The organism is Paraburkholderia silviterrae, from assembly GCF_004353915.1.
Classification (GTDB): domain Bacteria; phylum Pseudomonadota; class Gammaproteobacteria; order Burkholderiales; family Burkholderiaceae; genus Paraburkholderia; species Paraburkholderia silviterrae.
Window position 1 is genome coordinate 350368 of sequence record NZ_SMRP01000001.1, and the last position, 57671, is coordinate 408038.

General features: G+C 66.0%; 45 protein-coding genes (1 of these 45 running past the window's edge). 8 read left to right on the plus strand and 37 right to left on the minus strand.

All coding sequences use genetic code 11. The features are described from left to right. Nucleotides 1-214 precede the first annotated feature (214 nt). From EYW47_RS01630 to EYW47_RS01675, 10 genes are all read right to left on the minus strand, one after another. Nucleotides 215-1384, minus strand: a complete 1170-nt coding sequence (locus EYW47_RS01630; RefSeq protein WP_133193141.1) for a glycosyltransferase family 4 protein — start codon at nucleotides 1382-1384, stop codon at nucleotides 215-217. An 87-nt stretch (nucleotides 1385-1471) separates the two neighbouring features. Beyond that, nucleotides 1472-2716, minus strand: coding sequence for a glycosyltransferase family 4 protein (locus EYW47_RS01635; protein WP_133193142.1), 1245 nt, complete (start codon nucleotides 2714-2716; stop codon nucleotides 1472-1474). After that, nucleotides 2713-4248 carry a glucose-6-phosphate isomerase gene (locus EYW47_RS01640; RefSeq protein ID WP_240763490.1) on the minus strand — a complete coding sequence of 512 codons (1536 nt, stop codon included), beginning with the start codon at nucleotides 4246-4248 and terminating at the stop codon, nucleotides 2713-2715. Before EYW47_RS01640 ends, EYW47_RS01635 begins: the two co-directional genes overlap by 4 nt. A 2-nt stretch (nucleotides 4249-4250) precedes the next feature. Further along, a complete protein-coding gene (locus EYW47_RS01645) occupies nucleotides 4251-5408 on the minus strand; it encodes a glycosyltransferase (RefSeq protein ID WP_133193143.1) in 1158 nt (385 codons plus the stop codon). A 161-nt stretch (nucleotides 5409-5569) separates the two neighbouring features. Next, on the minus strand, nucleotides 5570-6496 hold the full coding sequence (locus tag EYW47_RS01650; protein ID WP_133193144.1) for a glycosyltransferase family 2 protein: 927 nt from the start codon (nucleotides 6494-6496) through the stop codon (nucleotides 5570-5572). A gap of 43 nt (nucleotides 6497-6539) precedes the next feature. After that, nucleotides 6540-8765: a polysaccharide biosynthesis tyrosine autokinase gene (locus EYW47_RS01655; protein ID WP_133193594.1), complete on the minus strand. Its 2226-nt coding sequence runs from the start codon at nucleotides 8763-8765 to the stop codon at nucleotides 6540-6542. Nucleotides 8766-8822: 57 nt separating this feature from the next. Further along, the gene (locus tag EYW47_RS01660; RefSeq protein WP_133193145.1) at nucleotides 8823-9998 is read right to left on the minus strand and encodes a polysaccharide biosynthesis/export family protein; all 1176 of its coding nucleotides are present in this window, start codon (nucleotides 9996-9998) and stop codon (nucleotides 8823-8825) included. After that, complete coding sequence (locus tag EYW47_RS01665; protein WP_133193146.1) at nucleotides 9995-10444, minus strand: arsenate reductase/protein-tyrosine-phosphatase family protein; 450 nt, start codon at nucleotides 10442-10444, stop codon at nucleotides 9995-9997. Before EYW47_RS01665 ends, EYW47_RS01660 begins: the two co-directional genes overlap by 4 nt. A gap of 60 nt (nucleotides 10445-10504) precedes the next feature. After that, on the minus strand, nucleotides 10505-11923 hold the full coding sequence (locus tag EYW47_RS01670; RefSeq protein WP_133193147.1) for a UDP-glucose dehydrogenase family protein: 1419 nt from the start codon (nucleotides 11921-11923) through the stop codon (nucleotides 10505-10507). Nucleotides 11924-12033: 110 nt separating this feature from the next. Next, on the minus strand, nucleotides 12034-13413 hold the full coding sequence (locus tag EYW47_RS01675; protein WP_133193148.1) for an undecaprenyl-phosphate glucose phosphotransferase: 1380 nt from the start codon (nucleotides 13411-13413) through the stop codon (nucleotides 12034-12036). 505 nt (nucleotides 13414-13918) lie between these two features. Here EYW47_RS01675 and EYW47_RS01680 point away from each other — a divergent pair. Further along, a complete protein-coding gene (locus EYW47_RS01680) occupies nucleotides 13919-15439 on the plus strand; it encodes a mannose-1-phosphate guanylyltransferase/mannose-6-phosphate isomerase (RefSeq protein ID WP_133193149.1) in 1521 nt (506 codons plus the stop codon). 252 nt (nucleotides 15440-15691) lie between these two features. Here the strand turns inward: EYW47_RS01680 and EYW47_RS01690 are convergent, their stop codons facing one another. After that, the gene (locus tag EYW47_RS01690; RefSeq protein WP_133193151.1) at nucleotides 15692-16894 is read right to left on the minus strand and encodes a transposase; all 1203 of its coding nucleotides are present in this window, start codon (nucleotides 16892-16894) and stop codon (nucleotides 15692-15694) included. A 716-nt stretch (nucleotides 16895-17610) separates the two neighbouring features. Here EYW47_RS01690 and EYW47_RS01695 point away from each other — a divergent pair. Together EYW47_RS01695 and EYW47_RS01700 are read left to right on the plus strand one after the other, a co-directional pair. Beyond that, nucleotides 17611-18090, plus strand: a complete 480-nt coding sequence (locus tag EYW47_RS01695) for a DUF2501 domain-containing protein (RefSeq protein WP_133193152.1) — start codon at nucleotides 17611-17613, stop codon at nucleotides 18088-18090. 275 nt (nucleotides 18091-18365) lie between these two features. Next, the gene (locus EYW47_RS01700; protein WP_240763491.1) at nucleotides 18366-18821 is read left to right on the plus strand and encodes a hypothetical protein; all 456 of its coding nucleotides are present in this window, start codon (nucleotides 18366-18368) and stop codon (nucleotides 18819-18821) included. Nucleotides 18822-18935: 114 nt separating this feature from the next. On the opposite strand, the gene EYW47_RS01705 is transcribed toward EYW47_RS01700, so the two are convergent. The 6 genes from EYW47_RS01705 to EYW47_RS01730 form a co-directional block, all read right to left on the minus strand. Next, nucleotides 18936-19541, minus strand: a complete 606-nt coding sequence (locus tag EYW47_RS01705) for a DUF4337 domain-containing protein (RefSeq protein ID WP_133193153.1) — start codon at nucleotides 19539-19541, stop codon at nucleotides 18936-18938. A 319-nt stretch (nucleotides 19542-19860) separates the two neighbouring features. Continuing rightward, a complete protein-coding gene (locus tag EYW47_RS01710) occupies nucleotides 19861-20562 on the minus strand; it encodes an ABC transporter ATP-binding protein (RefSeq protein ID WP_133193154.1) in 702 nt (233 codons plus the stop codon). Continuing rightward, the gene (gene livG, locus EYW47_RS01715) at nucleotides 20562-21332 is read right to left on the minus strand and encodes a high-affinity branched-chain amino acid ABC transporter ATP-binding protein LivG (protein ID WP_133193155.1); all 771 of its coding nucleotides are present in this window, start codon (nucleotides 21330-21332) and stop codon (nucleotides 20562-20564) included. The genes EYW47_RS01710 and livG overlap by 1 nt, the downstream gene beginning before the upstream one ends. After that, nucleotides 21329-22600, minus strand: a complete 1272-nt coding sequence (locus tag EYW47_RS01720; RefSeq protein ID WP_133193156.1) for a high-affinity branched-chain amino acid ABC transporter permease LivM — start codon at nucleotides 22598-22600, stop codon at nucleotides 21329-21331. Before EYW47_RS01720 ends, livG begins: the two co-directional genes overlap by 4 nt. A gap of 7 nt (nucleotides 22601-22607) precedes the next feature. Beyond that, nucleotides 22608-23534 carry a high-affinity branched-chain amino acid ABC transporter permease LivH gene (gene livH / locus EYW47_RS01725; protein WP_133193157.1) on the minus strand — a complete coding sequence of 309 codons (927 nt, stop codon included), beginning with the start codon at nucleotides 23532-23534 and terminating at the stop codon, nucleotides 22608-22610. A 145-nt stretch (nucleotides 23535-23679) separates the two neighbouring features. Further along, nucleotides 23680-24807 (minus strand): branched-chain amino acid ABC transporter substrate-binding protein, encoded by a 1128-nt coding sequence (locus tag EYW47_RS01730; RefSeq protein WP_133193158.1) that lies wholly within the window; start codon nucleotides 24805-24807, stop codon nucleotides 23680-23682. A gap of 1033 nt (nucleotides 24808-25840) precedes the next feature. Here EYW47_RS01730 and EYW47_RS01735 point away from each other — a divergent pair. The 3 genes from EYW47_RS01735 (at nucleotide 25841) to EYW47_RS01745 (ending at nucleotide 28885) form a co-directional block, all read left to right on the plus strand. Continuing rightward, on the plus strand, nucleotides 25841-26830 hold the full coding sequence (locus EYW47_RS01735; RefSeq protein WP_133193159.1) for an ABC transporter substrate-binding protein: 990 nt from the start codon (nucleotides 25841-25843) through the stop codon (nucleotides 26828-26830). A 360-nt stretch (nucleotides 26831-27190) separates the two neighbouring features. Then, nucleotides 27191-28087, plus strand: a complete 897-nt coding sequence (locus EYW47_RS01740) for an ABC transporter permease (protein ID WP_133193160.1) — start codon at nucleotides 27191-27193, stop codon at nucleotides 28085-28087. 3 nt (nucleotides 28088-28090) lie between these two features. Continuing rightward, the gene (locus EYW47_RS01745) at nucleotides 28091-28885 is read left to right on the plus strand and encodes an ABC transporter ATP-binding protein (protein WP_133193161.1); all 795 of its coding nucleotides are present in this window, start codon (nucleotides 28091-28093) and stop codon (nucleotides 28883-28885) included. Nucleotides 28886-29022: 137 nt separating this feature from the next. Here EYW47_RS01745 and EYW47_RS01750 read toward each other — a convergent pair whose 3' ends face one another. Next, on the minus strand, nucleotides 29023-29418 hold the full coding sequence (locus EYW47_RS01750) for a PaaI family thioesterase (RefSeq protein ID WP_133193162.1): 396 nt from the start codon (nucleotides 29416-29418) through the stop codon (nucleotides 29023-29025). Nucleotides 29419-29848: 430 nt separating this feature from the next. On the opposite strand from EYW47_RS01750, the gene EYW47_RS01755 reads away from it, so the two are divergent. Next, nucleotides 29849-30985 carry a pyridoxal-phosphate-dependent aminotransferase family protein gene (locus EYW47_RS01755; protein WP_240763520.1) on the plus strand — a complete coding sequence of 379 codons (1137 nt, stop codon included), beginning with the start codon at nucleotides 29849-29851 and terminating at the stop codon, nucleotides 30983-30985. A gap of 87 nt (nucleotides 30986-31072) precedes the next feature. On the opposite strand, the gene EYW47_RS01760 is transcribed toward EYW47_RS01755, so the two are convergent. The 19 genes from EYW47_RS01760 to tssA form a co-directional block, all read right to left on the minus strand. Next, nucleotides 31073-31888: a class I SAM-dependent methyltransferase gene (locus EYW47_RS01760; protein ID WP_133193164.1), complete on the minus strand. Its 816-nt coding sequence runs from the start codon at nucleotides 31886-31888 to the stop codon at nucleotides 31073-31075. Between the two features lie 28 nt (nucleotides 31889-31916). Then, on the minus strand, nucleotides 31917-32765 hold the full coding sequence (locus tag EYW47_RS01765; RefSeq protein ID WP_133193165.1) for a hypothetical protein: 849 nt from the start codon (nucleotides 32763-32765) through the stop codon (nucleotides 31917-31919). Between the two features lie 161 nt (nucleotides 32766-32926). Next, on the minus strand, nucleotides 32927-33529 hold the full coding sequence (locus EYW47_RS01770; protein WP_205710001.1) for an OmpA family protein: 603 nt from the start codon (nucleotides 33527-33529) through the stop codon (nucleotides 32927-32929). A 68-nt stretch (nucleotides 33530-33597) separates the two neighbouring features. Next, complete coding sequence (gene tagF / locus EYW47_RS01775; protein WP_133193166.1) at nucleotides 33598-34269, minus strand: type VI secretion system-associated protein TagF; 672 nt, start codon at nucleotides 34267-34269, stop codon at nucleotides 33598-33600. Continuing rightward, complete coding sequence (gene tssM, locus EYW47_RS01780; RefSeq protein ID WP_133193167.1) at nucleotides 34266-37835, minus strand: type VI secretion system membrane subunit TssM; 3570 nt, start codon at nucleotides 37833-37835, stop codon at nucleotides 34266-34268. Before tssM ends, tagF begins: the two co-directional genes overlap by 4 nt. Continuing rightward, nucleotides 37832-39097: a DotU family type VI secretion system protein gene (locus EYW47_RS01785; RefSeq protein ID WP_165976469.1), complete on the minus strand. Its 1266-nt coding sequence runs from the start codon at nucleotides 39095-39097 to the stop codon at nucleotides 37832-37834. The genes tssM and EYW47_RS01785 overlap by 4 nt, the downstream gene beginning before the upstream one ends. Before the next feature lie 72 nt (nucleotides 39098-39169). After that, the gene (gene tssK, locus EYW47_RS01790; RefSeq protein WP_133193169.1) at nucleotides 39170-40504 is read right to left on the minus strand and encodes a type VI secretion system baseplate subunit TssK; all 1335 of its coding nucleotides are present in this window, start codon (nucleotides 40502-40504) and stop codon (nucleotides 39170-39172) included. Nucleotides 40505-40552: 48 nt separating this feature from the next. Continuing rightward, nucleotides 40553-42505 carry a type VI secretion system-associated FHA domain protein TagH gene (tagH, locus tag EYW47_RS01795; protein ID WP_240763492.1) on the minus strand — a complete coding sequence of 651 codons (1953 nt, stop codon included), beginning with the start codon at nucleotides 42503-42505 and terminating at the stop codon, nucleotides 40553-40555. Between the two features lie 48 nt (nucleotides 42506-42553). Next, a complete protein-coding gene (locus EYW47_RS01800) occupies nucleotides 42554-44551 on the minus strand; it encodes a type VI secretion system Vgr family protein (protein ID WP_133193170.1) in 1998 nt (665 codons plus the stop codon). 1 nt (nucleotide 44552) lies between these two features. After that, a complete protein-coding gene (locus EYW47_RS01805) occupies nucleotides 44553-44942 on the minus strand; it encodes a DUF4280 domain-containing protein (RefSeq protein WP_133193171.1) in 390 nt (129 codons plus the stop codon). A gap of 67 nt (nucleotides 44943-45009) precedes the next feature. After that, nucleotides 45010-47754, minus strand: coding sequence for a type VI secretion system ATPase TssH (gene tssH / locus EYW47_RS01810; protein WP_133193172.1), 2745 nt, complete (start codon nucleotides 47752-47754; stop codon nucleotides 45010-45012). 4 nt (nucleotides 47755-47758) lie between these two features. Further along, nucleotides 47759-48934, minus strand: a complete 1176-nt coding sequence (tssG, locus tag EYW47_RS01815) for a type VI secretion system baseplate subunit TssG (protein ID WP_133193173.1) — start codon at nucleotides 48932-48934, stop codon at nucleotides 47759-47761. Beyond that, nucleotides 48919-50796 carry a type VI secretion system baseplate subunit TssF gene (gene tssF, locus EYW47_RS01820; protein ID WP_133193174.1) on the minus strand — a complete coding sequence of 626 codons (1878 nt, stop codon included), beginning with the start codon at nucleotides 50794-50796 and terminating at the stop codon, nucleotides 48919-48921. The genes tssG and tssF overlap by 16 nt, the downstream gene beginning before the upstream one ends. 27 nt (nucleotides 50797-50823) lie before the next feature. Then, nucleotides 50824-51336, minus strand: coding sequence for a type VI secretion system baseplate subunit TssE (tssE, locus tag EYW47_RS01825; protein ID WP_133193175.1), 513 nt, complete (start codon nucleotides 51334-51336; stop codon nucleotides 50824-50826). Beyond that, entirely contained in the window at nucleotides 51329-52180 is an 852-nt protein-coding gene (locus EYW47_RS01830; protein WP_133193176.1) for a type VI secretion system accessory protein TagJ, read from the minus strand. Before EYW47_RS01830 ends, tssE begins: the two co-directional genes overlap by 8 nt. Nucleotides 52181-52293: 113 nt before the next feature. Next, nucleotides 52294-52782 carry an Hcp family type VI secretion system effector gene (locus EYW47_RS01835; protein WP_133193177.1) on the minus strand — a complete coding sequence of 163 codons (489 nt, stop codon included), beginning with the start codon at nucleotides 52780-52782 and terminating at the stop codon, nucleotides 52294-52296. Between the two features lie 78 nt (nucleotides 52783-52860). After that, nucleotides 52861-54360, minus strand: a complete 1500-nt coding sequence (gene tssC / locus EYW47_RS01840; protein WP_133193178.1) for a type VI secretion system contractile sheath large subunit — start codon at nucleotides 54358-54360, stop codon at nucleotides 52861-52863. Nucleotides 54361-54408: 48 nt separating this feature from the next. After that, entirely contained in the window at nucleotides 54409-54909 is a 501-nt protein-coding gene (gene tssB / locus EYW47_RS01845; RefSeq protein WP_133193179.1) for a type VI secretion system contractile sheath small subunit, read from the minus strand. Between the two features lie 103 nt (nucleotides 54910-55012). After that, nucleotides 55013-56077 carry a type VI secretion system protein TssA gene (tssA, locus tag EYW47_RS01850; protein ID WP_133193180.1) on the minus strand — a complete coding sequence of 355 codons (1065 nt, stop codon included), beginning with the start codon at nucleotides 56075-56077 and terminating at the stop codon, nucleotides 55013-55015. A gap of 888 nt (nucleotides 56078-56965) precedes the next feature. Between tssA and EYW47_RS01855 the strand changes: the two genes are divergently transcribed. Continuing rightward, nucleotides 56966-57671, plus strand: partial view of a hypothetical protein gene (locus EYW47_RS01855; protein WP_240763521.1) — the 5' portion only. Its footprint extends 62 nt past the window's final position; the window shows 706 of its 768 coding nt (coding positions 1-706); its start codon is at nucleotides 56966-56968; its stop codon lies off the right edge, out of view.

A 57671-nucleotide genomic window follows, 5' to 3' on the forward strand; every position in this document is an offset into this window, starting at 1 on the left:
CGGACGCCGCGTGGCGACAGACGCCCCGGAGCCACTCCGATTAAAGGTTAGTGGTCCACTGCGTCACACTGGCGGTTTGAGCGGCTTTCTTTTGCCTACTTTTCTTTGCCGCTGCAAAGAAAAGTAGGTGCCGCCCCGCACAGGGGTAACACTAATAGACCTACAAGAAAACAAGGAAAGGCCAAAGCGCCAATCCCACCAAAAAAAACCCTAATCAATGCACGCCATTCCCAACAGCAATCGCCTCCGCATAAACATCGGCCACGCGCTTCGCGATAACAGCGTTATCGAAATTCTCACGAGCATAAGTCTTGCAAGCCTCCTCGTCAGGCAACTTGATACGCCCTGAGAACGCAGCGTCGATACCCTCGGCAATCGCGGCGGCGCCGGTTTCCGGCAGCACGAGGTCTTGCGAGAGACCGGCCACCGCTTCCGGCAAGCCGCCCACCGGCGTAACGAGCACTGGCGTCCCCGCCGACAGCGACTCCACGGTAATGAGCCCAAAGCCCTCGAGCGCCACCGTAGGCACGACGCTCAACGTCGCAGCACGATAAAGCGAAGGCAGATGCGCGTCAGGCACAAACCCCAGCAGCTTGACGTTATCGGTCAGGCCAGCTTCCTCGATACGCTGATTCAGCTCGGCTTCGAGCCGCCCGCGCCCAGCAATCAGCAACAGCACGTCCGGATGGCGCTGCTTCACCACCTTGATCGCATCGATCAGGTCTTCAAGACCCATACGCCGCACGAGCCGGCGCACGGCCAACACGATCGGACGATTCTGCGGCAGTTGCAGACGCAGCCGCGCCTCGGCCCGCGTGCAAGCCGGATCGAAATGCGCGGTATCCACGCAGCCCGGCACGATGCGCACGCGCTCAGGCGAAATCGAATAGCGCTTCGTAAGAATATCGCCGAAAGCCTTCGAGAGCACGATGAGCCGCGACGATCGTTCGTACACCGACTGTTCGAGCGAATGCTTGATACGCTGACTCAGCGTGGCCGCGCCTTCAACGAAGCTCTCGTCGGCCCAGGGGCCCTGGAAATGCGAAACCTGCGGAATGCCGCGCGTGACGTCGAGCCCGGGGAACGTGTACAGCGCGAAGTGCGAGGAAATCACATCAGGACGATGACGCTGAATCTCGCGGCGCAGCGCGCGGCGCGCGTCCATGAGCCGAAACGGCAAGGCGCGCGCAGCCGAGCCGAAGCCGTGAATCGCACCGCCGCTGTCTTCGGCCACCTTGGGCGAGCCGGCCACGACGCCGCGCACGTGCACGCCCGCGCCGGGCAGCGCCCCCACGAGCGAGTAATACATGCGGTCGAGCCCGCCCGCACGCTCCGGAAACCAGTGCATGCCGATCTGTAGCGAATGGATGGAATGTTTTGTCATCTCTCGTATCCTTGTTATGCCCGTGTGCCGGTCAATTGACGGCGAATTGCTGGCAAATTGCTGGCAAATTGCTGGCTGATATGAGTTTCAGGGAATCTCAGCGCGCCGCAGCGTCTGAGCGCCTGGCAGCGGCTGCGCCGCGAAGTTGTGTTCTGCTCCGCGCTGTTCGTCCCGCGCTTCGTTGCGCACGGTTGCGCCCGCGTCGCCGGCCAATTGGCGATACAGCGCGATATATTGCGCGGCCATGCGCGCCCAGCCGAACTCTCCGGCCAGTTGCGCGGCGGCCTCGCCCATGGCGAGGCGGCGCGGCGTGTCGTCGGCGAGTTGCAGGATTGCTTTGGCGAGCGCCGGCACGTCGTCCGGGTCATCGAGCACGATGCCGCAATCAGGCGTGATGACCTCCGCCCCGCCTGCAGTCTGCGCCGTCACCACGGGCAGGCCCGCGGCCAGCGCTTCCAGCAACGAGAGGCTCATTGCTTCGTAGCGCGAAGGAAATACGTAGGCATCGACGCTGCGCATCAGGATCGGCATCTCGCGCACGAGGCCAAGAAAGTGCACACGCGAGGCAATGCCCAGCTCCCGCGCCATTTCCGGGTACGGGCTGCCGGGCAGATAGCCCGCCACCGCCAGATGCACGCGCTCGGGCAGTTGCTTGAGCGCATGCAGCACCGTCCCCAGGTTCTTGCGCGGCGTGCGCAAATCGCCCACGAAAAACAGCAGGAATTTGTCGGCTGGCAGCTCGAACTTCGCGCGGTCGGCACTGGCCGACGCAAAGGCGCGCGTATCCACGCCGTTGTAAATCACGTCGAGCCGCTCGACGGGGTTGCCGCCCGATGCGACGATCTCGTCGGCCACCTTGCGCGAGACGGCCGCGATCACGCGCGAGCGCCGGTAGGCCCAGCGCTCGAGCACCGCGTTCGCGCGCGTGTAGATGTACTGGTACGCCGACCATACGCCGCCCGTAAGGCCGAACGGGTAATACTTGCTGCGTCCCCAGCCGCCGTGCACGAAGTGCGCGGTGTTGACGTCGGCATGGGCCCACGTGATGAAGCCGTTCACATGCAGCACGTCGTATTCGCGCTGATGGCGGCGCAGCCACAGCGCGCTCTTGAGCGCGAACACTTGCTGGCGCAGCAGGTTGGTCGGCCACGCGCGCGAAGGCTGCACCGGCACCCATTTCACTTTCGGATGCGCAAGCAGCTCCGGCGCGACATGCGAGGCCACCAGCGTGACCTCGAATCCTTCGTCGAGCGCCGCGCGCGCGATTTCATGATTGACGCGCCCCTGGCCGTCGTTGTGGCGCACCACGTGCGTGACAATTGCGACTCTCAATCGGAAATCCCCCTGTTCCGGGCCTGGAGGCGAGTCAGCTTGCTCCAGTGTCCCGCGCTGAGAATGGAAAACACACTCGAAAACAGCAGCAGACCACCCGTGCCCACCAGCGAGTTGGTGAACACGAGCATCGCGAAGATCGACACGGTGAGGCTCAGGCACGCGCAGACGTAGCGGTCGTCAGGCATGCTCAAAGAGATGCGCACCGCGCGCGCAATGAGCCACAGCACGCCGGACATGTACATCAGCGTGCCGGGCCAGCCGAGCACGAACGGAATGTTCATCACGCCGCTGTCGAAGCTGCCGTATTGGCCGAGCTGGCCGTTGTTGCTCGAAAGCTTGGTCGATGCGCCGGTGGCGCCCAGGCCCTCGCCCGTCACATCGGTGAAGGCCTTCTTCGCGAAGTCGGCATAAAACTGGTTACGCGCCGCATAGCTCTGGTCGTCTTTCAGGTTCACGAGCGTATTCAGGCGCTGCTGCATGCGGTCGGCCACCGGGCCGAAGGTGAGCAGCGGCACGCACACGCCCGCCAGCACGAGCGCGCTCACGATGATGCGAATGCGCACCTTGTTGCTCGACTTCATCAGCTGGATCACCATGGCGATCGCCCAGCCGCCCCATGTCGAGCGCACCAGCGAGAGTGCGAACGAGAAGAAGCCGAACGCCGCTGCGACCCAGCGCACGCGGTGCTTCGCGGCCATCACGAGCACCATCGCGCCCATCATCGCGAACGCGAACGGGCCCGAGGAGTTCATCGTGCTGAACACGCGCACCCCGAGCGGCACCGGGTCGCCCTGCGAATTCATGTCGGAGCCGATCATCCACATGGCATCCCACGGCGGCATGATGAAGAACTGCACGAGACCGTAGGCGCCCATCACGAGCATGCCGTAGATGAAGGTGTTCACGATGGTGTCGCGGCACTCGGGGTACTGACGCGTGAGCACCATGATGTGAAAGCCGATCAGGAACGGATAGATCCAGTTCGCCAGATCGTAGACGGCCGCGGCGGGGCCGCTCGCCACCACGCCCACGACGAAGCCGTAGCCGATGCCGAAGAGCGCGAGCAAGATTGGCAGCCCGCGGCGCTGCGCGAGCATCGGGTAATAGCGCAGCAGCGAAAGCCCGCTGATCATCGTGACCGCGAGCGGCGCAACCTGAATCAGGCTCGTGGGCGTGAAGCCGCCCTTGCCGAAGTCGGCGAGACGGCGCACTTCGGGGCTCAGAAACCACAGCCACCACATGAAGCCGATATAGCGGACCGGATTCACGAAGTAGAGCCAAAAGCCCACGGCGATGGCGAGCACCGGAAACGCGAGCGTGAGCACCGTGCCCTGGTGCGCAATGATCAGGAGCGTGGTGAAGGTCCACAGCGCGATCACCGGCAGCGTATCGCGGCCGAGCGCGCTGCGCAGGCCCCGGCGCCTGGGCGCGACCGGTGCCGGCGCGCTCGCGGGCGCGGCGCGCACGGTGATGGGCCGGGAAGGCCGCGGCGGCGGCGGCGGAGCCGGAACGGTGGATGGAATTCGCATGATCACATCCCGCCCGACGCTTGACTCGAAGCCCGCACGCCCGACGCCACGCCCGCACTTGCAGGCTGCGCCACGCGCGGATCGCGCTCGCGCATCATCTCGCGCGTGAGTTGCGCGTGCTGGCGTGCGAAGTTCTCAGTCGTGAGATCGCGCGTGGTCAGTTGCTCGCAGGCCTCGCGCGCCTGGGCAAGCGCGCGCGCGGGATCGCCGACGAGCGCATTCACGGCCTCGCGCAACTGCTGCGCATTGAAAGGCTCGACGTAGAACGCGGCCTTTTCGTCGAAGTAGTCTTCGAGCGCGCCCACCTTCGTCACGATCATCGGCTTGCCGAGCGCCGCCGCTTCGAGCATCACCGTGATGCCCGACGCGTGCGTATTGGGGCGCAGCGGCACGACGATGATATCGGCCCAGTCATAAAGCGCATGCTGCTGCTGGATGCCGGAGACGCGCACGATCTCCACGTTCGACGCGCGCGCCGATGCCGGCAAACGCCTGCGCGTGGCGATGCGCACCTGATAGCGCGCGTCGTTGCCGAGCGCGCCCGCGAGCGTGGTCCAGTCGCGGTCGCGGTCATTGCCGATGCCGGCCACGCGCACGGGCGTGTTCGGCTTCCAATGCGACGGCGGACACAGCGGAAAATCGTTGGTGTTCAGGCCGTAGAGCACGTGGCGCGCATCGCGGCCGAAAAACTCGCCGCACAGCGCTGCATTCTCGCTCGCGAGCGTGGTCAGCAGGTCGGCGCGCGAGAGCAGACGGCGGTAGAACGCGCGGCGCAACGCACCGTAGCCGGGCCAGCGGTCGAGCAGCCACACGCTTTGCGCGAGCAGCAGCGGGCGCGCGCCGCCCTTCTTCGCATTCATGAGCAGAACTAACGCCACGGCCAGGTGCTCCTGCTCCGTGTGCGTCCAGATCACGTCCGAATCGAGAATCGCGCGGCGGTTGCGCCACGCGTGAATGAAGTCGAAGCCGAGTGCGGCCTTCAGCGCCCGGCGCGCGAAGCGCACCGGCGTGCTCTCGCTCGTGTCCTGCGCGTAATTAAGCACGAACTCCGCCGACTCCGCGTGATGGTAGCCGTACAGGGAGCCGATGTTCTCACCCTTGCGGTAACGGCGCGGGTCGGCGCCATAAAAGAGGTGGACGTGGACTTGCGTACCGCTCATTCAAGGTCCTCCGTTGAATCGATTGCAAAATGCGCGTGAAGCGCCGGCCCAAATTGGCCGGGTCGCGCCAGACCGGTCTGGCCTGATCCGCCTGAAACGCCCCGCAACGCGCGAGGCGCGATGCGCTTTAGGGCCTGCTATTAGCTTGAACAGGCCCCGGGTCAGGCGATTGCGCGACGCGCCTCGCGCGCGCCGCCACGCACCGCGCGCCAGCGCGCGAACGCGACGGAAGGTGAGCCCGCGCGCAATGCGCTCAGGCCCGTGTGCAGCAGGCCCGGGTAGACACGGGTGCCGATGAGTGCCCACCACCACCACGCCGCCTCGCGATGCAGCGGCGAAAGATGGCCGCGCAGGATCAGGTGGAAGTTGTAGGCGGCGTTGCGGATCGAGGCGAGCGTCTGCGCATTGCGCGGATCCTCGCCGGGACGCGCCGCGGGGAAATGGTCGACGGCCACGCGCGGGTCGTACACGAGCTTCCAGCCCGCGTGCTTCACGCTCATGCTGAACGCCATGTCGTTGTGCGTCTGCGCGCCGCTGCCGCGCAGGCGCCGGTCGAAGCGCAGCTCGCCGATCGCCGCGCGCCGGTAGCTCATGTTCGCCCCCTTGAGCAGATCGACCTCGCGCGCTTCGCCCACGCCCAGGTGGTGATTGCCGACGATGCGGCCCGAGGGCTGCACGCGCCCCACGAGCGTGCGCTCGCCGTCCAGCACGCGGCCCTCTTCGTGGACCCAGTCGCGCCCGCCGAGCGCACCGAGCTTTTCGTCGGACTCGAAGTGAGCCGCGATGCGCGCGACCCAGTCGGCATGTGGCGCGGCATCGTCGTCGGTGATGGCGATCACGTCGCCTGTCGCGGCTTCGAGGCCGCGGTTGAGCGCGGCCACCTGCCCCGGCTCCTCCACGGTCGCCACCTCCACGTTGAGCACGCGAGGCGTCACGTGCTCCGCGAGACACGCATGCGTGGCTTCGTCGTCGGCGCGCGCCACTACCACGATCTGCTCCGGCGTGCGCTGCTGGCGCAGCAGCGCCGAGAGGCAGCGCGCCAGATCGTCAGGACGCCGATACGTCGGCACGAGCACGGTCACTTTCATCGCGCTTTTCTCCGTTGTTTCGACTGTGCGGTTGCCTTGCCCATCAGGCGCTCAGGTATTCCTGCACGGAGGTATAGCCGTACGCGTACTTGCCGTGCGCGCGCGCCGGCACGCCATTGAAGATCCCGCCGGTCACGTGCACGCCCGCAGTACGCAGACGCTTGAGCGTATCGGCGATTTCGGCATCCGTATGGATTCCCGAGCGCAGCACGAGGAACGTCGATCCCGCATGGCCGCTGAGGATGGCGGCATCGGTCACGGCGAGCACCGGCGGCGTATCCACGAGCAGGATGTCGTAGCGCTTCGAAAGCCCATCGAGATACTGGCTCAGGCGCGGCGACATCAAGAGCTCGGACGGATTCGGCGGGCGGCGGCCGCACGAGATGAAGTGCAGGTTGTCCACTTCAGTCGCGCGAATCGCCTCGTCCAGCGAAATCTGGCCGGAGAGCAGCTCGGAGAAGCCGTTGGCCTGCGGGCCGCCCAGGTAGCGCTCGAGCGCGCCGCGGCGCATGTCGCCGTCGATCATCAGCACGCGCTTGCCCGAGTGGGCGAGCAGCACGGCCAGGTTCGCCGTGAGGAAGCTCTTGCCCACGCCCGGCACCGAGCCGGTCAGGACGACTACGTGATTGCGCGCATCCATGATGCTGAACTGCAGCGAGGTGCGCAGCGAGCGCAGGCTCTCGATCGTGAGGTCCTTGGGCGCCGCGTTCGCGAGCACTTCGCGCAGGCGGTTGCCGCCGCGCACGGGTGCGCGCTTTTCGAGCGCGCCCTGCTCCGCCGAGAGCGGCACGAGACCGTAGACGGGCAGATCGAAGGTGCGCTCGATCTGGTCCGGATCGACGATGCCCTTGAACATGTTCCGGCGCATCAGCACGAAGCCGGTGCCGAGAATGAGGCCGAGCATCGCGGCCGCCGAGATGATGAGCAGCTTCTTCGGCTTCGAAGGCGCGCCCGGGCGCATCGCCGGGTCGACGATATGGACGTTGCCGCCCGTGCCCACGCGCTGCACCGAAAGCTCCTGGATACGATTGAGCAGCAGCACGTAGATGTCTTCCGCCACCTTCGCGTCGCGTTGCAGCTGCACGGCCTTCACTTCGGTGGCCGGCAAGTCGCGGAACTTCGTGTCGTACTTCGCGCGCTCGCCTTGCAATTGCGCGAGCTGCTGGCGCGCCGCGATCAGCACCGGATGCTGGTCGCCGAAGCGCTGCTGGAGCGAGGCGATCTGCAGTTGCAGCGCCGAGATCTGCTGCTCGTACTGCACGCTGCCGTCCAGGTAGATCTTGGCTTCGTCGCTCGCGTTGATCGAGCCGGACTTGCTCTGATACGCGGTGAGCGCGGCTTCGGCGTTCTCGAGGTCGGCCTTCAGGCGCGGCTGCTCGCTGCGCAGGAAGTCGAGCATCTTGCTCGCGTCGGCTTGCTTGGTCTGCACGTGCTCGCGCAGATACGAAAGCGCAACGGCGTTGGCGATATCGGCCGCGGCTTGCGGGTCGGTGCCTTCGAGCGCGATGTCGATCACGCCCGTCTGCTTGCCCTGCTCCTGAACCTTCACGGCGCTCTGGAACGCCGAGACCGCATCGAGGTCGTTCATGCGCACGACCTTGAAGCGCTCGCCCGGACGCGCCTTGAGTTCGTTCACGAGCAGCGTGATGCCGCCGCCCTGCTCGCGCGTGCCAACCGCGCCTTCGAGCAGGCGGCCGCCGTCGGGCCCGGATATCACGTAGCGGTTGTCGTCGAGCGCGGTGAGCGTGAGCTTCTTGCCTTCTAGCTCGGGCGCCACCTGGATCGAGTCGATGTTGAGGACTTCACCGCCCCACGCGTAGTCCTTGAGGCCGAACCACGGATGCGCGGGCGAGCCCGGCGTCGCGAGACGCGCGGCCAGGCTCCCGATGACGGGCAGCGTGACCGGCGCGGCCGAGAAGTTCAGCTTGAACTGCTTGACGACCGGCTCGAGCACGCTGCGGCTCTGGATCATCTGGATTTCGGCGTCGGTCGGCAGGCTGCCCTGCTGTCCGCTCGTGACGTTCGCGCCGGACTGCGTCTGCGTGAGCGCCTGGGACGTGTAGTCCTGCTGCTCGACGCGGACCTGCGTGTCGGCCGTATAGACCGGCTTGGCCACGAAGCAATAGAACACCGCTGCGCCGACAACGACTGCCGCGATCGCGATGAGCCAGCCGATGTCGTCGAAGATGACGCGCAGCAACTGGCCGAGGACGACGTCCTCTTCCTCTGTGCGGGCCGCCGGGGCCGGCTGACTGATGGCTTGTTGCATACTCACGATTCGATCCCGTTTTAACTCATGTTGCGAGAAGAGAATGCCCGCGCGCGCTTAGCGCGTGAGCTGCTTCAGGTAGAAGACCGTCTGGATAGTCGGCAACACCTCTTGCAACATACGGTTGAAGGTGGCCGAAGCGGCAGTGCCGACGTACACGACATCCAGCGGTTCAAGCTGGAATTGCGACGACAGCATGATCGCGTCGGGCTTGGTCATATCGAGTCGATAAAACTCCGGCTGGGAAGGGTTGTTCTTCTGGTGGCGCATCACGAAGATCTGGCGCGGATTCGCGTCGGTGTCGAGAATGCCGCCGGCCGAGGTGAGCGCGTCGGCGATCGTGAGCTTGCCGCGGATCATGTTGGTCTGAATCGGCGTCTTCACTTCACCCATCACGAATACTCGGCTATCCGAATGATCCGGTATGTTGATGATGTCACCGTCCTGCAGCATCACGTTCTGGCTCGCGTCGCCGCCATCGAGCAGGCGGTTCGCGTCGAGCACATAGAGCTTGCCGTTGCGCGTGAGGCGCACGCGGTTGATGTCGGCGTTGTCCGTGTAGCCGCCCGAGCGCGTGATGGCGTCGATGAGCGTGAGCGGCACGTCGCTCATGGAGAGCGGGCCCGGCGTCTTCACGTCGCCGGTCACCTGGATCTTCTGGCTGCGATACGAGAGCACGCGCACGTCCACCTGCGGGTTCTTGATGTACGGCCCGAGACCCGAGGCGAGCTGGTCGCGCAGTTGGCCAGGCGTCTTGCCCGCCGCCTGCACGCGGCCCACGAACGGGAAGTAGATCGTGCCGTCCTTAGCCACGGTCTGACCATACGGGTCGGCCTCGCCCGGCAGCGCGTTGGTGTACGGCTGCGTGAGCGCCTGCCCCACGGTCTGCGTGGTGTTGCCGCCCGACGAGAAGGTCGAGCCTTGCGGCGTCGAGAGCTCGGGGTGGTCGTAGACCGTCACGCCCAGAATGTCCTGGGGCGCGATGTGATAGACGTAGTCGGCGGCGCTCGCGTACTTGCCCGGAGGCAGATCGCTCTTCTGCGCCGCTGCTGCGGCCTGCATCTGCTGCATGACGAGCTGCGAAGTAATCAGATGCACGTCGTACTTCTGCTGCGGCTGATTATTCGGCTCTTCCTTGAGGCTCGAGGTGTCGAGGTAGTTGCCGGGCGCCGTGGAGCACGCGGCTACGAAGGCGCTCAACGCCAGAGCAGTCATCAGATTGAGTTTTCTCATTGGCATATTCGGCTCAGCCATCCCTTAACCAGTCGATCCATCAACTCCAGACTCTCGCGATACGCGGCCTCGTCGAGGCCATGCGGATCGGCGACATCCGAGTTCTCCCAATTGCCGAGCGCGTACACTTTGCCGCGCGCGGTCGGTTCAATACGCTCGACGGCGCTCACCTGGCGGCGCTCCGTCACGAGCACGAGGTCCGCGCGGCGCACGAGGCCACGCGTGAGGCGGCGCGAGCGATGCTCGCCGACCTCCACGCCACGCTCGGTGAGCAGGCGCTGCATCACCGGGTCCATGTCCGCGCCGTCCAGCGCGCGCAGGCCCGCCGAATGAAACGCGCCCGCACGCTCGCCCGCCTGTTCGCGCAAGCGTGCGCGAAAAAGCTGTTGCGCCGCTGGCGAGCGGCAGACATTGGCGTGGCAGACGATCAATACGTCCTTGAACATGGCCCAGTGGCTCCTCAGGGTTCCTGATTGCTTGCTTGATACGCAGGCGCTCGAGCGCTGTTACGCCGGAACCCGCGTCTGCGTCGTGGCTTCCGCACGCGTGCGGCCTGCCTGCGAAGCGCTCGCGCGGCCCACCGCGTGATATTCGATGCCGAGCTCCTGCAGCGCTTGCGGATCGTAAAGATTGCGCCCATCGAACACGATCGGCGTCTTCAACTGCTCCTTGAGCGTCTCGAAGTCCGGCGCCTTGAACACCTTCCACTCCGTGGCGACCAACAGCGCGTCCGCGCCGTTGGCGGCTTCCATGGCGTCGTGCACGTAGGCGAGGCGCTCGAGCTGCTCAGGCGTCGCTGCCAGATCGAGCGCGAGCACACGCTGCGCTTCTTCCATGGCGACCGGGTCGTAGGCCACCACGCGCGCGCCGCGTGCGAGCAGCTCGGCGATCAGCGTGCGGCTCGGCGCTTCGCGCATGTCGTCGGTATTGGGCTTGAAAGCGAGACCCCAGAGGCCGAAGGTGCGGCCCGTGAGGTCGGAGCCGAAGCGTGTGACGATCTTCTGCGCGAGCACCTGCTTCTGCGTTTCGTTCACCGCGTCCACCGCACGCAGGATCTGCAGCGGCTCGCCGAAATCCTCAGCAGTGCGCATCAGTGCCTTGACATCCTTCGGGAAGCACGAGCCGCCATAGCCGCAGCCCGCATAGAGAAAGTCGTAGCCGATACGCGGGTCCGAGCCGATGCCGCGACGCACCGCTTCGATGTCCGCGCCCACGCGGTCAGCGAGATTCGCGAGCTCGTTCATGAACGAGATGCGCGTGGCGAGCATGGCGTTGGCCGCGTACTTCGTGAATTCGGCCGAATGCACGTCCATGTAGAGCGTGCGCTCGTGATTGCGATTGAACGGCGCGTACAGGCGCTTCATCAACTCGCGTGCGCGCTCGCCGGGCACGTCGTCGTCGCAGCCCAGCACGATGCGGTCGGGGCGCGCGAAGTCATCCACGGCGGCGCCCTCTTTCAGGAACTCGGGGTTCGAGACCACCGAGTACATGTGGCTCTCGCCGCGCTTGTGCAATTCGGAGGCGATCGCGTCGCGCACGAGCGTGGCGGTCCCCACCGGCACCGTCGACTTGTCGACGATCACCTTGAAGCCGTTCATGTGGCGGCCGATATTGCGCGCGGCCGTCAGCACGTATTGCAGATCGGCGGAGCCGTCTTCGTCGGGGGGCGTGCCCACCGCGATGAACTGCACGTCGCCGTGCGCGACGGCCGCCTCGACGTCGGTCGAGAACGTGAGCCGGCGCGCACGCCGGTTGCGCTCGATGATCTCCTGCAGGCCCGGCTCGTGAATCGGCACGACGCCTTGATTGAGCAGGTCGATTTTGCGCTGGTCGACGTCGAGACAGAACACGTCGTTGCCGATGTCGGCCAGACACGCGCCTGTTACGAGACCCACATAACCGCTGCCAATGATCGTCAGATTCATGCCCACCTCAAATGTGATTGCTTGTTGGTGTCCGTCCGGGCCGCGCTGTCATGCGCAATGCAATGCGCAGTGCATATGCACGCCATGTGCAAAGCGCGCGCCCGGTACGCTCAATATGCGTTCTGGCCTGCGAAGCCTTTCCACATGGTCATCGCCACGATCCGCAGATCGAGGCCGAAGCTCCAGTGCTGCATGTAGTGCAGATCGAAACGCACACGGTCGCGCATTTTTTCCACGCGGTCGGTTTCGCCGCGGTAGCCGTTGACCTGCGCCCAGCCGGTAATGCCGGGCTTGATGCGATAGCGCGCCATGTAGCCGCGCACGAGGTCCTTGTAGATGTCGTCGTGCGCAAGCGCGTGCGGGCGCGGCCCCACCACCGACATCTCTCCCTTGAGCACGTTGATGAATTGCGGCAGCTCGTCGAGGCTCGTGCGGCGCAGGAAAGCACCCACGCGCGTGATGCGCGGGTCGTTGCGGCGCGCCTGCGTGACCTGGCCCGCCACTTCCGCGTGGACCTTCATCGAGCGGAACTTGTAGATCTCGAACTCGTTGCCGTCGAGACCCTTGCGGCGCTGCTTGAAGAAGACCGGCCCATGCGAGGTCAGCTTCACGGCCAGCGAAATGGCCGCCAGCAGCGGCGCGAGCGCCACCAGCACGGCGCCTGCAAAGGCGATGTCGAACACGCGCTTGGGCAGCACGCGCAGATCGGTGACCGGCGACGCCGCGAGATTGATGGCCGGCACGCCAAGCAGATCGACCACGGGCTGGCTGAAGAACGACAGGCTGCGCACGTCCGGAATGAACCGGATGTTCACGAAATCGTTGCGCAGCGCCATGACGATGCGATGAATCGTGCGCTCCTTCGTGATCGGCAGCGCGAGCCACAGTTCGCGCACGTCGTGCTCGCGCACGTAGGCCAGCATGGCTTGCAGGTCATGTTCGACGGGAACGCCATCGAGGCGCGCCTCGCCATCGGCGTCGCTGTTCTCGTCGAACACGAGCGCGGGATGAAAGCCCGCCTCGGGACGGTTCTTCATCTGCTCGATCAGGAAGCGCGAGCAGCGATGATCGCCCACCACGGCCACCGCCTTCTGGTTGTAGCCTTCGCGGCGCAGGCTTCGCAGCACCATGTGCACGAGCGTCTTCGAAACGATCAGGAGCGCGACCGAAGCGACCACCCAGTAGGCAAGCCACACGCGCGAAAGCGAATCGGCGCGGTGCACGCTGAACGACAGCAGAATGCCCGTGCACTCCACCGCGATCCATGCGGCGCACACGCGGGCCGCGAGCACGTAGAGCGACTTGCCGCGCCACGACTGGTAGATGCCGAAGGCCGGGAACATCCAGATCGCGAGCACGCAATTGAATGCGAGCGCCACGCTCTCCATGTCGGAGAGCGCCGCGAATTTACCGTGGTGCAGGGCGGCCGCGACCAGGGCGCCAGCGGCGATGGCGGCAAGATCGATGATTCTGGCTAGAACGCTCAGCATGTCCGGCACCTCGGGTTAGAAAAAAAGAATTGCAGCCACGCGCTACGCATCATGGCCGCCGCTACAGGAATCAGGGAAAAGTGCACCAGGCTCGCCCGGCGCTGATGAATCGCATCCGAATAAACCCTAATAAAGCACGATAAAAATTGAATGCGCAACGCCAAAAAGTATCTCCAAATGTTTCGTTGCTAACGGTCTATTTTTTGTGCCATTTTTTCGGCAACGTTTTCCGGAAGTTGCGGCTGCAAGCGCTGCAGGCACGCCTCCTGAACGGAAAAATTTGCCGGGCCGCGAGCGCCAGACCCCGATTAATTTTTGGCTCGCCCGAAGCACTCCGGAAGCGCCGCGCCATTTTTATTCGAATTTTTATTCGCTCGCCATTGTGACGGATTCGTTATTTTTAATTTGATTCGAATATTTTCCGTTTTCTTCTTTACGAATCTATTTATATCGATTTTAAGCATGCTACAAATCGCAGAACCGAAACCCCTTTCAGGAGAGTGAGATGACGGATACGGGTTCCGCAACGACATCGGCACGCGTGGCTGATGCGCGCGCCGAATCGCGCAGCGCGCTGCAAGTCTGCCCAGTGGTGCTTGCAGGCGGCGCGGGCTCGCGGCTGTGGCCACTATCGCGCGAACAGTACCCCAAGCAGATGATCAACCTCGTTGGCGAGCGTTCATTGCTCGCGGATACGGCAGGCCGTCTCGACGCGCTCGCCGAACGCGTCACCCTCGCCGACAAGCTGATGATCGTGTGCAACGAGGAGCACCGCTTCACCACCGCCGACCAGGTCCGCGCGGCAGGCAAGGAAGCGCGCCTCATTCTCGAGCCGCTCGCGCGCGACACGGCGCCGGCGCTGACGATTGCCGCGCTGTCCGTGGTCGCTGAGCAGCAGGACGGCATTCTCGTGGTGATGCCCGCGGACCACGCGCTCGCGGACCTCACGGCATTCCAGTCCGCCGTTGCCGACGGCGTGCGTCATGCGGCCAACGGCCAGATCGTGACGATGGGCATCGTGCCCACGCGGGCCGAGACGGGCTATGGCTACATCCACGTGGGCGAGCCGCTCGCGGCCGAAGACCAGGCCGGCGCGCGGCGCTTGAACGGCTTCGTCGAGAAGCCCTACTTCGAGCTTGCGCAACAGTACGTCGCCTCGCAGCGCTACTGGTGGAACAGCGGCATCTTCATCATGCGCGCCAGCACGTGGCTCAAGGCCATTCGCCATTTCCAGCCCGCCATCTACGAGGCCTGCGCGGCCGCCGTGGAGCATGGCAAGGCCGACGGCGACTTCTTCCGTGTGGACAGCGAAGCATTTGCGCGCTCGCCGGCCAACTCGATCGACTACGCGGTGATGGAGCCGCTTTCGGGCGACACCACGGTGGCCAGCGGCGTAGTCGTGCCGCTCTGCGCGGGCTGGACCGATCTCGGCTCGTGGGACACCGTCTGGCAAGTCGCCTCGAAGGACGAAGCGGGCAACGTGGCCCAGGGCGAGGTGATGTTCGAAGGCGCAAGCGATACCTTCGCGCACTCGGACGGACGCCTGATCGCCTGCCTCGGCACCGAGAATCTGGTGGTGGTCGAAACCGCCGACGCCGTGCTCGTGGCCGACCGCTCGCGCGCCCAGGACGTGAAGAAGATCGTTCAGCGCCTGAAGTCGCAACGCCGCAGCGAAGCCGTCGCGCATCGTCTCGTGCATCGCCCGTGGGGCCACTACGACAGCGTCGACAGCGGCGAGCGCTTTCAGGTCAAGCGCATCGTGGTCGAACCGGGCGCGCGCCTGTCTTTGCAAATGCACCACCACCGCGCCGAGCACTGGGTCGTCGTGCGCGGCACGGCACTCGTCACGCGCGGCGAAGAGCGCTTCATCGTTTCGGAAAACGAATCGGCGTACATTCCGCTGGGCGTGGCGCACCGCCTCGAGAATCCCGGCAAGATGCCGCTCGAGATCATCGAGGTGCAGTCGGGTTCGTACCTTGGCGAAGACGACATCGTGCGTCTCGACGATCAGTACGGCCGGCAGTAACGTGGTGCAGTAAAGCGGTCAAAGGGGCGCCGCAGAGCGCCCCGCCGCAAACGCAGCAGACAAACAGTTGGAACAACGGACGGAGACATCACTGGCGGCGGTAGCGGCGATCATTCGAGAGGTTCGAGGATTCAACCGCTACAGCCGCCGGTGTGCAAGACAGCAATGCGTAACGTGCGCTCAACGAGCGGTACGACGACTACGGAAACGAAGCTGCGGAAGACGGGCGCAGGCGCCGGCGTGCGCCGGCTCTCAGCCCAGATGCGTTCTGTAACGCGAGATGTAGTGGCGGCGTTCGGCGCTCGAACCGCTTGCGGAGGAGGCGTCGCGTGCTTCGCCGCCACCGCGCAGCACCGTGCTCGAGGTATAGCGCTGCAGCGGCGCGACGCGCACGCTGCCGGCGGCATTCGTGGCCGCAGTGCTGGCAACGGCAGCGCTCACCGCAACCGCGGGCATGGCGCGCGTGACGACGGTGTCAGGGGCATGCGGGAACGCCACGGCCGGGCCGTTAGCACCCGCGCTTGCGCCGCCAGCAGAATCGCTGCCTACGCCGCCGTGCATTTCACGCTCGATCCATTCACGCGCCCAGTCGAACGCGTAGTGCCGCGCCGCTTCGTCATCGCCGAACGGCGGCCCGATGAGACCCGAGCGTTCCACGCGCCTGCCGTCCTTGAGGATTTCCACGGCCGCGCGATACATGTCGTTGCGCGCGAGCTCCACGCTCAACTGGATCTCGTAGCCGCGCCAGTGCGCGATCTGCGCGGCTGGCGGCGTGGCATTCGTCCACGCCGCTTCGCCTTCGGTCTCGAGCGTCTCGTCGGGCACCACCGTGCGGCTGGCAACGGGCACGCTCACGCTCGCGTCGGCCGGACGCGGCACGGCACCCGACCCGTGAGACGGTTGCGAACGATGCGGCATCTGCTGCGAATGAGCGGGCCTCGCGGGCTGCGCGAGTCCTTCGTCCAGACTCACGAGCTGGCGCGTCATGCTCTCGATGGCGTCGGCGAGCGGCGCGTCGGCAACCGACGCGGGCGCCTGCCATGCCTCGGGGCTCTTCCAGTAGACCGCGGGCAAGCCGTCGTCTTCGACGACTTCCTCGGCCACGGCAGCCACGGATTGCGCCGCCTGCGTGCTCTGCACGGCCGCCTGAGGCTGCACGGGCTCGGGCACGTAGACGAAGCTGCGGCCACGCTGCACGAGCAGCTTGACGAGCTCGCCAAGCGTGCCGCTCACGTGCCATTCCTCGAAACGGCGACGGCAGGTCGGGCCGGACGGATAGCGCGCAGGCAGACGCGACCAGGATTCACCGGTCGTCAAGATCCACAGCACAGCGTTCGCCACGACACGCGGCTCCGCGCGCGGGCGGCCGCGGCGGTTCAGCCGTATAGGAGGTTCATCGGATACGAGCGAGGACACCAGCATCCACTCGTCATCGCTCAGTTCTTCGAAATTCATGCTGTTCTCCACGCAGCCGGACCGGGGCTGCTGTGACGGAGCCGTCGCTCGCGGATCTTGCTGCCCGCGTTGGCGTGCTCGGTTGCACCATATGCTTATATGACATGTTCATTTGCATCCCCGGCCGCACATTGGCAGTGCGTGTATTCACGGAAATGACGCAAAGAACGTGGTCTCACTCGTGCAAGGGAGAATTTGTGCAGGAAGCATACCACCTGAGACCAGCCGATGAGGAGGGCCGTAATAAGTGTTACGGTTAGAAACAAAGTAACCCTTTGGGTGGCCCAGATTATGCCCGTTCGCACTTGCAAACTCACTTGCGCCCCCCCTCACGACTTCGAAAAAGCCCTTGCAGCAAGGCCTTTTTCGCCCTTTCGCAAGCCCTTCGCTTTCCCTGCTCCCAGACCTCGATGCGCCTTCATGCACGCATCTCGTGCCAGACCCCGCCACGCTTCATGCGACTGCGCACTTCACTATGCATGCCGGCTACCTGGGCCGCCCTCTTCTCCAGCGACATCGTTGCTGCTCATATTCCCCCGAGACTCTGTTGTGCCCGCAACAAATGACACAGCGATGAAACCCAGCACTCCAACGGGTTGCACCCGTCATTTCATGCCCCGCGCATGCGCGGCCACTCAGCAAAGGCCGCGCGGCGAATCCGTCTATAGTACGAGGGCCTCAGAGATCACACTGCTTGTTATCCAGGAGATTCGTGTATGCATACTTCAGCATTGCGCGGCGCCCGCGCCCTGATCGCCGCGACCGGCGTCGTCGCCGCTCTGCTTGCGCCGTGGAATGCCGCACAGGCCCAGCTTGGCAACCTCCTCAATCAGGCAGGTGGCAGCGGCTCGACTTCGGGCGCGGGTGGGAGCCTCGGCAATCTCGGCAGCCTCGGCAACGCGCTCTCCGGCTCCTCGCTCACCTCGGGCAGCCTCGGCAATGTCACGGGCCTGCTCCAGTACTGCATCAAGAACAACTACCTCAACACCGATTCCGCCAGCAGCGTGAAAGACTCGCTGCTCAGCAAGCTGCCCGGCGGGGCTGCCACCACGGACAGCGGCTACACGCAGGGCAGCAACGGCATCCTCACGGCCGGCAACGGCTCGCAACTCGACCTCTCCGGCAACGGCCTGAAGGAAGCCGCCACCAGGCAGGTGTGCGACAAGATCCTGACCCAGGCGAAATCAATGCTTTAATAGAGGGGTCGCGAGACCGCCACAAGCACGGCCACGCCCGCGTGCACGCGCGAGGCGGCCGGCGTTTGCGGTCCCGAGATCAATCCGGCCGGGTCTGCCCGACTGGGTCTGCCCGACTGGGTCTGCCCGACTGGGTCTGCCCGAGCGGGTCTACATGATCGGGGCATTCTAAATGTGCGGTGCGGCGCAGAAGTGCGCAATTTCTGTGCCGCGGCTCTTGAACACCAGCGGCGTTTGGGTGTCGAATGGGTTCACGCGGAATGCAACTCACTGCCATGAACCAGTATCGAATCTCCGTAGTGTCTTTCTTCATCATGCTTTGCGCGGGGCTTGCGGCTCTTCTCGTGCCGCACGTCGCGAAAGCACAATCCCACGACGAACAGTTCGACTGCAATTCGAACCCGCATGAATTCATTTCAACGCTGATTGAAGAAAAGTCCATCGACCCGAAGCCGAGCCGGGTGGAAGCCAACTCGGTCAACGCATTCAGCCCCGTGCAAGGCAGCCGCCTGAGCGCGTTCGGCTTTCCCATCTACGTCGTCCTCGGCTACGCGCACGACGACACCCTCTTCCATCGCGGCGCAGGCAAGGAACTCGATGCGCCGCTCTATGGCGTCGTAGTCTCCGCCCCAGCGGAATCGGTCCGCACGCGCTTGCGCGAGGCCAACAGCAACGCCACCGTGCACTCGGTCGTGCCCCTGCTGCTCACGGCCATCGTTTGCGGTGGCTGAGGCACCCGCACGAGCGGCCTGCACACACGGTCCGCACTCATGGTCCGCACTCATGGTCCGCATGCACGGTCCGCAGCGTCCCGGCCAGGCGAAGAACGGCCGGGCGAACAACACTCAGGCAAAGAACGCCAATGCGCCCAGCACCACGCCCGCCGCGCCAACGCCCAGCGAGGTCCACAGCAGCCAGCGGCTGCGCGTGAGCAGCGTAATCGCCGTGAGGGCGATCGAAATCTGAATCAGCGTGGTCGCCTGGGCCCAGCGATGGTGCCCATGCAGCAGTGCCTCGGCGCGCGCATCATCTTGCGCCACCTGCTTCTCGAGCGACTCCGCCTGCGCGCGAATCGGCTCCTTCTGCTTGCGATAGCGATCGACGTCGGCGGCGAAGCGGCGCTGGGCTTCGGTTGAGTTCGGCGTGAGCGCGGAAAGCGCGGCGCCCAATTCGGCGAGGTTCTCCTTCTCGCCTTTCGCCTGGTAATACGCCCATTGATTCGCCGCTTCGGTCTTGCGAATCGCCGCTTCGTTCTTATAGTAGAGCGCGAGATTTTCGCTGTTGCCGCTCTGATAGGCGAGGATCGCGCCGATCGAAGCAAGAATCGCGGTCATCACCGCCATGCGGCCCGCAAACGGATCGCGCTCCCCATCGCCATGGCCGCCATGGCCGGCGGCCGCGTGCTCGACCGCGTGATCGTGCGGACCGTGCACTTCATAGTCTTCAGACATCCAACGACTCTCCGGTAACTCAGATAGCTTCGCGCACGATGCATGCCTCACCGTGCTCCTGCGAAACGCTCAATTATCGTGAGCGCGGGCCGCTTGTCCAGTATCCGTTACGCATGTCACACAGAGAAAGGGAAACGTATTAATTACTAATTTAATTGAAAGCTTATTGCGCGGCGAAAATGATCTTGCAAATATGAAAAAACGCCCGTTCGACTTTATTCTTGCCATCGCACGCAGCGACTGAATGAAAACGGCCCGCGCCATCCCCGCACGAATAGCGGAAACGGCGCGGGCCGCAATGCGCACAACGCGCGAGCGCTCAACCGCCCAGGTAGGCGCGCTTGATATTGTCGTTCGCGAGCAGATTCTCCGCGCTATCGGCGAGCACCACGCGCCCCGTTTCGAGCACGTAGCCGCGATCGGCCACATGGAGCGCCTTGTTCGCGTTCTGCTCGACGAGGAACACCGTTACGCCCTCCTCGCGAATCGTGCGGATGATGTCGAAGATCTGCGCGATCACGAGAGGCGCGAGGCCGAGCGTGGGCTCGTCGAGCAGCAACAGGCGCGGCTTGCTCATCAGCGCGCGGCCGATCGCCAGCATCTGCTGCTCGCCGCCCGACATCGTGCCGGCACGCTGCTTCGCACGCTGGTTCAGGCGCGGGAACAGCTTGAACACATGCTCGATGCCCGCATCGATCTCGTGCTGCGAGGCGAAGAAGCCGCCCATCTGCAGATTCTCGAGCACCGTGAGGCTCGGAAACACGCGGCGGCCTTCCGGCGAGATCGCCATGCCCAGGCGCATGATCTCGTGCGTGGACTTGCGCGTGATGTCCTCGCCTTCGAACGTCACGCGCCCCGACGAAGCGCGCGGCGTGCCGCACACCGTCATCATGAGCGTGGTCTTGCCGGCGCCGTTGCTGCCGATCAGCGTGACGATCTCGCCCTTGTTCACTTCGATCGACACGCCCGCCAGCGCTTCGACCGCGCCATAGTGGGTATGGACCTTTTCCAGCTTCAGCATCAGTCCTCTCCGAGATAGGCCTTGATCACGCGCGGGTCGTTGCGCACTTCGTCGGGCAGGCCGATCGTGATCGGCTTGCCGTGCTCCATCACGAGTATGCGGTCCGAGACGCCCATCACGAGGCTCATGTCGTGCTCGATCAGGAGTACGGAGATTCCGAACTCGTTTCGCAGGCCGTCCACCATCTGCTGCAGCTCGATCTTCTCCTGCGGATTGAGGCCGGCCGCGGGTTCGTCGAGCATCAGCAGACGCGGATCGGTAATCATGCAGCGCGCGATTTCGAGGCGGCGCTGGTGGCCGTACGAGAGCGTGCCCGCCTCGCGGTTGGCCACCTGCTTCAGGCCCACGCGCTCGAGCCAGTACGCGGCGCGCTCGAGCGCGGCGCGTTCGGCGCGGCGGTACGCGGGCGTCGCGAACAGGCCGCTCAGCATGTTGCGGTTCACCTTCAGGTGCTGCGCAACCATCAGGTTCTCCAGCACCGTGAGCTGCTTGAACAAACGAATGTTCTGGAACGTGCGCACGAGGCCGCGGCGCGCGACCTGATGGCTCGGCTGGCCCGTAATGGCGTGGCCGTCGAGCACGATGTCGCCCGCGCTCGGCTTGTAGAAGCCGCCCACGCAGTTGAACACCGTGGTCTTGCCCGCGCCGTTCGGGCCGATGATCGCGAACACCTCTTTCGGACGCACGTCGAAGTCGATGCCGTCCACGGCCAGCAGACCGCCGAAGCGCATCTGCAGGCCCGCTACTTTCAACAACGCTTGTGCGCTCATTGCGGCAACTCCACGTGCGGACGGCTCGCGGGCAACAGGCCCTGCGGACGCCACATCATCATCAGCACCATCACGAGGCCGAAAATCAGCATGCGGTATTCGGCAAAGCCGCGCGCGACTTCGGGCAGCACCGTGAGCAGGATGGCCGCGAGCACCACGCCCAACTGCGAGCCCATGCCGCCCAGCACCACCACGGCGAGAATCAGCGCCGACTCGATGAAGGTGAACGACTCGGGCGTGACGAGCCCCTGGCGCGCCGCGAAGAACGCGCCCGCGAGACCCGCGAACGAAGCGCCCAGCGTGAACGCGGAGAGCTTGATGCGCGTGGGATTGAGGCCCAGCGAGCGGCACGCGATCTCGTCTTCGCGCAGCGCCTCCCAGGCGCGGCCCATCGGCATGCGCAACAGACGGCTCGTGACGAACAGCGTGAACGCCACCAGCACCAGCGCGAGCAGGTACAGGAAGATCACCATGTGCTCGCCGTTGTATTCGATGCCGATCAGTTCGTTGAACGTCTTCGCGCCTTCCACGCTCGCGTGGCGAGCCATCTCGAAGCCGAACACGGTGGGCTTCGGAATGCTGGAGATGCCGTCCGGGCCGCCCGTGATGCTCGTGAGGTTATTGAGCAAGAGGCGGATGATCTCGCCGAAGCCGAGCGTCACGATCGCGAGATAGTCGCCGCGCAGGCGCAGCACCGGGAAGCCGAGCACGAAGCCGAAGGTGGCCGAGGCGAGCGCCGCGAGCGGCAGGCATTCCCAGAACGTGAAGCCGAAGTACTGGTTGAGCAGCGCATACGTATAGCCGCCCACCGCGTAGAAGCCCACATAGCCCAGATCGAGCAGGCCGGCGAAGCCCACCACGATATTGAGGCCCAAGCCGAGAATCACGTAGATGAGCGCGAGCGTGGCCACGTCCACCGCGCCGCGCGAGCCCATGAACGGGAACACCGCGCCGAACGCGAGCAACACCCAGATGGCCACGCGCTGCTGGCGTGCGCCGAGTGTGGGCGCCCTGGGCAGGCGCACTGCACTCGTTGCGCGCACAAGCATCGGCTTGATGAGCTGGAACACGAACACCACCGCGGCGGCAATCCACACGGGACGCCAGTGCTGGTGCAGCACGACCTGATAGCCGTCGAGCGTGAGCTGCAGGCCGAGGATGGGTGCGGTGAGGATGATCGTCGCGACGGCCGCGGCGAGCGCGCCCTTCACGGTCTGCGACGACGACTGGCCTTCTGTGGCCATGCGAACCGAAACAGTCTGACTCATTTCGACCTCACACCTTTTCGACGTCCGGCTTGCCGAGCAAGCCGGTGGGACGGAACAACAGCACGAGCACGAGCAGGCCGAAGGCCACGACGTCCTTGTACTCGGCCGGCATGTAGCCCGCTGCGAAGGTCTCAGCGAGACCGAGCAGCACGCCACCGAGCATCGCGCCCGGAATGCTGCCGATGCCGCCGAGCACTGCGGCAGTGAATGCCTTGATGCCCGCGATGAAGCCGATATACGGGTTGAGCTTGCCGATCGTGAGGCCGATCAGCACGCCACCGACTGCCGCGAGCATCGCGCCGAGCACGAACGTGAACGAGATCACGCGGTTCGTGTCGATGCCGAGCAGGTTGGCCATCTTCATGTCCTCGGCGCAGGCGCGGCAGGCGCGGCCCATGCGCGAGCGCGAGATGAACAGCGTGAGCGCGATCATCAGCACGAGCGTCACGCCGACGATCAGCATGCGCGCGTACGGAATCGTCACTTCGAAGCTGCCGCCCATGTTGAAGTCGAGCGCGCCGGAGACGAGCATCGGCACCGACACGTCGCGCGCGCCCTGCCCGATCTGCACGTAGTTCTGCAGAAAGATGGACATGCCGATCGCGGAAATGAGCGGCACGAGGCGCGGCCCGCCGCGCAGCGGCCGATACGCGACGCGCTCGACCGCGAAACCGTAGAGCCCGGTGACCAGCACCGAGACGATGAGCGCCGCGCCCAGCACGAGCGGCAGCGGATAGCCCGCCGAGGTGCCGATCGCCGTGAGCGTGACGAGGCCCACATAGGCGCCGATCATGTAGATCTCGCCGTGAGCGAAGTTGATCATGCCGATGATGCCGTAGACCATCGTGTAGCCGATGGCGATCAGCGCATAGATCGCGCCCAGCGTGAGCCCGTTGACGAGCTGCTGGGTGAACTGCGGAAGAAAATCATTCATGCCTTAAGCCCCGCGGCGATGAAGCCGATGAGAGAGCCCTGAAACCGTGCCGATCGGGTTAATTTAGTTGCGCGCACAACCGCCATGGAGGCTTGCCTCACGCCCCGCCATGGCGGCGGGGCGTGTGCGGCGCGCAGCGCCGGGATCAGTTCGCGGCAGTCTTGGTGGCGTCCTTGTGCCACGTGTAGACGACGAAGCGGAACGATTTCAGGTCGCCCTGGGCGTCGTACTCCACCTTGCCGATCGGCGTGTTGAAGGCGTTCTTGTGCAGGTAAGCCGCAACCTTGGTCGGGTCGGTGCTCTTCGCGCCGGCGATGCCGTCGGCGATCACTTCGACCGCTGCATAGGACGGCATCTGGAACGGACCGCTCGGGTCGCGCTTGGCGTCGGCGAAGGCCTTCACGAGCTTGGCGTTAGCCGGGTCCGCAGCAAAGTCTGCCGGCAGCGTGACGAGCATGCCTTCCGAAGCCGGGCCGGCAATGGCGGTCACGTCCTTGTTGCCCACGCCTTCCGGTCCCATGAACGTGGCCTTCACGCCCTGTTCACGCGACTGGCGCATCAGGAGACCCATTTCCGGGTGATAGCCGCCGAAGTAGACGAAGTCCACGCCCTGCGACTTGAGCTTGGTGACGATTGCCGAGTAGTCCGAATCGCCTGCGTTGATGCCTTCGAACACGACGACGGGAATGTGCGCCTTGTCGAGTGCGGCCTTCACCGAGGTGGCGATGCCCTGGCCATACGACTGCTTGTCGTGCAGGATCGCGACCTTCTTCGGCTTGACCTTGTTGATGATGTAGGCGGCGGCAGCCGGACCTTGCTGGTCGTCGCGGCCGATGGTGCGGAAGATGTACTGGCGCTTCTTGCCTTCGGTGAGCTGCGGCGCGGTCGCCGACGGCGTGACCATCACCACGCCTTCGTTTTCATAGATGTCGGAGGCGGGGATCGTCGAGCCCGAGCAGACGTGGCCGACCACGTACTGAATGTGCTGCGAGACGATCTTGTTCGCGACCGCGACGGCCTGCTTCGGCTCGCACGAGTCGTCCATCAGGACGGCTTCGAGCTTGTTGCCGTTCACGCCGCCAGCGGCGTTGATCTGCTCGATCGCGGTCAGGGCGCCCGCCTTGACCATGTCGCCATACTGGGCAACCGGGCCGCTGAACGGGCCGGCAATGGCGATCTTCACGGTGTCGGCGTTCGCCGCTGCACCAAAGGCAAGCAGCGCGGCGGCCACGGAAAAGGAAGTCAGGCGGTAAAGGCGGGACAACGGCGTCATCAGGAGCTCCTCGATTGTTTTCGGGTCAACCGGGCAGACGGGTTGACCTGCGCAAACGAACACGAACAGCACCCCAAGGACTCGCCAGGGAGGACAACAAGGACGGGCCAAAAGACAAAAGACGCAACGGGGCCCGGCATGTATCGGCCGCCTGATAGCGGCTTCAGTTCGGAGAGACTGTGGGTACAGCCTCCATTGCGCAAGCGATCCGCCTGCCCCGTTCACTGCATTTCAAACCGGAAAGGTGGTCCGGCCAAAATCAGCGACCCGCGGATGCTATCAATAAACCCACTCCTTCCGCAACCGAGGGTTTTTTCGGATGTCGACAGATATATTGATCAACGCCAATTGACGAAAACCATCCGAAAGTGACCGAAAACCCTTGAAAAATCGGTGCGCAAGGGGTCGCGAAGTCATGGCGAAGCCGCAGGAAGCCCGTCGGATAACGGCTTGAGAGAGTTAATTTCCAATACGAAATTTTGGCTATTAGCCACCTCTTCCGCAAAATCGCATGAGGGCTTTATCGAATATATTTATTTTGCCGAAATCTAATTGCAACGAGCCACGGAATTTTTCACAATACGCATCTTCTCAATAGTACAAACCCTAAATGCAAAGTGCGCCAACTCATTGATTTTATTCACAAAAATTACATTTTCATTTCAATGTGAAATTACAGAGCGAAAAAATCCGGCCGTGACCTCACGGCATGCGCACATCCATTATTTCCAATCCGAAACCAGGAAAATTTCCGGCATCCCGCCGATTTTTCCTAAAAATCGCGGACACGATTTACCGCTCGCCGCCACGACACCGTCGCATCCATGCACCACTCGCTTGAGGCGCGTTCCGGACCCATGAAAGGCGATGGTATGCTCGCTGCCTTGCCGCCGGCCCGATGCACCATTGGCATCCAACGCAGCGCGTGGCGTGCGGAGCAGCGCCGCGCGCGAGTCCGGTGGCGCTGCCGCGCCCGGCGGCCCACACCCGTTCAGAACCGAAAGAACCGACCATTCGGGGGAGATCAAAGACAATGAAGAGCTTCACGCAAGCCGCCAAGGCCGCCACCCTTACCCTGATCGCCGGCGCCGCCGCGCTCACGTTCGCCAGCGGCGCCGCACAAGCGGCCGAGACCGCGACCGTGGAAGTGCTGTCGATCGTCGAGCACCCCGCGCTGGACGCCATCCGCGACGGCGTGCGCGACGAGCTGAAGGCCGCCGGCTACGACGCAGGCAAGAACCTCAAGTGGGAATACCAGAGCGCGCAGGGCAACACCGGCACGGCCGCGCAGATCGCCCGCAAGTTCGTGGGCGACAACCCGAGCGCGATCGTCGCGATCGCCACGCCTTCGGCACAGGCCGTTGTGGCCGCAACGAAAACGGTGCCGGTGGTCTACTCGGGCGTGACCGACCCGGTCGCCGCACAGCTCGTGAAGACGTGGGCGCCGAGCGGCACGAACGTGACCGGCGTGTCCGACAAGCTCCCGCTCGACAAACAAATCGCGCTCATCAAGCGCGTGGTGCCGAACGCGAAGAATGTGGGCATGGTCTACAACCCCGGCGAAGCGAACTCGGTCGTGGTCGTCAAGCAGCTCAAGACGCTGCTCGCGCAGCAGGGGATGACGCTCAAGGAAGCGGCCGCGCCGCGCACCGTGGACATTGGCCCGGCGGCGAAGAGCCTGATTGGCAAGGTCGACGTGATCTACACCAACACCGACAACAACGTCGTCTCGGCCTACGAGGCGCTCGTGAAAGTGGCCGACGACGCGAAAATTCCGCTCGTCGCCGCGGATACGGACAGCGTGAAGCGCGGCGCTGTCGCGGCGCTCGGCATCGACTACAGCGACCTCGGCCATCAGACCGGCAAGGTGGTCGTGCGCATCCTGAAGGGCGAGAAACCCGGCGCGATCGCATCGGAAACCAGCAACAAGCTGCAGTTGTACGTGAACCCGGCCGCCGCGCAGAAGCAAGGCGTGAAGCTCTCCGACGATCTGCTCAAGGACGCCACGACGGTCGTGAAGTAAGGCGCGAAGTCAGGCGCGATGTCAGGCGCGAAGTCAGGCGTGAACTCACCGTGTGAAACGGCGCGGGCCGTCGCTTCAGGCAACGCGGCCGCCCCGCACGGCGCGTTGCCGATCGGAAACGTCGTGGAAATACCGCGGCAAAACCGTTGCAGCACGCCGCCGGAACGCGACACCAAAGCACGCCACACAACGCAAGCCAGACGCAACAACGCAGTCGAGCCGTAGAAAAACGTACCGGCCCAGAACGGGCCCCCGCGCCCGCCGGCGCGCGCCGCCTCACCCAGGCAGCGCGTGCCTGCGGCGACCGATCCGGCGCAGCGACCACGACCCGCGCGCCGCAGACCGCAACAGGATTTCCCCATGTCCCTCTACTCGCTACTGGGCGCGCTCGAGATCGGCCTGATCTTCAGCCTCGTCGCCCTCGGGGTGCTGATCTCGTTTCGCATCCTCAACTTCCCCGACCTCACCGTCGACGGCAGCTTCCCGCTGGGCGGCGCCGTTGCCGCCACGCTGATCGCCAATGGCCACGATCCTTTTATCGCGACCTTCTGCGCGATGATCGCGGGTGCGCTCGCGGGTTTCATCACGGGTTGGCTCAACGTGCGCCTGAAGATCATGGACCTGCTCGCCAGCATTCTCATGATGATCGCGCTCTACTCGATCAACCTGCGCGTGATGGGCGCGCCGAACGTGCCGCTCATCTCCGAGGCCACGGTTTTCACGATGATCCAGCCCGCGTGGCTGCCCGATTACGTGCTGCGCCCGCTCGCCCTGTTCGTCGTGGTGCTCGCGGCCAAGTTCGGCGTCGACTGGTTCTTCTCCTCGCAATACGGCCTCGCGCTGCGCGCGACGGGTGCGAACCCGCGCATGGCGCGCGCACAGGGCATTGCCACGGGCCGCGCGACGCTCGCCGGCATGGCGCTGTCCAACGCGCTCGTGGCGCTCGCGGGCTCGCTCTTCGCGCAGACGCAAGGCGGCTCGGACATCTCGATGGGTATCGGCACCATCGTGATCGGATTGGCCGCGGTCATCATCGGCGAAAGCATTCTGCCCGCACGCCGCCTCGTGCTCACGACGCTCGCGGCCGTGCTCGGCGCGATTCTCTACCGCTTCTTCATCGCGCTCGCGCTCAACAGCGACTTCATCGGCCTCAAGGCGCAGGACCTGAATCTGGTCACCGCCGTGCTCGTGACGATCGCGCTGGTGCTGCCCGCCACGCGCAAGAAGCTCTTCGCCCGCAAGAATGGGAGGGCCTAAGCGATGCTCAGCGCACAAGACCTCAAACTGACTTTCAACCCCGGCACGCCGATCGAAACGCGCGCGCTGCGTGGGCTCACGCTCGAGATTCCCACGGGCCAGTTCGTGGCCGTGATCGGCTCGAACGGCGCGGGCAAGTCCACCTTCCTGAACGCCATCAGCGGCGACCAGATGGTGGATAGCGGCAAGATCACCATCGACGGCCAGGACGTCACGAAGAAACAGGCATGGGACCGCGCGCATCTCGTCGCGCGCGTGTTTCAGGATCCGATGGCGGGCACCTGCGAGGCGCTCACGATCGAAGAGAACATGGCGCTCGCGATGGCGCGCGGCAAGCGCCGTGGCTTCGGCCCAGCGCTGAAAAAGCAGGACCGCGAACTGTTCCGCGCCAAGCTGAGCCTCCTGAACCTCGGCCTGGAAAACCGCCTGACCGACCGCATCGGCCTGCTCTCGGGCGGCCAGCGCCAGGCCGTGAGCCTCCTGATGGCCTCGCTCCAGCCCTCGCGCATCCTGCTGCTCGACGAGCACACGGCGGCGCTCGATCCGAAGACGGCCGCGTTCGTGCTGGAGTTGACCGCACGCATCGTGGAGGAGGCAAAGCTCACCACCATGATGGTCACGCACAGCATGCGCCAGGCGCTGGACTACGGCCAGCGCACCGTGATGCTGCACCAGGGACAGGTGGTGCTGGACGTGTCCGGCGACGCGCGCCGGGGCCTGGATGTGCCGGACCTGCTGCGCATGTTCGAGCAAACGCGCCACGAGAAGCTAGACGACGACGCGCTGCTGCTGGGCTGAGCGCCGGCACGCGCCAAATGCAAAAGCCCGCCACCTTCCCGGTTGGCGGGCTTTTCATTTTCAGGCAATCATTGCGGATTCCGAACAAAATGCCGCTGGCCCGGCCGGGCCGGCTTCAAGCCGGCTTCAAGCCAATTTCAGGCCGATTTCGAATACTTGAAGGTGCCCTGCGCGCTTGCGATCAGCAGGCGGTCGTCCACCCACGCCTCCGCGCGGGCGAAGAAAATCGACCGGCCGCCGCGCTCCAGAAAGCCCTTGGCCCGCACGAACTGCCCGAGCCCCTTGTCGAGATAGTTGGTCGTGAGCGAGAGCGTAAAGCCATGGCGCTTGGGTGCGTCGGGCTCCGCGAACAGGCCCGCATAGCCCGCCGCCGCATCGAGCAGCGTGGCGATCGCACCGCCTTGCAGCACGCCCTGGCGGTTGAGCTTCGAGGCGTCGATCGGCATGAGCAGCTCCGCGTATCCGTCGCGCCATTGCGCAACGCTCACGCCGAGCGTTTCGAGGAACGGATTGTCGACGGCGAATTGCGGCATGCTGCGGCCTCCTTGATGATGTCGATGAGCGGTGTCGCTGCGGCCCGTCGGCTTGGCACGCCATTCGCGCGCGGGCCACGTCACGCCGGAGCGGGCCAGGCCGGGCCAAGCCAGGCGGGCGCCGGCTGTCGATTATAGGGCGCAGCACCCGGCGCCGCAGCGCACCCTCACTCAACTGTGCACTGTTCAGAGAAAATCCGCGCAACTGTACATGGTTTTATATGCGGCCCGGAAGAACACTATACTTTTCCCCGCCGCCCATGTGCGCGCACCTCTTTCCAGCACCGCAAAGGAACCCATCATGACCGACAACACGCGCCCCACCGACTCCCTGACCCAGCAACGGGCGGCGGCGGCCGCCGCGGCGTTGCCGGTGTCCTGCCCGAGCGTGGACCCGCTCTCGAGCATCCTGCCCGAGGAGCCGCTGCTCATGATGGGCGCGGGCCCCGTGCCCATTCCTGACGCCGTCGCAAAAGCGAACTCGGTCGTCATCAATCACCTCGGCGACACCATGGCGCGCGTCATCGACCAGGTGAAGACCATGGCGCGCTACGTCTTCCAAACACGCTCGAACTGGGTGCTCGGCGTGGCCGGCCCAGGCTCGGCGGCCATGGAGATGGCGGTCTCGAATCTCGCCTGGCCGGGCACGCGCGTGCTCTCCATCGTGAACGGCTTCTTCAGCGCGCGGATGGCGGAGATGGCGCGGCGCGTCGGCGCCGAGGTCACCACGCTCGAAGTGGCCGACCGCGAGATCGTCTCGCTCGATACGCTCGCGCAGGCCATCGAGCGCACGCGCCCCGAAGTCGTCACCGTCGTACACGGCGAGACTTCCAACACCGTGTGGAACCGCCAGTTGCAGGACATCGTGCGCGTCGCGAAGGCCGTGGGCGCGCTGGTCGTCGTGGACGCGGTCTGCACGCTGAGCACGATGCCGCTGGACATGGACGCATGGGGCATCGACGTGGTCATCACCGGCGGCCAGAAGGGGCTCTCGTCGATCCCCGGCGTTTCGCTGATCGCGTTCTCCGATGCTGCGTGGGATCGCGTGCGCGAGCGCACCGTGCCCAACACGCATTGGTGCCTCGACGCCATGCTCGCCGAGAACTTCTGGCACAACGCGGGCTATCACTACACCGCGCCCGTCTCGGGCGTGCTCGCACTGCACGAGGCACTGCGGCTAGTCTGCACGGAGACGCTCGAAAAGCGCTTCGCACGGCATCAGCGCTGCTCGCTCGCGCTACAGAGCGGCGTGACCGCGCTCGGTCTCGAGCTCTATACGCCCGAAACGTGCCGTCTGAACTCCGTGGTCGGCATCGCGTTGCCCGCGAGCGTCACGCCGCGCGACGTATGCAACCATATCTCGCGACAGTATCAGGTGGAGATTGCCGGATCGTTCGGACTCCCCATCGTGCGCATCGGGCAGATGGGCGAGCAATGCCGCGAGCACCATCTGTTTCGCACCGTGCACGCGCTCGGCCGCACGATGTGCGACCTGGGCGCGGACGTGGATCTGCCGGCCGGTGTGGCCGCGCTCGAAGAGTCGCTTTCGGCGGCCGGGCGCCGCTGAACGAAGCTGCGTGCGCCGGGCCGGGCGCCATTGGTGGAGCGTTACAGACAGCGCGCCCCGGGCGGCCCGCCGCCGCCGGGGAGCGCCCTACGCGCAGCGCGCCCGCACGCAGAGAAAGGCGGGAGACAGCGCAAGCTCCGCATGGAGCCTGGGCGCAACCGCCTTCATCTCCGGCTGCGGCAGCGGCTCGACCAGCTGCTCGATCGCCCAGCCGCTCGCGGTGAGCGCATTGACGATATCGGCGAGTGGCCGGCGGTACGCCTCCACATAGGGCTTGGGCTCGCCGAAGCCACCCCAGTGCAGGCCAAAGCGCGTGGTCTCGAAGTACGAGCGCCCGCCACGTGTGCGCGTGTCGATCCAGTCGCGCATGGGATGCGCCATCGAAAACACGAGTAGCGCACCGGGCCGGGCCACGCGCCGGAATTCGGCGAAGGTGGGCGCAAGGTGCTCCACATAGTCGAGCGCGAGCGAGCAGACGATGCGGTCGAACTGGGCGTTGGCGAGCCAGCCGAGCGGCTGGCCCAGATCGCCTTGCGTCACCTCCACGGGCAGGCCCGCGCAGCGCGACTTCGCCAGCTCGACCATCGCCGGCGTCACGTCGAATGCGCTCACCCGCGCGCCCGCACGCGCCAGCTCGGCGCTGACAATGCCTGGCCCACAGCCCGCATCGAGCACGCAAAGCCCCGCCACATCGCCGAGCAGCGCGGCCGTGGCTGGACGCTCGTAGAGTGCGTTGTGCGGCTTCTCCGGCGCGATTTGCGCGTAACGCTGCGCGAACTGCGTGTAGTTCGCGCAGCCGGGAAGCTCGCGCGCGGCGCTCGCGCCGGGCGCCGCTTCGGCGTGAGCGTCGGACGTGCAAGGAGCGCTATCGTGAGGGACTTTGTCGTGGGTGTCGTTGTGCATGCTGGTGCGACGTGGTTAAGCGAAAGCGCTATTGTCCCGCGTTTTTCCCAGCATTGCGCACGCTCAGTTCCAGCCCCCGCTTCACGCGTGCGATATCCACGCCGCCCGCGCCCGGCACATCGGCGAGCGGCATGAAGCGCGCGGGCGTGTGCAGCAGATAGGCCTGCAACTCGTCGATCACGATACGGTCCGACGGGTCGTAGCCCATGCTCGTCAGCTCTTCGGTGAGCGCCTCGCGCTCCGTGTAGGTCAGCTGATGCCACCAGAATGCGCGGCACGCCTCGGCATAGGCAGGGTCGGAGAAGTAGCGCCAGTGCCCGAGCTCGTGGCTCAGGATCGCCGCGCGCACCTCGGTGTCGATCACCTCCCCTGCTGGCCCCGTTCCCGTGCCTGGGATCGTGACGAGAAAATCATGCGCCGACGCGGCGCGCCATGTCATCCCGCCCTCGCCCGCCTCTTGCCGAATGAGGCCCCATTGCGCAAGCAGTGTCTGCAACGCGCGCTCACCTTCGGTGAGGCTCACGTGCTGGCGCTGCGCCACATCGAAGAACTGAGCAATGCGCGCCGTGCTGAAATTGTTGCCCGCCGTGAGGCCCGCCGGGTCTTCGCCGAAGCGGCGCGCACTCGCGACAATGGCGTTCATCGACACCACGCGGTCGCGCGGCATGTCGCGCCGCTCCACCAGCGCCACGACGCGCGAGAACATCGCGCCCTGCGCCGCGAGGCTTGGCGCGTGCAGCACGTACAGGCCGGGCTGGTCCGTGATGGCGTAGAGCCGCAACGTGGGGCCCAGCGGCAATGCGCCCGCAAGCTGCGCGAGCGGCAAGTGCACGACCTCGGGATGCGGCGCGAACGCGTCGGCGAGCTGGGCGCTCAACGCGCCCGCGGACACAGGCGTGCCGGCAGCGACCCCGTCAGGGTGCGCGAGACCGGCACACAGGCACGCAAACGTTGCGCACGCAACATTCAAGACACGCCCGCGTGCGCGCGAGACGGCGCCCCGTAATCCGCTAGACATGCGCAAGGGCGGCACGGAGCTCAGTCGGTAACGGTCACGATCGTCACGCGGCGATTCTCCGGCGCCGCCGGATTGCGCGTATTGAGCGGCTCGTTCGAGCCCTTGCCCACTGCGCTCAAGCGCTCCGCCGCAATGCCGTCCTGCTGCGTGAGGTAGTCGACCACGGCCTGGGCGCGTTGCTGCGAGAGCGTCATGTTCGCATCGGCATTGCCGCGCGGGTCGGCATGGCCCTCCACGCGGAACCGGAAGGCGGAGAGCTTGTCCGATTGCAGCGCCCGCGCAACCTTGTCGAGCGCGCCGCGCGCCGTGCTCGTGAGATCCGTGGAATTCGTCGCGAAGGTGATCAGCATTTGCGCCGACGGGGCTTTCGCGGGCCGCTTTGCCTTCGCCGACATCGCGCCCGGCTGTTGATTCGACAGCACGAAGCCGCGCGTGAGCACGTCGCCGGTCGTCTCGTTCGGCGTAAGCGCGTTGGTGATGGACTGCTCGGTGATGTCCTTCTCTTTCATCACCTGTGCGTGAGCGGGGGTCTGCATCGCGATCGCGACGGCGCAGCAGGCGAGCGCGGCAGGCCACACACGCCGCAGCCGCGCTTGCGAGACATTCTTCGTGAAAGCCAACATGTCATCTCTCCATTGAATCCAATCTTGTGCCGTGGCGCGACCTCGCAATTGCGCGCCCTGCTTGAGTCTCAATCGTGGCGCAGCGCGATCGCCGTCTGCCACGGCGCCTGCGCGACGTCGAGCAGATCCGCGAAACGCGGCCCATCGAGCAGACCCTCGGCAATGCGCAGCGTTGCCGGAACCGCATCCGATCCTTCGCTCCACCACATGCTCTCACCCACCGCCGCGCGCCTGGCCAGGCACTCGCCCAGCGCAGCACCGGGCGCTTCGCCCTCAGGCACACAAGCATAACGCCATGGCGCGCCGTCGTCCTGCCCGAATCCATCGAGCGCGCCCACCTGCTCGTCGAAGCGCTCGAGATCGAAAGACGGTGCCAAGGTCGAAAGCGCAAGCCCGGTCGCCGCATCGAACCACGCCTGCGCGCCGCGCAGCCAGCCCGCGAGCAGCGCCTGCGCCATCGGCCGCGCGAGCGTGAACGGAAAGTACCTGCCCACGCGGTCCACGCCCGGCATCATCACGCCCACCCAGGCCTCCTCGCCGCACAGCGCCGCGCCCAGCGCGAAGCACCACACCGGCGCGTTCAGGTAAAGCGGCAACCACTGCGCGCCATAGCGCGCCCGCGCTTCGAGCATGCCGGTCTGGACGCTGCGGTCCCACGGCTCGATAAACGCCGTCGGCAGCCGCCGCGCCACAAAATCGCCATGCGTGCGCACCTTGCCGAAGAACCCTGACTCGCTCATAGATGATCAGGACAACGGAACTGATCGATCATGCCGCGCCGGAACGGATTCGTCACACTGCTCGCGTCCAGCTCCAGCTGCACGTGCCGGCCATCCGAGGCGAAATCGATCTTGAACCGGTCGGGCTGGCCCATCTGCTGCAATTGCGCCTTGTCCATCAGATGCAGGAGCGCCCACGGGCCGTCGGCGCGCGGCGCGTCGCCGTTGCCGGGCGGCGCGAACTCCACGTGCGCCTGCCCCGTGCCCTTGCCGCTCGGCCACTGGAAGCCCATGCCCTCGTTCGCGCCCGGCTTGGCGACCCATTGCTGGCCATCCACGTCGAGCGTGAATTGCGTGATCGACGGATCGATCGCGATCGGCTTGACCGTGAAGCGCACCGAGACGTCGCGCCCGCCCGCGCGGAACAGCGCATCGCGAATCTGCGCGGCGCGCTGGAATTGCACGAGCACATCGTCTGGAATGCCAAGCGATTCCGTGCCCGGCCGCCAGCGCCACACGGGCCCCGACATGTCGACGAAGTTCTGCAGATTCTTCTGGAAGAAGTCGTCGATCAGGCCGCCCGGCGCGAGCAGGCGGCCGAAGTCGTCGGGCGCGGCGTCGCGCGTGGAGCTGCGCACGAGCGGGTAGCGCCCGTCGAGCGCCTGCTTGCACAATTGCCCGACGTTCGCGAGCCAGAGCGCATTCAGGCGCGCACGCTCGCCGCCTGCCATCAGCGCCGTGGCGCCTGTCGCCACGTCGTTCGCGACCGCCGCCAGCGGCGCAGGCGCGCCCTGCGAGGCGAGCTTGAGCTTGCCGATGGCGTCGCCGGGCGGCGGAGCCAGGCCCTGGCGGCGCGCGGTGTCGGCGGCCTGGAGGTAGGTGGCCGCGTCCTTGAGCGCCGCGAGCTGCGTGTCGAGCGGCGCCGGCCCTTGCGCACCGGGCTTGCCCACGAGGTCGTGCAGCGCCTGGAAATGCGCATCGACCGGATTGACCTGTGCAGGTGCACCGTTCGCAGTGTCGTCGGGGGCATTGCCGAGCGCGCTCTCCAGCTTCTTCTTCATCGCCTCGATCTTGCCGTTGATGAGCGCGCCCGCCTGCGCGCCAATCGAGCCGCCTTCGTTGATGCTGCCGAGCGTGGTCTCCTGCGCCGCCGCCACCATCACCGCGCGCAGCGGCGAATCGGCATTGCCGAGCGCGTAGGCCACGCGCGCGCCCTTGTCCACGCCGTCGAACGGCACCACGTCGATGTCGCCGAGCAGCGCGTCCCACTGGCGGATGTATTCGTCGTAGTAGAGCTGCGTCATCGCCGTCTTGAGGTCGTTGGCGGCAGCGGGCGTGAGCACCTGTTCGTCGCGGCCGAGCACCCAGTTGTCGCGCGCCACGTCGAGCACCGCCGTGTCGCGCAGCGCGAGGAACTTGCGATAGCCCGCGAGCGTGAATGCGCCGGGCACGCCGCGCGTGAGCGGCGTGCCGCTCTTGCGCACCAGCACGAGCGCCGCGTTCTGGCCACCCACGCCCGCCACGCTGAAGTCGGGCAGATGCTGGGCGTCGAGATCGCGCCGCACGCTTTCGAACATGCGCTGCGCGAGCGGCATCTTCGCGAGGTTCGTGCGCGCCTGCTGGATCAGGCTCTTGTCGAGCGGCAGCGAGGGGTCGAAGAACGCGGGCTCGAACAGCGCGGCAAGATGGCCGTCGATATCGTTGCGCTGCGCGTCACTCGCATCGCGCAACGGGCCGCGTTGCCAGTCGACGTCGGCCCACAGGCGCACCGCATCGGCGTCGTAGTGCGACGGGTCGCCGAGCATCAGGTAGGCGCGCAGCACTTCGTACTGGAACTCGCCGTTGTTCGCATCGCCGCGCCGCAACTCCTCTTCCATGCGCCGCACCACGAGCGGCAGCAGCGTTTGCCCCAGCAGCCGGCGGTAGCTCGCCTGCGCTTCGAGCCCGAGCTTGTCGCCCTGGTAGAGCCCGAGGCGCGAGAGCCACGGCGCGCTCGCGTTGCGCTGCGCATAGCCGCCGGGCAAGTCGCGCGCGGCGTTCAGGAGCGGCAGCAGCGCGAGCGGATTGTCGGTGGGCGGCGTGGCCTGTGCCAGCTGCTTGAGTGCCTCGGTTTGCTGCGCCGCGTGCGCCACGTAGGCTTCATTGCGCTGATAGCTGATGAAAAACGCCCCGAGCGCGAGCAGCGTGACGAGTGCGATCGCGCCCAGCGCAATGCGCTGCAGCCAAGCGCGCCGCTGCTCCAGCCGGCGGTTGGTGCCTGCGACCCCGGACTCGTGAAAGATCACGTCGCGCAGGAGCCGCGTGATGAAGTACGCACGTCCCGCCGATGCATCGGGCAGCACGACCTGCTGCTGCAGGCCGAGCGCGGCGGCCACGGCGCTCATGACACGGTCGATCGGGCGCCCTTCCTGCGTGCCGCTCGTGAAATAGACGCCGCGCAGCAGCACCGGCTTCTCGTAGCGCGACGCACTGAACGCTTCACTCAGGAAAGTCTGCAATACGCCTTCTAGCCCCGCGAACTGCTGCGGGAATCCGTAGACGAGCGCGCGCCGCCGCGTGTCCGTCTCCTGCTGCATGCGATGCAGCACGCGCGCCTGCAAGCGCTTCTCCAGCGCGTCGAACTGCGCCGGAAACTGCGCGAGCGTGTCGTTCGGACTGCCTGGATTAGCGGGACTGCCGTCCTCGTCGAAGGCGAACGTCACGCCCCAGACCTGCTCGCGCTCGTCGCGGCCCAGGTCGTCGAAGAACTCGGCGAACCCGGCCAGCAAATCGCACTTCGTCACCAGCACATAGACCGGAAAGCGCGTGCCGAGGCGCTCATAGAGCTCCTTCAGGCGCTCGTGCACGGCCGAGGCCTGCAACGCGCGCTGGGTGTCGGTCAGCTGCAGCAGATCCTGCGCCGAGACCGCCACGATCACGCCATTGAGCGGGCGGCGCGGCCGGTACTTGCGCAGCAGTTGCAGGAAGCCGCCCCACGCGGCCTGGTCGGCGGCCGCGAAGCTGTCCTGCGTGGTGAAGCGGCCTGCGGTGTCGAGCAGCACCGCGTCGTCGGTGAACCACCAGTCGCAGTTGCGCGTGCCGCCCACGCCGCCCACCGCCTGGTCGCCCAGTTGCGTCGAGAGCGGAAATTTCAGGCCCGAGTGCGTGAGCGCCGTGGTCTTGCCGGTGCCCGGCGCGCCCACGAACATGTACCACGGCAGCTGGTACACGTACTGGCTCCCGAAGCGCCCCTTCACGCGCGACTTGCGCAGAATGGCCATGGCCTCTTCGAAGCGCTTGCGCAACGCGCTCACGTCGGCGTCCGATTGCTCCTTGCCAGGCGCAGCCTGTTCCTCGCCCTCGGCCACCACGCGCGTGAACTTCACGTTGGCGAGGCGCACGCGCAGCCAGCGCACGAACCAGTAAAGCGCCCACAGCAAGAACAGGATCGCGATCACGATCCAGCGGCTCGTGCCCGATTCGAGCGGCGCGCTGCCCGCCCATGCGAAGAGCGGCCCTTCGATCCACACGATCAGCGCGAGCGCGAGCACGCCCAGAAACGACAGCACGATCGTACGTCGCAACCAGTCCACCAGCTTCTTGATCATGGCGTGGCTCCCGGTGCGAGCACGGCAATGTCCACGCGGCGATTACGCGCGCGGTTGGCGGCAGTGTCGTTCGGCGCGATGGGCTCGGTGTCGCCGCGCCCCTCGGCGGTGAAGCGCGCGGGCGTGCCGGTGCGGGCGACCAGCAGGTCCTTCACGGTCTCCGCGCGCGCCTGGGAGAGATGCCAGTTCGACGGGAAGCGCGCGGAAATGAGCCGCTGATTGTCGGTGTGGCCCGTGACCACGACGTTGCCGCGCACGTCCTTCAAGGCGTCGCCGATGCGCTGGACGATCGGCAAATACGTGGGCGTGAGCTCCGCGCTGCCCGAGGCGAACAGGCCGTCGCCGTTCACCTCGACAATGGTGCGGTCGGGCTGTGTAGTCACGCGCACGAGGCCCTGCGCGATCTCGGGCGCGAGGAATTGCGCGAGTTTGGGCGCGGGCTTCGGTGCGGCCTCCATCTTCGCCACGAGCACCGGCGGCGGCGCGACGCGGATCGCGTGCAGCGCCTGAAACACGCTGTCCGATGCGTCGTTGAGCCGGAAGCTCAGGACGAGATGCACGACCACCAGCACGACGCACGCCACGGCCACCGCCACCCACAGCGGCACCAGTTGCAACAGCGGTTTGCGCTCCACGCTCACGGGCTGCCATTGCGGCGAGAGCTCGCGCTCGATGGCGCCGCGCTGCGCGCGGATCATCTGTTCGAGCCGCTCGCGCACCGCGTCGAGCTGGGTGCGGCCACCGTCGATGAGGCGGTAGCGCCCTTCGAAGCCGAGGCCGAGTATCACGTACATCAGTTCGAGCACGTCGACGTTCGCGCCGGGGTTCTGCGCGAGCCGCTGGAGAATCAGGAAGAAGCGCTCGCCGCCCGAGGCCTCGTTATGGAAGGTCACGAGCAGGCTGCGGCTCGCCCACGCCCCCGCGCCCCAGGGCGTGCTGGAAATCGCCTCGTCGAGGAAGGTGCACAGGCAATAGCGCGAGGCGCCGAGCTTTTCGTCGTCGTAACCGCTTGCGCGCCCCTGCGTCTCGAAGGCGCGCACCATCTGAATCAGTTGCGTGCGCAACTGTTCGAGGTCGGGGTGCGTGGGCAGCTGGCGCAGCGGCAAGGCCAGGTCGATGAGCGGATTGGCTGCGCGCAGCAGCGGATTCAGGCCGCCCGCGCCAGCGGGAATCGGCGCGACGGACGACGCCGCGGCCACAAACGGCGCACGCGCGCCGCCCGGCGTCGGGATCAGGATCGTGGCGCCGGGGTCGGCGCTCATGCGTGGGTCGTCGGGTGACACGGTGCACGTCCTCCTCAATCGATGGCGCCGCTGCGCCAGACGCAAGCGCCCTTATCGGCGGATCGCCCAGAATTCCATCGCGAGGCCGGGAAACTCACCCGCGACGTGCAACGCCATGCCCGCCGAAGCCGCAAACTGCTTCCACAGTTCGTTGCCCCGGTCGAGCTCGAAATACGTGAATCCCGCATGGAACGGCAACTGGCGCGGCGCCACGGGCAGCGCCCGCAAGCCGATACCCGGCAGTTGCAGATTCACGAGGTCGCGGATGCGCTCGATCGGCCCGATCTTCACTTGTGGCGCGAAGCCGGTGAGGATGGCTTCGGCTGGCATCTGCGCGCGCACCGCCAGCACGAAGTTGGCCGAGGCGAACAGGTTCTTGTCGGGCACCAGCGCGACGCGCAGGCCGAACTTGCGCTCTTCGAGCGGAATGGGCACCGCATGCGGGTCCATGACCATGCTGAGCGCCGCGCGCAAGTCGTCGATCACGGGCGCGAAGGTCTCGCGCAAGCGGTCGTGCCGGTAGACCGGATACGCGTTGGGGCGCTTGTTCTTCTGGCTGAACGTGGCCAGCTCGCCCGCGAGCTGCACCACCATGCGATAGAGCGCCTCGGGATGCAGCCCGGTCATCGTGGCGAAATGCGCCGCGAGCGGTTCCGCGCGGTTGATCAGCTCGAGCAGCAGGAAGTCGGAGACTTCGGCCACGCCCGTCACGCCCGGCTGCACGAGCCGCGCGGCCAGCGCCTCGCCGCGCTGGTGCAGGAGGCCCACGAGGTCGTCGGCGAAGGCGCGCAAGCGCGGCGCCACGCGATAGTCGAGGCATGGCGGGCTGTAGTCGGCTTCGAGCACGACGCGGTTGTCGGGCTGCCGCTCGATCACGCGCGCCACGCCGAGCGTGGCGAACGCGTTCGCCACGTCGGGCTCCAGCGCGAGGCGCACGCGCAGCTTGCCGATTTCCACGAGCGCCGCGCTCGCGTTCGGGTCGTTGCTGTCGGGCACTTCGGCGTCGGCGCGGCGATGGCGTGCGAAATTCTCTTCGCTATCCTCATTGCCCGTTTCCGGCACGCCGGGGCGGCGCACCGGCAGCGCGAGCGTGACGAGCATGCTGCGCGTGCCCTCGGGAATGTCGAGCGGCTCGGGCAGTTCGTCGTCTCCGGGCAGGTTGAACGGCGTGCCGTCGGGAAAGACGCCCGCGCACGAGAGCAGCGCGAGCTTGCCGAGCTTGAGCAATTGCTCGTCGATCTCGAGCGAGGCGAAGCCCCAGGCATAGGGGCGCAGGCCGCCCGCGCGCGTCTCGAGCTGCGCCTGCAAATAGCGGTCATGTTGCTGCATATGATGCGGCTGCAGAAACATGCCTTCCGACCAGATGACTTTGCTGTTCCAGGACACGTTGTTCTCGTCGTCGTATGTATGAGGAGGCGAGCGCAAGCGCTCAGGTCAGGCGGGCCCCGTTTTCGGTTTCACCTGCGCGTCCTCGCCTGCCGTTCTGCTCGTTGCGCGCGCGCGTTGCATGGCGTCCACCTGCGCTTCGTAGGCCTCGTTGAAGGCCTTGCCGAAGAGCTTCTGGAAATCGTCCTCCGCTTCGCGCGCGATGCCTTCGCGCAACTCGACGAAACGGTCCCAGAGCTTCGCCTTGCGGTTCGAGAGCACGCGGTCGAGCACGCCCTGCTCGCTCAACTGGGCCTCGAGCGTGGCCGGGTCGAAACGCGCGAGCACGTGCGCGAGCGCCGCGCGCATCCCCACCAGCACCGCCAGCTCGTGCGATTCGATGTCGACGAACGCGCGCGCGACCGCCTCGGCGGGCGGCAGGTAGCCGTGCGCGCGGCCGGTGAGCATTTGCGCGAGCGCGCTGTCCACGTCGGGGAAGAACTTGAGCGGGTTGTTATCGCGCTCGACGATCAGCGTGGTGTCGAGCCGCGCCTCGCGCTTGGTCATCGAGCGCGAGCGCAATACCGCCATGGTCCCGCGCAGCGAATCGCGCAGCATCGCGCCGACGAGCCGCGCGAGGTCCGCGGCGGGCAGGTTCGGCGCACGCCCGGCGTCGAGTCCCAGGCCTTCGAGCAGCGCGGCGAGCACGGCCTGCTCCTCGGTTGACCCTGGCGCGGGCGTTGCCGCGCGTGCGGTCTGTTGCGGCGCAGGCGCGGCGGGTGCCGCAACGGGTGCTGGCGTGGGTGCGGGCGAAGCGCTGGGCGTGGCCTGTCGCGGCGGCACCGGCGCGTCTTCGGCCTTCGTTTGCACGGGAAGCGGCAACTCAGGCTGCGATGGCGCGGCGGGCGCAAAGATTTGCGTCACGGAGGGCAGCAACTGGCGCGGTGGCTCCTGGGACTCGGCAGCGGCCTGCGCCGGCGGCGCGTATGACGCTGGCGACGCCGCCCCGGCCGGCGCAAAGAGATCGTCGAAAGGCGTTGCACCATGCGGTGCTGCATCGCCCAACAAGCTCGCGGGCAAACCCGTCGGCCCGCTTGCGCCCAGGCCGAGCGGATCGGCCGCTCCAGGCATGGCGGCAAAAGCCGGCGGCGACGAAGCTGGCATCGGCGGCTGCGCTAGCGGCGGCACCGGCGTCATCGCAGGCGCCACATGAGGGGAAAAGGCGCCGGGCGTCGCCACGCCGGGCGTCGCTACGCCGGGCGTCGACACCGGCGCGTGCGCCGCGCTGCCGCCCGACTCCCACTGTGCCAGAGCGTCGGCCAATGGATCGTAATCGGCAGGAATGCCACCGGCTCCGGACAGCGCGGCGGACGACGCCGCAGGCGTGAGCGCAGGCGGCGTGAGCGCCTGCAACTCGGGCGAGACGTGGTCGCTTTCCGATCCCGCATAGCCGGGCCGCGCGAGCATGCGCTCGCCGGCGCCAAGGCACGCCGCGCCGAGCGCATCCAGCCCGCCGGCGCCTGACCCGCCAGCACCCGTGCCGCGCGCCTCGCCGAAGCCGCCCGGCGCAAACGGGTTCACCAGCGGATTCTCGGGCAGCGTGAGGTCCTCGGCCTCAGGCGCGCCCCGCAGCACCTGCACGCCCGCGAGCGGATCGTGCCCGAAGGGTCGGGCCTCGTCCTGCGCCGCGCCCTCGCCCAGCGCCACCTCCAGCAAATACGCGCCGATCATCAACTGATCGCCATGCGCGAGCCGCGCCTCGCGCGTGCCGCCCAGCGCGCGCTGGTTCAGCACGCTCGGATTGGCGCCGAGGTCGCACAGCAGATACTCGCCGCCACGGCATTCCACGCGCGCATGCACGCGCGAGATCGCGCGCTGCTGGTCGGGCAGCACGAGCGTGCAGGTCGTGGCGCGGCCGATCGTGCCGCCGTCCGGCCCGAAGCGCACGGCGATTGGTTCGGCGAGCGGCTCGTCGTTGTACTTCGCCACGCGCAGCGTGAGGATCGGATTGGTCAGTTGCATCGCGGTACCCAGGTCTCCCCCGTCATTCCATCAGGATTGCAAATCAACTCACGACTCGACTTTTTTCGTGCCATCGTCGGCGTCCTTGGGGTCGGTGGGCGCGGTGGGCGACGAACCGTCTCCCGAGCCGGCGGAGCCCCCCGAATTGAGCTGGATCGGCATGCCCGTGACCGCGACCGAGCTCGGCCCGATCACCACGAATGCGCCGCCCGCCTTCAGGGTGATGCTCACGCCCGCCTCGATCACCACGTTCATGCCCGCCTTGATATGAATGTTCTGGCCCGCGTCGATGGCATAGTCCGTGCCCACTTTCTCCTGCAGCTTCTGCCCGACCGTGAGCGAGGCCGTGCCGTCGACCTTGGCGTTCTGCGCGCCGCTCACGTGATCGTGCCGGTCGCCGCTCACCTGCATATACTCGTTGGCCGTGACCTTCAGGTGACGGTCGTTGCCGACGTTCATCAACGTATCGTTGATCACCCAGGTTTCGTGATCCTTTTGCGCATGAAAGAACAATTGCTCGCCGCCTGCCTTGTCGAGAAAGCGCACCTCGTTGTTGCCCGACGCATTGGGCGTGGAGTTGCTCTTGATCGTGGCAAAGGCCGAATTGGCCGGCAGCTTGTACGGCGGCATCAGGCTCGCGTTGTAGACACTGCCCGTGACAAGCGGATGGTCGGGGTCGCCTTCGATGAATTCGACGATCACCTCCTGCCCCACGCGCGGCAAGAAGAACATGCCCCAGGTCTTGCCCGCCCAGCCCTGCGAGACGCGCGCCCAGCAGCGGTCCGTGACCTGTGTATCCGCGTTTGCGTAAAGCTGTTCCCAGTGGAACTGGACCTTGATGCGGCCGTATTCGTCGGTAAAGATCTCCGAGCTGCCGTCGCCCACCACCACCGCCGTCTGCAAGCCGCCCACCACCGCGCGCGGCGTGAGCCGCTGCGCGCGGAACTGGTTGTCATGGCGCAGCGCCGTGAATTCGCAGTCGAAGAACGGCAGCGCGCTCTGTGCCGATGCCGCGCGATTGGACACATAGGCATCCGAATTGATCTCGTACGACGCGCTCACCACCAGATAACCTTCATTCCAGTCATCCACGGGATGCTCGCTCATCTGCAGCAAGCCGCCCGGCCAGATGCCGCGCATCGTGCTGCGGCCTTCGATGCTGTCGTTGCGCGCCTGGCGGATCTCCACGCCCACGCGCGCGTAGCGGTCGCCGTCGGCGGGCGCGGTGTGCCCCGTGAGATGCTCCTGCATCGTGTAGCTAGGCGCGTCGTAAGTCTGCGTGCGCGTGGCGCGCGAACGCAGGCCGCCCTGCAGGCTCGACGATGGCTTCTCGAAGTCGTAGTCGTTCGTCTCGTAGTGGCCGGTCTGCAGCTCGCCACCCGCACACCACTCGTAGACGCATTCCATGCCCTCGCGCGCAGCCGCGTCGCGGTCGCGGTAGGGCACACTCTTGTAATCCGGGATGGGGGCGTGCACGTCGCCGGCATCGGCCAGCACCATGGTCTGGCGGCCCCGCGAGTGCTCGAAGTAATAGTAGATGCCCTCGTGCTCCATGAGCCGGCTCACGAAGTCGAAATCGGTCTCGCGGTACTGTGCGCAGTGCTCGCGCTTCGGATACGTCGCGGTGCATCGGTTCGTCACGTCCACGTTGTAGTCGTTGAGCACGCTCATGACGATCTCGGGCACCGTCTTCTCGTAGAAGAAGCGGCAATGCGAGCCACGCGTGAGCAGCCACAGGCTCGGCCGCACGATGGCCTGATAGCACGCCATGCTGCCGTACTGCTGGTTGCCGGGCGAGGTCATGCGAAACACCGTCACGATGCCGTTGAACTGCCGCTCGCCGCCCGCGGGCAGCGAGAGCGCGATCGACAGGTCCTGGCCGAGCACCTGCGCGGGCGTGACGCTGTTCTGCTCGCACAGCAGGTCCACGCGGTACTCGCTCAGGCGGCCCAGTTCGTCGCTGCCGGTCATGCGCAGGAACAGCAGGCTCGCCTGGGTTCCCTTGCAACTGACCGTCACGTGGCGGTTCGTATCTTGCGAGGTCATGTCAGGGAATCATCGTGTTGACGGTGGCCGGGTTCACGATCGACACCACGCCGCCCCAGTTGCACATGCACTTCGAGACGTTGTCGAGCGAGGGCTGATTGCCGAGCAGCACGGTCGGCGCGCCCGGGGTCCACGGCGTGAGGGTTGCGGGAATGCACGGCATGGGCGTGAGCGCGCCCATGGCGGCTGCCGTGGCCGCGGCCACCTGCGGATTGGCCAGCGAAGAGCACACGCCGAACGGCATGATGTTGACCATGGGCACGTGGTCCATGATGTTGGCGGCCGGCGGCCCCTCTCCCATCACCTGATTGACGGGCAGCACCACGAGGCTCGACGGCGCGGCGCCGAACGAGCATTGCAGCGTGGCTCCCATGCTGACCTGTTGTGGCATGGTCTTTCTCCCCTGTTCTCTTTTGCACTCTTGCGCGCGCTGCCCAGTCGAACGCTCGATCGAACGCTCAATCAAACGTATAGACGAACTCGCCGTCGCGCGCGCCCACTTGCACCTTCGTCACGCTGCCGCCGTTCATCATGCGCGTGAGGAATTCCGTGGAGACGCGCGGCAACAACGTGTTGGTCAGAATCGCATCGATCATGCGCCCGCCGCTCTCCAGCTCCGTGCAGCGGCTCGCGATCAGCTTGACCACCTCGTCGTCGTAGAGGAACGGCACCTTGTGCGAGACGCGCAGCCGCTTCTCGATGCGCGAGAGCTGCAGGCGGATGATCGCGCCCAGCATCTCGTCGGAGAGCGGGTAATACGGGATCGTCACCACGCGCCCGAGCAGCGCGGGCGGAAATACCTTGAGCAAGGGCTCGCGCAGCGCCTTCGCGATGCCCTCCGGATCGGGCATCAGTTCGGGGTCCTTGCAAAGATTCGTGATGAGGTCGGTGCCCGCGTTGGTCGTGAGCAGGATCAGCGTGTTCTTGAAGTCGATCACGCGGCCCTCGCCGTCCTCCATCCAGCCCTTGTCGAACACCTGGAAGAAGATCTCGTGCACGTCGGGGTGCGCCTTCTCCACCTCGTCGAGCAGCACCACGCTATAGGGGCGCCGCCGCACGGCCTCGGTGAGCACGCCGCCCTCGCCGTAGCCCACGTAACCCGGCGGCGCGCCCTTGAGCGAGGACACCGTGTGCGCCTCCTGGTACTCGCTCATGTTGATCGTGATGACGTTCTGCTCGCCGCCGTAAAGCACTTCGGCGAGCGCGAGCGCCGTCTCGGTCTTGCCCACGCCCGAGGTGCCCGCGAGCATGAACACGCCAATCGGCTTGTTCGGATTGTCGAGGCCCGCGCGCGAAGTCTGGATGCGCCGCGCGATCATCTCGGTTGCGTGGCCCTGGCCGATGATGCGCTTGTTCAGATTCTCGGCGAGCTTCAGGACGTTCTCGATCTCGTTGCGCACCATGCGGCCTACCGGAATGCCGGTCCAGTCCTGCACGACCGAGGCCACGGCCTGGCGGTCCACGGTGGGCAGGATCAGCGGCTCCTCGCCCTGATGGCTCGCGAGTTGCGCCTGCAATTCGCGCAGCTCGGCGCGCAGCGCCTCGGCATCGACCGGCGCCGCGCCATTCGCACCATTCGCGGCATTCGTGTCATTGCCGGCGGGCGCGGCCCCCTCGCCCGATGCAAGCGCGCCGCCTTCCACCTTGCCCGTGCGCTCGCGCAGTTGGGCGCGCAACGCGAGGATGCGCTCGACCAGCCCCTTCTCGGTCTCCCAACGCGCTTCGAGTTGCGCGAGGCGTTCGCGCTCCACCGCGAGCTTTTCGCTGGCCGACGCTTCGCGCTCGCGCGTCTCGATGCCCACCGCCTTCTCGCGCCCGATGATCTCCATCTCCGTTTCGAGCGAGGCGATACGCTTGCGCGCGTCGTCCACCGAAGGCGGCGTGGCGTGCTGGCTCACGGCCACGCGCGCGCACGCCGTGTCGAGCAGGCTCACGGACTTGTCGGGCAGCTGGCGCGCCGGTATGTAGCGGTGCGAAAGCCGCACCGCCGCCTCGAGCGCCTCGTCGAGCACCTGCACCTTGTGGTGCTGCTCCATCGTCGAGGCGACGCCGCGCATCATGCGGATGGCCTTCTCTTCGTCCGGCTCGCCCACCTGCACCACCTGGAAGCGCCGCGTGAGCGCGGGGTCCTTCTCGATATGCTTCTTGTACTCAGCCCAGGTCGTGGCCGCCACGGTGCGCAGCGTGCCGCGCGCGAGCGCGGGCTTGAGCAGGTTGGCGGCGTCGCCGGTGCCCGCCGCGCCGCCCGCGCCCACCAGCGTATGGGCTTCGTCGATAAAGAGAATCACCGGCTTTTCGGAGGCCTGAACTTCCTCGATCACCTGGCGCAGCCGGTTCTCGAATTCGCCCTTCATACTCGCGCCGGCCTGCAGGAGGCCCACGTCGAGCGTGCGCAGCTCGACGTCGCGCAGCGACGGCGGCACGTCGCCCGCCACGATGCGCTGTGCGAAGCCCTCCACCACCGCCGTCTTGCCCACGCCAGCCTCGCCGGTGAGGATGGGGTTGTTCTGGCGCCGCCGCATGAGAATGTCCACCACCTGGCGGATTTCCTCGTCGCGGCCCACGATGGGATCGAGCTTGCCACTACGTGCCTGCTCGGTGAGATCGGTGGTGAAGCGGCGCAGCGCCTCCTGCTTGCCCATCGCAGCGGGCGGCATGCCTGTGGCATCGCCCTCGGCACCGGTGCCCGCGTTCGCCTTGAAGCCGTCGCTCGCGGCCATCGCCGCTTCGGGCGAATCACGCAGCAGGCGGTCGAACTCTTCGCACAGCGCATCGAGCTTGATCGACTCGAATTGCCGCGAGATGCCATAGAGCGTATTGCGCAGCGAGGGCGTCTTCAGGAGTCCGACGATCAGATGGCCGGTGCGCACCTGCGACTCGCCGAACATCAGCGAGCCAAACACCCAGCCGCGCTCGACAGCCTCCTCCACCTGGGAAGAGATGTCCGTGACCGACGAAGCGCCGCGCGGCAGCCGGTCGAGCGCTGCGGTGAGATCGCCCGCGAGCCGCGCCGGATCGATCCCGTAGTGGCGCACGAGCCGGTGCAGGTCCGAGTCCTGCAGCTGCAGGATCTGATGGAACCAGTGCACCAGTTCGATATAGGGGTTGCCGCGCAGACGGCAAAACATGTTCGCGCTTTCGAGCGCGCGAAAGCCTAGCTGGTTGAGCTTGCCAAAGAGCGCTGCACGCTTGATTTCGGCCATGTCTTCATTCTCCCGGGTGAATGTCGAGCGCTGCGTGTTCTACCGCGCGTTGCGCGTTGTCTCGTGCCGGCTCCTGCGTCGGTGCCTGCATGTGTGCTTGCGTTCCTTCTTGCGGCCTTGCTGCGGTCCCCTCGTGCGCCCCTTCGGCGGCCGCGCCGTGCTGCGTGTGCGAAGCGGCGCCGCTCGCGGGATTGAGCTTCAACTGGCGCTGGTCGCCTTGCGCAGCGCCGCTCAGCATCCAGCTCGTGAGCCCCAGACGCGCGTGCGCTCCGAGCTTCAGGCGCGGCACCTCGGCCTCGCGCAGTTGCAGGTTCACATCCCAGTCGAGCCCGTCGCGCACGTAGTTGCGCACCCAGTCGACGAGCCGCTTGAGGCTTTCGCCGCCGGGCAGGAAGCGTTCGTAGTCGGCGAGCGACAGCGGCCCGATCACGACGCGGAACTTGTGCTGGCAATCCCATACGCGCGCGCCCAGCAGCGTGGAGACGCCAAGCGCCGAGGAGCCGTCGCGCGCGCCCATGCGCGTGCGCGACTCGGCCGGCAGCGGCATCCAGTGACCCACCCACTGCTCGATCGACACGGGCAGCCGGAAGAAGCGCGTGAGGATGAGCGCGAGCCCCGAGGCCGAACGGGTGGGCGCACCCAGCAGCCCCGCGAAATGCAGCTTCGCGAAATCGGGCACGGCATCACGCTCGCGCAGCGCCGCCTCGCCCATGCCGAAGGTCGCGCCCACGTACATCGCGAAGCGGTCGCGCCCAGGCCGCTCCAGGCTCACCGCGGGCTGCGCGTTGGCCCAGGCCCGGTAGAACAGGCTCACCATGCGGTGCTGGAACAAGTCGAGAAAGCGCGCGAACGTGGGGTCGTCGGCATTGCGCTCGCGGTCGCGGATATATTCGGTCAGATGCGTGGGCAGCGCGCCATGCGGCCCGAGCAGGCCGAAGAAGTTCACCGCGAGGCGCGGCGCCATGCCCGCGCCGTGCTGCGAAAAGGCAGCCAGTGTCGTGGGATGGAACACGAGCTCGGGGCGCTGCGTGAAGCGCACGGCGTCGTCGCGCGGGCGCAGCGACTCGCCCACGCGCGGCCGCTCGGGCCACGCGTTTTCGATCAGGCGCACCGCCTGGAAGAAGTCGAAGCGGTAAGCCTCGTCTTCGAGCAGCCGCAGCACGGTCAGATGGTCCAGCATTGTCCCGCCCTCGCTGGCCAGCGCATGATCTCGCCGCGCGCCGTCGTGCGCACCACGGTCTCGGTGAAGGAATTCAACGAGACGTAGAGTGAAAAATATCGCGCCAGCACGGCACCCAGCACGAACGCACCGGAGCCTTCGAAGGCCGTCTCGTCGAACGTCACGCTCACCTGCTGGCCGCGCCCGAACACGATCGGCCCTGGCACGGGCAGCCGCCGCGTGACGGACTTTGCCTCGACCGAGCGCACGCCTTCTATCTGGCGCTGCGCCGCGGGATCGTCCACCGGGCAATAGAGGCTCAGCAAATCGCGCAGCGCCCGCGCGCCCGTGGCCGCGTCGGAGTCGATCAGCGAACTGTAGTTCAACGAAAGATGGCTCAGGAGCCGCCAGGCCACCGCGCCGTGCGCGAACGACGGCAAGGGCCGGCTCGGCCCGCTCACGCAGCGCACGCTCTCTACGGGCGCTTCCACGCCCAGCGTGAAATCCGACCCGCCGGTGCCCGTCGAAAGCGTGAGCGGCAAGTCGCGGTTGGTGCAGAGCACCTTGAGGCCGAGCTGCCGCAGGTCGGCGCGATACGGCGCGTTGGCCGCATCGACGAGTGCGATGAACGTTTCGCTGCCCAGGTAGCTCGTGCGCTGGCCGCGCTCGCGCGCGCGCGAGGATTGCAGCCGCCGCTCGCGGCGCACCTGGTAGTACGCGCTCGCCTGCTCGCCCGCGGAGAGATCGCGCGCGTGATAGAACGGCTCGAAGCGCTGCTCCTCGTTCGAGCCCGCGCCATAGCCCGTCACTTCCTCGATGCGGTAGATCTCGAAGTCGAGCGGCCGCGTGCGGTCCGCAATCACCTGATACTCGAATTGCGCGGGGTCGAACGCGATGCGGTCGGCGCGGCGCGCGAACAGATTGATTGCGGGCGTGCAATGGAGCGCGAAGTGGCTGGCATCGAGCGTCTGTTCGAGCAGCGGGTCCGCGCGGTCGAGCAGCACGATCACTTCCACCTCGTTTTCGGCGCAAGCGCGCAGCGCGCCCTGCAAGCCATCGATGGCGACGAAGAGAAAGCGCTGCGCGAACGCGAAATATTCCTGCAACAGGCGGAAGCCCTGAAACGACTGGCGGCTCACGGGCAGGAGCGCTTCATCGTCGTCGAAGCCGACGGGCTTGACGGCGCTCTTGGGCAACAGCCGGTGCCACGGCGCGGGCCGCGCGACCGGCAGCACCGCCACGCCCACGCACGAGGCGAGCAGGCGTTCGTATAGCCGCGCGGGCAGCGAGTCCGCACCGCGCAGGTAGAGCGTGAGCGTGTCGAGCGCGAGCTGGCTGAACTTCACGCCGCCCGTCGTGCGCAGGCGCAGACGCACGCCGGCCTTCACCCCTGGCGGCAGCGCCATGTCCGCGCCGCCCAGCGCGCCGGTATGCGTGAAAAACCGCGCCTCCGCAATCTCCACGGGCCAGAGCGTGAGCGCGTGCGCCGTGCGGTATTCGCAGCGCGTCGAGCCGTTCTTGTCGAGCACGGCGTGCAGCGCGCTGCCGCGCGGCACGCTCACGCCGGCCGCAAGCGCGGGATGCGCGAGATCGGGCTGCATATGCACGATCGCCATGGAGGGCGTGGGTGCGAGGTAGTGCGGATAGACGAGCTCCGCGAGATGCTGCGTGAAGCGCGGAAACTCGGCGTCGATCTTCAACTGCACACGCGCCGCGAGAAAGCTGAAGCCTTCGAGCAGGCGCTCGACGTAGGGGTCGGCGCAATCGAGCCCTTCGAGGCCGAGGCGCCCCGCCACCTTCGGAAACTCGCGGGCGAATTCGCTGCCCATCTCGCGCAGATGCGCGAGCTCCTGGTTGTAGTAGCGGATCAGGTCGGGATTCATCGTCGCTTGTTTGTCTCTAGCTCGTCTCTAGCGCGCCGCGCCCTGGTCGATCACGCGCACTTCGCCGCCTTCGAGGTCGAGCTCGGTGCGAAAGTAGAGCCGCTCCGGATACGGCTGCGCCCACAAGTCCCCTTCGATCGTGAACACGACCGTGTTGTGATGCCCCGTCGTTTCCTCCTGCAACACCGCCGTCACCTTCACCGTATCGCGCAGGATGCGCGGCTCGAACGCCACGATCACGTCGCGGATCTGCCGCTCGAGGCGCGCGAGGTTCATGCCCGATGCCGTCTTGCCCGCAATATCGGGGAAGCCGAAGTTGATCACCGAGCGCTCGACGAGCGGCCATGCCGACAGGTCCTGAACGGTGCCCAGCCCGCTTGCGTTGAGCAGCCACGCGAGATCGCGCTGCACGCCCTGGCGCAGCGCGCGCATCGAGAGCACGCGGCGCTCGCGGCTCTCTACCTTGGTGCCGGGCTCGAAATCGGTCAGCCGGTCGAGCAGTGCGGGCTGCAGCCGGTCGCGGCCCGTCGGCTCAGCCATGGTCTTGCGCACCGCCGCCCGCGGGCGCCTCGGCATCGAGCACGAGCGTGCGCACATCGAAGAGCGCGTAGTCGTTTTCGTCGGTCGTGAACATGCGCTGCCCAAGCGGGCGCGCCTCGTCGAATTCGCCGTCGCCCGCCTCGACCCACTCGGTCGCGCGCGCAAGCGCCAGCGCGTTGTCGGTTTGGCCGCTCTGCGCGTTGGCGGCCAGCGTGCCGGGATAGCGCACCGGAATGAGCCCCGCCGCCTGGCCCTCGTTGGCCCACGTAAAGACAGCCGGCATCCACACGCGATCGCGCAAGTCGTCCGGCGCTTCGAGCTCGATGCGGTGGATGCGCTCGAACGGCACCCAGTAATAACGGCCGTTGAGGATCACTTCGAGCGTGGGACCCAGACGCGTGTCGGCATCGGCAATCCACGCGAACGGCTCGCCGTTGAGCGTGCCCGCCGTGGGCTGCGCCGTCTCCAGCGCATTGGCGCGGCATGCAGCCGCCGCCTTGAAGTCGCCCGCGCCGTCGAGGCGCAGCGCTTCGATCAGGAGTGCGAGCCAGGCGGTCGGCTCGCCGAAAACAAGCGGCGCGCGCCGCCCCGTGAAGACGTCCTCGCGCAGCGCCTCGCACTGGAGCGCGTCGCGATAGAGCTGCACCATCGGCAGCGCCGCGGCGTCGAGATCGCCCACCACGTTGAGCTGCGTGAGCGCGCGCTCCCACGCCCCCTGCACGGCAAGCAGCTGAAACAGGAACACGCGGTACGACGCGTTGGCCGGGTCTGCTCGCACCTGGTTCTGCAATTGCTTCAGGCACGCGTCGAGGTCGCCGGCGCGCAAGCTCTCTTCTGCTGTCATTGTCGATTTGCTCCGTCAAGCCAGCATGGGCGTCGATCGGGTTGAATAGGCCCGGCGGCGGCGCATTCCCCTCACGCGCACGCCGCCGTGTCTGGCAGACCGCTTCTGAGCGCTTACTCCGGCACGTTCTTCGCAATGTCCCACTTGGTCTCGACCACGCCGCCTTCCTTCTCGCCCTTGGCGCTTTGCGGCTGGTATTCCACGTGGTACTTCTCGAAGTTGATCGAGATGTTCTCCGTGAAGCGATCCTCGCCGCCCGAGCCGCCTTCGCTGATCGACGAAATCAGCACGCCCGAGAACGTGATCTTGAAGTACTCGAGCGGATTGTCGCCGCCTGCCTTGCGCACCGTGAGTATCGCGGTGTCGTAGTGGCTGCCCTTCGCGCACGCGCCCATCAGCACCGGCGAGGATTTGTCCACGTACTTGGTGAAGGACAGATCCTGCACGTTCACCTTGCCCGCGCCGCCGCCCGTGCCCATGTGCATGGTGCCGCTTTGCGACATGCCCCAGCTCCACGCCAGCACATCGATTTCTTCCTTGTGCGTCTTGTCCTGCGACTCGCCCTTCACGTCGCCGATCTTGATGAAAATATCAACGGCCATGTCTGTTCTCCACTTTGAAGGTTCGCGTCAGTTCGCGTTGATACGCGCCGGTTCGCGCGGGTTTTGCATTAACTCAGGTTATGCCGCCTTGGCGGACGGCAACTTGGACACCAGCCGCAACGAAACCGTAAGGCCCTCGAGCTGGTAATGCGGACGCAGGAAGAACTTGGACGTGTAATAGCCCGGATTGCCCTCGACTTCCTCGATCACGACTTCGGCTGCAGCAAGCGGGCGACGCGACTTCGTTTCCTCGCTCGAATGCGCGGGGTCGCCGTCCACGTATTGCAGAATCCAGTTCTGCAGCCAGCGCTGCATGTCGTCTTTCTCCTTGAAGCTGCCGATCTTGTCGCGCACGATGCACTTGAGGTAGTGCGCAAAGCGGCTGCACGCGAACAGATACGGCAGGCGCGCCGCGAGATTCGCGTTCGCGGTCGCGTCGGGATCTTCGTATTCGGCGGGCTTGTGCAGCGACTGCGCGCCGATGAACGCCGCGAAGTCGGAGTTCTTCTTGTGCACGAGCGGCATGAAGCCGTTCTTCGCCAGCTCCGCCTCGCGCCGGTCGCTGATGGCGATCTCGGTTGGGCACTTCATGTCCACGCCGCCGTCGTCGGTGGGGAACGAATGCACCGGCAGGTTCTCGACCGCGCCGCCCGACTCGATGCCGCGAATGCGCGAGCACCAGCCGTATTGCTTGAACGAGCGGTTGATGTTGGTCGCCATGGCGTAGGCCGCGTTGGCCCACGTATACTTCTTGCTGTCAGCGCCCGCGGTGTCCTCCTCGAAGGCGAATTCGTCCACCGGGTTGGTCTTCGCGCCATACGGCGCGCGCGCGAGGAAGCGCGGCATGGCAAGGCCGATGTAGCGCGAGTCTTCCGATTCGCGCAGCGAGCGCCAGGCGGCATGCTCGGGCGTCTGGAAGATCTTCGTGAGGTCGCGCGGATTGGCGAGCTCCTGCCACGAATCCATCAGCATGACCGACGGATCCGCGGCCGCGATGAAGGGCGCGTGCGCGGCGGCAGCCACCTTGGCGATCTGCGTGAGCAGGTCGACGTCCGGGCCGCTGTTGTCGAAGTAATAGTCGGCCACCAGCGCACCGTAGGGTTCGCCGCCGAACTGGCCGTACTCCTCTTCATAGAGCCGCTTGAAGATCGGGCTCTGATCCCATGCGGTGCCCTTGTATTTCTTGAGCGTCTTGTTCAGCTCGTTCTTCGAGATGTTCATCACGCGGATCTTGAGCGTCTCGTCGGTCTCGGTGTTGTTCACCAGATAGTGCAGCCCGCGCCACGCGCTCTCCACCTTCTGAAACGACTCGGAATGAATGATCAGGTTCACCTGGTCGGTGAGCTTCTGGTCGATCTGTGCGATCAGCGACTCGATGGTCGCGAGCACGTCGCCCGACACCACGTTGGTGTCGCGCAAGGCCTGCTCGGCCAGCGTGCGCACGGCCGTCTCGACGGCCTCCTTCGCTTTGTCGCTGCGCGGCTTGAATTCCTTTTCCAGCAGGCTAGCGAATTCGCTCGCTTCCAGTGTGGCACCGCCCTGCTGGGCTTCCTGCTGTTGAGTGCTGGGTTCGGCCATGTCAGACTCCCCCTCGATAGACGATTAACGGATAGACGAACGCGACGGTTATTCCTGCGGCTTGGGCGCCGAGGCCAGGGCCTGCAGCAATGCGGGATCACTCAAGAGCTTCTGAATCAGGTCTTCGGCGCCGGTCTTGCCGTCCATATAGGTCAACAGGTTCTGCAACTGACCGCGCGCCTCCAGCAGCTTCGCGAGCGAATCCACCTTGCGCGCGACGGCGGCCGGCGAAAAGTCGTCCATGCTCTCGAAGGTCATCTCCACCGCGAGATTGCCCTCGCCCGTGAGCATGTTGGGCACCTGCACGGCCACGCGCGGCTTCATCGACTTCAGGCGCTCGTCGAAGTTGTCGACGTCGATCTCGAGGAACTTGCGGTCGGCGACCGCTGCGAGCGGCTCGGCGGGCTGACCGGACAGATCGGCCATCACGCCCATCACGAACGGCAGGTTGATCTTCTTCTCCGAGCCGTACACCTCTACGTCATATTCGATCTGCACGCGCGGCGCCCGGTTGCGCGCGATGAACTTCTGGCTGCTCTCTTTAGCCACGGCCTTTCCCCTCGTCGATGCCGCGGCGGCGCGCACTCGGGCGCGACGTGTGGCGGCGTTGCTGAACCCTGCAAGGGCCTGTTCACGCTAATAACAGGCCCTGTCACTCCTCGTTCTGGACGCCGCCGATGTGGCGCGCCTGCGCGAGTCCATCGGGCGCGAGATCCTCCAGGATCTCCATGAAGCTCTTGTCGACGAGCCGCCGCGCCCGCTTGAGCAGCATCGGCACCGGGCTCCCCGGCTCATATGTTTCGTAATACTTGCAGATTCGGTCGATAGCGCGCTGCACGTCCTCGCGCGTCGTGATCTCGCCTGGCGGCCGGGCCGGCGCGGCGGCGCCAGGCGAGGCACCTGCCACCGCAGCCGTATCGGGCGCGGCGCCCTCAACCTCTGCAGCCGCTTCGGCCGCGGGTGCGGGCTGCGCCGCTTCATCGGCCACGCGCTCGCCAAGAAATGCCGCCGCGTGGCGCAACAGCCGCGTGAGCGGATCGAGGTCGATCGCACGCGCGGCGCCAACGTGGGTCATGAGCACTGTCTCGATGCGCATCGCGGCCTCTACCGCTCGCTGCAAGGCAGCGAGCGACTCGCGCGCGCTCTCGCCCGCGTCGCCCACCGCGAGGTCGATCGAGCTGAGCGAAGGCGCGCTCACGCCTGCGGGCACGGCAATCTCGCCGCTCGCGTATTCGACGTCGCGCAAGGTGACTTCGCCGTGAGCCCGCGAGATGGCGAGTGGCGCTTCGCGCACCTCGGCCAGTGTAGTGGCGGCATCAACGAGGCTCGCGAGCGCGTTCACGCGCGCGGTGGGATCGTTGTCGTCGTCGGGATCGAGCTGCGGATACAGATGCGCCCAGCGCTGTTCGAGCATGGAGGCGATCAGGTCGAGCCCTTCGGCAAAGCCGCCGAAGCCCGCCCGATTGAGCAGCGCGCGCGCGAGATGCGCGCTCACGCGCAGATCGCGGCTCTTCTCTAATAGAGAAAGCGCGAGCGCCTGCGCCTCCTTCCAGTCGGGCGGCACCGCCTCCACCACGGTATTGCCGTACTGCACGTCGGGTTTGCCATGCACGACGCGCTCGAGCTCGAGAAACGCCGGGTCGTATTCGACGTCTTCCCCGCAAGGCAGCGCGGACGAAACCTCCGCGAGCAGCGCCCCGGCATCTAGCATGGCCATGGTCCAGTGGTCCGTGTGGAATCAGTTATGTTCTGGGTGTCGCCCAGGCAAGCGCATTAAGGCGGATAGCAGTTTTGTGGCGCCGAACTAAGCCTGTTTCTGATATTGCTTGATCCAACCGACGCAAATTCGTAAGCAAGGGCGCTCGTGCAGCTTAACGAGTCGCTATCAGAATAGCACGACAAGTGCAAAATAAAAGTGCCCTGGGGTGCAAGCAACGTACCCGAATTTTCATAAATTCGCCACGCATTTAATTTACTGACGATTAAGTATTTGTTCCGTTATTCATGCAAACGGCGCACCTGCGCGCTCAGCCTTGCCCTGCCTCGCTGAGCGCGCAATCCGCAGGCGCCGCCCCGCAGTGGAATCGCTCCCACTCGACACCGTTTAGCCCTTGTTTCTTAGTGGTTAACCATCATGCTGCGTGACTAGCAGAGTGAATCATCAGACGTGTTCGCGCCCGGCAATGTCGCCCGAAGTTCGCTAACTTCGCCGACCGAACGATCGTTTTCCCGGGCGTGTCATGTTCGCTAACGCGCATGGCGATTTACCCACTTCTAGCCACGTCTATCAATAAATGCCACGTAAACCCTGGAACATGTCTTTTAGCATTTTTATTTACAAAAAGTAAGACGTTCTAAAACACATAATTGCCACTTTTTTCAAGCTTGTCAGACGCTCGACCAGCTAATAGACTCGACGTGAAAGCTGTGCGGCCAATCAAACGATCCATCCAGGACGCACGAGCGTCATGCGAAGCCAGCTCAACACGCGATGCGAGGGGAAAACGTGTCGAACATCGAAAGCGCAGCGCTCGTAGAAGGCCCGGAGAGTCCATGCACGCTGCCCGATCTCTGGCAACGGCGCACTGCCCTGAACCGCGCCGAAATGGCTTCGCTTTACACCATCGTGCGGCGCGCGCTCACGGGCTATCACCCGTTCGAGCTCCAGGCGCTGGCCGAAGACAAGGAAGAGCTCATCTCGCAGTTCCTCTTCTCCAAAGTCTTTCGCCTCGAAACACCGGCCGCCGAATTAATGAGTTTTCCCGCGCATAGCGCCCCCTCGAATAGCCACGCGGTGTGCAGCTATTTCCGCCGCTACCTGATCGACTGCCTGCGCAGCGCGAGCCATCGGCGCAACGTCTCGATCGACGAGAGCGACGTGCTCGCGGAGCTCGACCAGCACTGCGCGACGCACCCCGACCCGGTGGGCGCCGCGCTGTTCCAGCACGGGCTCGATGAAGACAGCGTGCGCGCGTCCGCCACGCGCTTCATCGCCGGCCTCGACGAAGCCGCACGGCTGCTGCTCGCCGGCACGCTCGGCTGGCTTTCCGCCGAGAAAGGCGGGCTCGCGCAAATCGCCGCGCGCTATGGCATTGCCTCCTATCACCATCGCGCGCGCAAGCTGGGCGTCACCGTGCGCCGTGGCGCGATGCCCGCCGACTTCGCCCGCACCGGCATCGGCCACTGGATCGAAGAAACGCTCGGCATCGAAATCGCCGTGGAGAACCGTATCGCGCTGCTCGCCGTGCTCGGCATCCTCGCCGAGCAATCCCAGCTGGCGCATGGGGCGGCTCGTGTGCAGCATGAGCGCG

Coding starts and splice junctions, on each gene's coding strand:
- tssH (WP_133193172.1), bottom strand. CDS start 47,754: ATGGCCGAAATCAAGCGTGCAGCGCTCTTTGGCAAGCTCAACCAGCTA.
- EYW47_RS01770 (WP_205710001.1), bottom strand. CDS start 33,529: ATGTTGGCTTTCACGAAGAATGTCTCGCAAGCGCGGCTGCGGCGTGTG.
- livH (WP_133193157.1), bottom strand. CDS start 23,534: ATGAATGATTTTCTTCCGCAGTTCACCCAGCAGCTCGTCAACGGGCTC.
- EYW47_RS01675 (WP_133193148.1), bottom strand. CDS start 13,413: ATGCTGAGCGTTCTAGCCAGAATCATCGATCTTGCCGCCATCGCCGCT.
- EYW47_RS01640 (WP_240763490.1), bottom strand. CDS start 4,248: ATGCGAATTCCATCCACCGTTCCGGCTCCGCCGCCGCCGCCGCGGCCT.
- EYW47_RS01690 (WP_133193151.1), bottom strand. CDS start 16,894: ATGAATTTCGAAGAACTGAGCGATGACGAGTGGATGCTGGTGTCCTCG.
- EYW47_RS01805 (WP_133193171.1), bottom strand. CDS start 44,942: ATGCCACAACAGGTCAGCATGGGAGCCACGCTGCAATGCTCGTTCGGC.
- EYW47_RS01755 (WP_240763520.1), top strand. CDS start 29,849: ATGATGGGCGCGGGCCCCGTGCCCATTCCTGACGCCGTCGCAAAAGCG.
- EYW47_RS01665 (WP_133193146.1), bottom strand. CDS start 10,444: ATGTTCAAGGACGTATTGATCGTCTGCCACGCCAATGTCTGCCGCTCG.
- EYW47_RS01830 (WP_133193176.1), bottom strand. CDS start 52,180: ATGACAGCAGAAGAGAGCTTGCGCGCCGGCGACCTCGACGCGTGCCTG.
- tssF (WP_133193174.1), bottom strand. CDS start 50,796: ATGAATCCCGACCTGATCCGCTACTACAACCAGGAGCTCGCGCATCTG.
- EYW47_RS01835 (WP_133193177.1), bottom strand. CDS start 52,782: ATGGCCGTTGATATTTTCATCAAGATCGGCGACGTGAAGGGCGAGTCG.
- EYW47_RS01740 (WP_133193160.1), top strand. CDS start 27,191: ATGTCCCTCTACTCGCTACTGGGCGCGCTCGAGATCGGCCTGATCTTC.
- EYW47_RS01760 (WP_133193164.1), bottom strand. CDS start 31,888: ATGCACAACGACACCCACGACAAAGTCCCTCACGATAGCGCTCCTTGC.
- EYW47_RS01645 (WP_133193143.1), bottom strand. CDS start 5,408: ATGAGCGGTACGCAAGTCCACGTCCACCTCTTTTATGGCGCCGACCCG.
- EYW47_RS01700 (WP_240763491.1), top strand. CDS start 18,366: ATGAACCAGTATCGAATCTCCGTAGTGTCTTTCTTCATCATGCTTTGC.
- EYW47_RS01710 (WP_133193154.1), bottom strand. CDS start 20,562: ATGCTGAAGCTGGAAAAGGTCCATACCCACTATGGCGCGGTCGAAGCG.
- EYW47_RS01705 (WP_133193153.1), bottom strand. CDS start 19,541: ATGTCTGAAGACTATGAAGTGCACGGTCCGCACGATCACGCGGTCGAG.
- EYW47_RS01745 (WP_133193161.1), top strand. CDS start 28,091: ATGCTCAGCGCACAAGACCTCAAACTGACTTTCAACCCCGGCACGCCG.
- EYW47_RS01735 (WP_133193159.1), top strand. CDS start 25,841: ATGAAGAGCTTCACGCAAGCCGCCAAGGCCGCCACCCTTACCCTGATC.
- tssC (WP_133193178.1), bottom strand. CDS start 54,360: ATGGCCGAACCCAGCACTCAACAGCAGGAAGCCCAGCAGGGCGGTGCC.
- tagF (WP_133193166.1), bottom strand. CDS start 34,269: ATGAGCGAGTCAGGGTTCTTCGGCAAGGTGCGCACGCATGGCGATTTT.
- EYW47_RS01785 (WP_165976469.1), bottom strand. CDS start 39,097: ATGAGCGCCGACCCCGGCGCCACGATCCTGATCCCGACGCCGGGCGGC.
- EYW47_RS01730 (WP_133193158.1), bottom strand. CDS start 24,807: ATGACGCCGTTGTCCCGCCTTTACCGCCTGACTTCCTTTTCCGTGGCC.
- EYW47_RS01670 (WP_133193147.1), bottom strand. CDS start 11,923: ATGAATCTGACGATCATTGGCAGCGGTTATGTGGGTCTCGTAACAGGC.
- tssG (WP_133193173.1), bottom strand. CDS start 48,934: ATGCTGGACCATCTGACCGTGCTGCGGCTGCTCGAAGACGAGGCTTAC.
- EYW47_RS01650 (WP_133193144.1), bottom strand. CDS start 6,496: ATGAAAGTGACCGTGCTCGTGCCGACGTATCGGCGTCCTGACGATCTG.
- EYW47_RS01630 (WP_133193141.1), bottom strand. CDS start 1,384: ATGACAAAACATTCCATCCATTCGCTACAGATCGGCATGCACTGGTTT.
- EYW47_RS01720 (WP_133193156.1), bottom strand. CDS start 22,600: ATGAGTCAGACTGTTTCGGTTCGCATGGCCACAGAAGGCCAGTCGTCG.
- EYW47_RS01660 (WP_133193145.1), bottom strand. CDS start 9,998: ATGAGAAAACTCAATCTGATGACTGCTCTGGCGTTGAGCGCCTTCGTA.
- tssE (WP_133193175.1), bottom strand. CDS start 51,336: ATGGCTGAGCCGACGGGCCGCGACCGGCTGCAGCCCGCACTGCTCGAC.
- EYW47_RS01680 (WP_133193149.1), top strand. CDS start 13,919: ATGACGGATACGGGTTCCGCAACGACATCGGCACGCGTGGCTGATGCG.
- EYW47_RS01695 (WP_133193152.1), top strand. CDS start 17,611: ATGCATACTTCAGCATTGCGCGGCGCCCGCGCCCTGATCGCCGCGACC.
- EYW47_RS01800 (WP_133193170.1), bottom strand. CDS start 44,551: ATGACCTCGCAAGATACGAACCGCCACGTGACGGTCAGTTGCAAGGGA.
- livG (WP_133193155.1), bottom strand. CDS start 21,332: ATGAGCGCACAAGCGTTGTTGAAAGTAGCGGGCCTGCAGATGCGCTTC.
- EYW47_RS01750 (WP_133193162.1), bottom strand. CDS start 29,418: ATGCCGCAATTCGCCGTCGACAATCCGTTCCTCGAAACGCTCGGCGTG.
- EYW47_RS01655 (WP_133193594.1), bottom strand. CDS start 8,765: ATGCAACAAGCCATCAGTCAGCCGGCCCCGGCGGCCCGCACAGAGGAA.
- tssA (WP_133193180.1), bottom strand. CDS start 56,077: ATGGCCATGCTAGATGCCGGGGCGCTGCTCGCGGAGGTTTCGTCCGCG.
- tagH (WP_240763492.1), bottom strand. CDS start 42,505: ATGCAACTGACCAATCCGATCCTCACGCTGCGCGTGGCGAAGTACAAC.
- tssM (WP_133193167.1), bottom strand. CDS start 37,835: ATGATCAAGAAGCTGGTGGACTGGTTGCGACGTACGATCGTGCTGTCG.